The sequence below is a fragment of the Maritimibacter sp. DP1N21-5 genome (assembly GCF_019218295.1).
Classification (GTDB): Bacteria; Pseudomonadota; Alphaproteobacteria; order Rhodobacterales; family Rhodobacteraceae; genus Maritimibacter.
The window spans coordinates 334653-389507 of record NZ_JAHUZF010000003.1; the positions used below are offsets into that span (position 1 = coordinate 334653).

The 54855-nt window shown below is 64.1% G+C and carries 57 protein-coding genes and 1 tRNA gene (2 of these 58 running past the window's edge); 35 read left to right on the plus strand and 23 right to left on the minus strand.

Going from position 1 to position 54855, the window contains the following annotated elements:
* The 5 genes from KJP29_RS03360 to KJP29_RS03380 form a co-directional block, all read left to right on the plus strand.
* Window positions 1–1404 carry the 3' portion of a 1-acyl-sn-glycerol-3-phosphate acyltransferase gene (locus KJP29_RS03360; RefSeq protein WP_218462144.1) on the plus strand. Its footprint begins 21 nt before the window's first position, so the window shows 1404 of its 1425 coding nt (coding positions 22–1425); its start codon lies beyond the left edge, outside the window; the stop codon is at window positions 1402–1404.
* A gap of 117 nt (window positions 1405–1521) precedes the next feature.
* The gene (ccrA, locus tag KJP29_RS03365) at window positions 1522–2802 is read left to right on the plus strand and encodes a crotonyl-CoA carboxylase/reductase (protein ID WP_218462145.1); all 1281 of its coding nucleotides are present in this window, start codon (window positions 1522–1524) and stop codon (window positions 2800–2802) included.
* 253 nt (window positions 2803–3055) lie between these two features.
* Complete coding sequence (locus tag KJP29_RS03370; protein ID WP_218462375.1) at window positions 3056–3280, plus strand: hypothetical protein; 225 nt, start codon at window positions 3056–3058, stop codon at window positions 3278–3280.
* The gene (locus tag KJP29_RS03375; protein ID WP_370630793.1) at window positions 3219–3938 is read left to right on the plus strand and encodes an autoinducer binding domain-containing protein; all 720 of its coding nucleotides are present in this window, start codon (window positions 3219–3221) and stop codon (window positions 3936–3938) included. The genes KJP29_RS03370 and KJP29_RS03375 overlap by 62 nt, the downstream gene beginning before the upstream one ends.
* 36 nt (window positions 3939–3974) lie before the next feature.
* On the plus strand, window positions 3975–4430 hold the full coding sequence (locus KJP29_RS03380; RefSeq protein ID WP_218462364.1) for a low molecular weight protein-tyrosine-phosphatase: 456 nt from the start codon (window positions 3975–3977) through the stop codon (window positions 4428–4430).
* Between the two features lie 4 nt (window positions 4431–4434).
* On the opposite strand, the gene KJP29_RS03385 is transcribed toward KJP29_RS03380, so the two are convergent.
* Together KJP29_RS03385 and KJP29_RS03390 are read right to left on the minus strand one after the other, a co-directional pair.
* Window positions 4435–4761 (minus strand): hypothetical protein, encoded by a 327-nt coding sequence (locus tag KJP29_RS03385; protein ID WP_218462147.1) that lies wholly within the window; start codon window positions 4759–4761, stop codon window positions 4435–4437.
* A 101-nt stretch (window positions 4762–4862) separates the two neighbouring features.
* On the minus strand, window positions 4863–5804 hold the full coding sequence (locus KJP29_RS03390; RefSeq protein WP_218462148.1) for a 1-phosphofructokinase family hexose kinase: 942 nt from the start codon (window positions 5802–5804) through the stop codon (window positions 4863–4865).
* Window positions 5805–5959: 155 nt separating this feature from the next.
* On the opposite strand from KJP29_RS03390, the gene KJP29_RS03395 reads away from it, so the two are divergent.
* Both KJP29_RS03395 and KJP29_RS03400 read left to right on the plus strand, forming a co-directional pair.
* The gene (locus KJP29_RS03395; RefSeq protein WP_218462149.1) at window positions 5960–7189 is read left to right on the plus strand and encodes a glycerophosphodiester phosphodiesterase family protein; all 1230 of its coding nucleotides are present in this window, start codon (window positions 5960–5962) and stop codon (window positions 7187–7189) included.
* A gap of 223 nt (window positions 7190–7412) precedes the next feature.
* Window positions 7413–7988, plus strand: a complete 576-nt coding sequence (locus KJP29_RS03400) for an NADPH-dependent FMN reductase (RefSeq protein WP_218462150.1) — start codon at window positions 7413–7415, stop codon at window positions 7986–7988.
* On the opposite strand, the gene KJP29_RS03405 is transcribed toward KJP29_RS03400, so the two are convergent.
* Window positions 7985–8164: a hypothetical protein gene (locus KJP29_RS03405; RefSeq protein ID WP_218462151.1), complete on the minus strand. Its 180-nt coding sequence runs from the start codon at window positions 8162–8164 to the stop codon at window positions 7985–7987. The genes KJP29_RS03400 and KJP29_RS03405 overlap by 4 nt on opposite strands.
* Window positions 8165–8274: 110 nt before the next feature.
* Here KJP29_RS03405 and lepA point away from each other — a divergent pair, with 110 nt between their 5' ends.
* From lepA to KJP29_RS03460, 11 genes are all read left to right on the plus strand, one after another.
* Window positions 8275–10074, plus strand: a complete 1800-nt coding sequence (gene lepA, locus KJP29_RS03410) for a translation elongation factor 4 (protein WP_218462152.1) — start codon at window positions 8275–8277, stop codon at window positions 10072–10074.
* Window positions 10075–10446: 372 nt separating this feature from the next.
* Complete coding sequence (locus KJP29_RS03415; protein ID WP_218462153.1) at window positions 10447–11301, plus strand: DUF2971 domain-containing protein; 855 nt, start codon at window positions 10447–10449, stop codon at window positions 11299–11301.
* A gap of 84 nt (window positions 11302–11385) precedes the next feature.
* A complete protein-coding gene (locus KJP29_RS03420; RefSeq protein ID WP_218462154.1) occupies window positions 11386–11775 on the plus strand; it encodes a DUF4112 domain-containing protein in 390 nt (129 codons plus the stop codon).
* Window positions 11776–11845: 70 nt separating this feature from the next.
* Window positions 11846–12070: a hypothetical protein gene (locus tag KJP29_RS03425; protein ID WP_218462155.1), complete on the plus strand. Its 225-nt coding sequence runs from the start codon at window positions 11846–11848 to the stop codon at window positions 12068–12070.
* Between the two features lie 106 nt (window positions 12071–12176).
* Entirely contained in the window at window positions 12177–12671 is a 495-nt protein-coding gene (locus KJP29_RS03430; RefSeq protein ID WP_218462156.1) for a cytochrome b, read from the plus strand.
* Window positions 12668–12862, plus strand: coding sequence for a CTP synthetase (locus KJP29_RS03435; RefSeq protein WP_218462157.1), 195 nt, complete (start codon window positions 12668–12670; stop codon window positions 12860–12862). Before KJP29_RS03430 ends, KJP29_RS03435 begins: the two co-directional genes overlap by 4 nt.
* A 72-nt stretch (window positions 12863–12934) precedes the next feature.
* On the plus strand, window positions 12935–13111 hold the full coding sequence (locus KJP29_RS03440) for a CTP synthetase (protein WP_218462158.1): 177 nt from the start codon (window positions 12935–12937) through the stop codon (window positions 13109–13111).
* Between the two features lie 52 nt (window positions 13112–13163).
* Window positions 13164–13240, plus strand: a tRNA-Arg gene (locus KJP29_RS03445).
* A gap of 306 nt (window positions 13241–13546) precedes the next feature.
* Window positions 13547–14194, plus strand: coding sequence for an acyl-homoserine-lactone synthase (locus KJP29_RS03450; protein ID WP_218462159.1), 648 nt, complete (start codon window positions 13547–13549; stop codon window positions 14192–14194).
* A 42-nt stretch (window positions 14195–14236) separates the two neighbouring features.
* Window positions 14237–15769: an ATP-dependent RecD-like DNA helicase gene (locus tag KJP29_RS03455; RefSeq protein WP_218462160.1), complete on the plus strand. Its 1533-nt coding sequence runs from the start codon at window positions 14237–14239 to the stop codon at window positions 15767–15769.
* Window positions 15762–16490: an SDR family oxidoreductase gene (locus tag KJP29_RS03460; RefSeq protein WP_218462161.1), complete on the plus strand. Its 729-nt coding sequence runs from the start codon at window positions 15762–15764 to the stop codon at window positions 16488–16490. Before KJP29_RS03455 ends, KJP29_RS03460 begins: the two co-directional genes overlap by 8 nt.
* Before the next feature lie 187 nt (window positions 16491–16677).
* On the opposite strand, the gene KJP29_RS03465 is transcribed toward KJP29_RS03460, so the two are convergent.
* Entirely contained in the window at window positions 16678–17331 is a 654-nt protein-coding gene (locus KJP29_RS03465) for a peroxiredoxin (RefSeq protein WP_218462162.1), read from the minus strand.
* Window positions 17332–17560: 229 nt separating this feature from the next.
* Between KJP29_RS03465 and KJP29_RS03470 the strand changes: the two genes are divergently transcribed.
* On the plus strand, window positions 17561–19009 hold the full coding sequence (locus KJP29_RS03470; protein ID WP_218462163.1) for an aldehyde dehydrogenase family protein: 1449 nt from the start codon (window positions 17561–17563) through the stop codon (window positions 19007–19009).
* Between the two features lie 48 nt (window positions 19010–19057).
* On the opposite strand, the gene KJP29_RS03475 is transcribed toward KJP29_RS03470, so the two are convergent.
* The gene (locus KJP29_RS03475) at window positions 19058–19315 is read right to left on the minus strand and encodes a DUF167 domain-containing protein (RefSeq protein WP_218462164.1); all 258 of its coding nucleotides are present in this window, start codon (window positions 19313–19315) and stop codon (window positions 19058–19060) included.
* A 113-nt stretch (window positions 19316–19428) separates the two neighbouring features.
* On the opposite strand from KJP29_RS03475, the gene KJP29_RS03480 reads away from it, so the two are divergent.
* Both KJP29_RS03480 and KJP29_RS03485 read left to right on the plus strand, forming a co-directional pair.
* The gene (locus tag KJP29_RS03480) at window positions 19429–20007 is read left to right on the plus strand and encodes a nitroreductase (protein ID WP_218462165.1); all 579 of its coding nucleotides are present in this window, start codon (window positions 19429–19431) and stop codon (window positions 20005–20007) included.
* Entirely contained in the window at window positions 20004–20702 is a 699-nt protein-coding gene (locus KJP29_RS03485; RefSeq protein ID WP_218462166.1) for an EI24 domain-containing protein, read from the plus strand. Before KJP29_RS03480 ends, KJP29_RS03485 begins: the two co-directional genes overlap by 4 nt.
* A gap of 15 nt (window positions 20703–20717) precedes the next feature.
* Here the strand turns inward: KJP29_RS03485 and KJP29_RS03490 are convergent, their stop codons facing one another.
* Together KJP29_RS03490 and mce are read right to left on the minus strand one after the other, a co-directional pair.
* Window positions 20718–20999 (minus strand): DUF1467 family protein, encoded by a 282-nt coding sequence (locus KJP29_RS03490; protein ID WP_218462167.1) that lies wholly within the window; start codon window positions 20997–20999, stop codon window positions 20718–20720.
* On the minus strand, window positions 20999–21403 hold the full coding sequence (mce, locus tag KJP29_RS03495; protein WP_218462168.1) for a methylmalonyl-CoA epimerase: 405 nt from the start codon (window positions 21401–21403) through the stop codon (window positions 20999–21001). The genes KJP29_RS03490 and mce overlap by 1 nt, the downstream gene beginning before the upstream one ends.
* A 159-nt stretch (window positions 21404–21562) precedes the next feature.
* Between mce and KJP29_RS03500 the strand changes: the two genes are divergently transcribed.
* Complete coding sequence (locus KJP29_RS03500; protein WP_218462169.1) at window positions 21563–22258, plus strand: response regulator; 696 nt, start codon at window positions 21563–21565, stop codon at window positions 22256–22258.
* On the opposite strand, the gene KJP29_RS03505 is transcribed toward KJP29_RS03500, so the two are convergent.
* Window positions 22255–22980 (minus strand): GNAT family N-acetyltransferase, encoded by a 726-nt coding sequence (locus KJP29_RS03505; RefSeq protein ID WP_218462170.1) that lies wholly within the window; start codon window positions 22978–22980, stop codon window positions 22255–22257. The two genes, KJP29_RS03500 and KJP29_RS03505, sit on opposite strands and share 4 nt — an antisense overlap.
* A gap of 173 nt (window positions 22981–23153) precedes the next feature.
* Here KJP29_RS03505 and KJP29_RS03510 point away from each other — a divergent pair, with 173 nt between their 5' ends.
* Window positions 23154–23342 carry a Flp family type IVb pilin gene (locus KJP29_RS03510; RefSeq protein WP_218462171.1) on the plus strand — a complete coding sequence of 63 codons (189 nt, stop codon included), beginning with the start codon at window positions 23154–23156 and terminating at the stop codon, window positions 23340–23342.
* Between the two features lie 164 nt (window positions 23343–23506).
* The gene (locus tag KJP29_RS03515; RefSeq protein WP_218462172.1) at window positions 23507–23983 is read left to right on the plus strand and encodes a hemerythrin domain-containing protein; all 477 of its coding nucleotides are present in this window, start codon (window positions 23507–23509) and stop codon (window positions 23981–23983) included.
* Window positions 23984–23986: 3 nt separating this feature from the next.
* On the opposite strand, the gene KJP29_RS03520 is transcribed toward KJP29_RS03515, so the two are convergent.
* Together KJP29_RS03520 and aspS are read right to left on the minus strand one after the other, a co-directional pair.
* Entirely contained in the window at window positions 23987–24493 is a 507-nt protein-coding gene (locus KJP29_RS03520) for a DUF1993 family protein (RefSeq protein WP_218462173.1), read from the minus strand.
* A gap of 4 nt (window positions 24494–24497) precedes the next feature.
* The gene (gene aspS, locus KJP29_RS03525; protein ID WP_218462174.1) at window positions 24498–26276 is read right to left on the minus strand and encodes an aspartate--tRNA ligase; all 1779 of its coding nucleotides are present in this window, start codon (window positions 26274–26276) and stop codon (window positions 24498–24500) included.
* 286 nt (window positions 26277–26562) lie between these two features.
* On the opposite strand from aspS, the gene KJP29_RS03530 reads away from it, so the two are divergent.
* The 6 genes from KJP29_RS03530 to KJP29_RS03555 all read left to right on the plus strand — a co-directional run bounded on the left by KJP29_RS03530 (window position 26563) and on the right by KJP29_RS03555 (window position 35964).
* Window positions 26563–27792 (plus strand): cyclopropane-fatty-acyl-phospholipid synthase family protein, encoded by a 1230-nt coding sequence (locus KJP29_RS03530; protein WP_218462175.1) that lies wholly within the window; start codon window positions 26563–26565, stop codon window positions 27790–27792.
* A gap of 99 nt (window positions 27793–27891) precedes the next feature.
* Window positions 27892–29169 (plus strand): cyclopropane-fatty-acyl-phospholipid synthase family protein, encoded by a 1278-nt coding sequence (locus KJP29_RS03535; protein WP_255553413.1) that lies wholly within the window; start codon window positions 27892–27894, stop codon window positions 29167–29169.
* Window positions 29084–30334: a glycosyltransferase family 87 protein gene (locus tag KJP29_RS03540; RefSeq protein ID WP_218462176.1), complete on the plus strand. Its 1251-nt coding sequence runs from the start codon at window positions 29084–29086 to the stop codon at window positions 30332–30334. The genes KJP29_RS03535 and KJP29_RS03540 overlap by 86 nt, the downstream gene beginning before the upstream one ends.
* A 281-nt stretch (window positions 30335–30615) precedes the next feature.
* The gene (gene carB, locus KJP29_RS03545) at window positions 30616–33885 is read left to right on the plus strand and encodes a carbamoyl-phosphate synthase large subunit (protein WP_218462177.1); all 3270 of its coding nucleotides are present in this window, start codon (window positions 30616–30618) and stop codon (window positions 33883–33885) included.
* Window positions 33886–34182: 297 nt separating this feature from the next.
* Window positions 34183–35580: an L-serine ammonia-lyase gene (locus KJP29_RS03550; RefSeq protein ID WP_218462178.1), complete on the plus strand. Its 1398-nt coding sequence runs from the start codon at window positions 34183–34185 to the stop codon at window positions 35578–35580.
* Window positions 35581–35634: 54 nt separating this feature from the next.
* Complete coding sequence (locus KJP29_RS03555; protein ID WP_218462179.1) at window positions 35635–35964, plus strand: hypothetical protein; 330 nt, start codon at window positions 35635–35637, stop codon at window positions 35962–35964.
* Window positions 35965–35969: 5 nt separating this feature from the next.
* On the opposite strand, the gene rimO is transcribed toward KJP29_RS03555, so the two are convergent.
* The 5 genes from rimO to KJP29_RS03580 all read right to left on the minus strand — a co-directional run bounded on the left by rimO (window position 35970) and on the right by KJP29_RS03580 (window position 39743).
* Window positions 35970–37352, minus strand: a complete 1383-nt coding sequence (gene rimO, locus KJP29_RS03560; protein ID WP_218462180.1) for a 30S ribosomal protein S12 methylthiotransferase RimO — start codon at window positions 37350–37352, stop codon at window positions 35970–35972.
* A gap of 94 nt (window positions 37353–37446) precedes the next feature.
* Window positions 37447–37707 carry a hypothetical protein gene (locus tag KJP29_RS03565; protein WP_218462181.1) on the minus strand — a complete coding sequence of 87 codons (261 nt, stop codon included), beginning with the start codon at window positions 37705–37707 and terminating at the stop codon, window positions 37447–37449.
* An 82-nt stretch (window positions 37708–37789) separates the two neighbouring features.
* A complete protein-coding gene (locus KJP29_RS03570) occupies window positions 37790–38155 on the minus strand; it encodes a glyoxalase superfamily protein (RefSeq protein WP_218462182.1) in 366 nt (121 codons plus the stop codon).
* A complete protein-coding gene (locus KJP29_RS03575; protein ID WP_218462183.1) occupies window positions 38155–38754 on the minus strand; it encodes a GcrA family cell cycle regulator in 600 nt (199 codons plus the stop codon). The genes KJP29_RS03570 and KJP29_RS03575 overlap by 1 nt, the downstream gene beginning before the upstream one ends.
* 89 nt (window positions 38755–38843) lie before the next feature.
* Window positions 38844–39743: a DMT family transporter gene (locus KJP29_RS03580; protein ID WP_370630830.1), complete on the minus strand. Its 900-nt coding sequence runs from the start codon at window positions 39741–39743 to the stop codon at window positions 38844–38846.
* 259 nt (window positions 39744–40002) lie between these two features.
* On the opposite strand from KJP29_RS03580, the gene KJP29_RS03585 reads away from it, so the two are divergent.
* Both KJP29_RS03585 and argF read left to right on the plus strand, forming a co-directional pair.
* The gene (locus KJP29_RS03585) at window positions 40003–41184 is read left to right on the plus strand and encodes an aspartate aminotransferase family protein (protein ID WP_218462185.1); all 1182 of its coding nucleotides are present in this window, start codon (window positions 40003–40005) and stop codon (window positions 41182–41184) included.
* Window positions 41181–42107: an ornithine carbamoyltransferase gene (gene argF, locus KJP29_RS03590; protein WP_218462186.1), complete on the plus strand. Its 927-nt coding sequence runs from the start codon at window positions 41181–41183 to the stop codon at window positions 42105–42107. The genes KJP29_RS03585 and argF overlap by 4 nt, the downstream gene beginning before the upstream one ends.
* Before the next feature lie 3 nt (window positions 42108–42110).
* Here argF and KJP29_RS03595 read toward each other — a convergent pair whose 3' ends face one another.
* Window positions 42111–42974, minus strand: a complete 864-nt coding sequence (locus KJP29_RS03595) for a bifunctional helix-turn-helix domain-containing protein/methylated-DNA--[protein]-cysteine S-methyltransferase (RefSeq protein WP_218462187.1) — start codon at window positions 42972–42974, stop codon at window positions 42111–42113.
* Between the two features lie 158 nt (window positions 42975–43132).
* On the opposite strand from KJP29_RS03595, the gene nth reads away from it, so the two are divergent.
* Window positions 43133–43777: an endonuclease III gene (nth, locus tag KJP29_RS03600; RefSeq protein WP_218462188.1), complete on the plus strand. Its 645-nt coding sequence runs from the start codon at window positions 43133–43135 to the stop codon at window positions 43775–43777.
* Window positions 43774–44763: an adenosine kinase gene (locus KJP29_RS03605; protein ID WP_218462189.1), complete on the plus strand. Its 990-nt coding sequence runs from the start codon at window positions 43774–43776 to the stop codon at window positions 44761–44763. The genes nth and KJP29_RS03605 overlap by 4 nt, the downstream gene beginning before the upstream one ends.
* 290 nt (window positions 44764–45053) lie before the next feature.
* Here KJP29_RS03605 and KJP29_RS03610 read toward each other — a convergent pair whose 3' ends face one another.
* Both KJP29_RS03610 and deoC read right to left on the minus strand, forming a co-directional pair.
* Entirely contained in the window at window positions 45054–47405 is a 2352-nt protein-coding gene (locus KJP29_RS03610; protein ID WP_218462190.1) for an aldehyde dehydrogenase family protein, read from the minus strand.
* Window positions 47406–47415: 10 nt separating this feature from the next.
* Window positions 47416–48420, minus strand: a complete 1005-nt coding sequence (deoC, locus tag KJP29_RS03615) for a deoxyribose-phosphate aldolase (RefSeq protein WP_370630804.1) — start codon at window positions 48418–48420, stop codon at window positions 47416–47418.
* 376 nt (window positions 48421–48796) lie between these two features.
* On the opposite strand from deoC, the gene KJP29_RS03620 reads away from it, so the two are divergent.
* The gene (locus KJP29_RS03620) at window positions 48797–49117 is read left to right on the plus strand and encodes a helix-turn-helix transcriptional regulator (protein WP_218462191.1); all 321 of its coding nucleotides are present in this window, start codon (window positions 48797–48799) and stop codon (window positions 49115–49117) included.
* Here KJP29_RS03620 and polA read toward each other — a convergent pair.
* The 5 genes from polA to KJP29_RS03645 all read right to left on the minus strand — a co-directional run.
* Window positions 49114–51909 carry a DNA polymerase I gene (polA, locus tag KJP29_RS03625; RefSeq protein WP_218462192.1) on the minus strand — a complete coding sequence of 932 codons (2796 nt, stop codon included), beginning with the start codon at window positions 51907–51909 and terminating at the stop codon, window positions 49114–49116. The two genes, KJP29_RS03620 and polA, sit on opposite strands and share 4 nt — an antisense overlap.
* 45 nt (window positions 51910–51954) lie before the next feature.
* Window positions 51955–52623, minus strand: coding sequence for a DUF2459 domain-containing protein (locus tag KJP29_RS03630; RefSeq protein ID WP_218462193.1), 669 nt, complete (start codon window positions 52621–52623; stop codon window positions 51955–51957).
* Between the two features lie 2 nt (window positions 52624–52625).
* Window positions 52626–52817, minus strand: coding sequence for a zinc-finger domain-containing protein (locus KJP29_RS03635; RefSeq protein ID WP_218462194.1), 192 nt, complete (start codon window positions 52815–52817; stop codon window positions 52626–52628).
* Window positions 52818–52892: 75 nt separating this feature from the next.
* Entirely contained in the window at window positions 52893–53270 is a 378-nt protein-coding gene (locus KJP29_RS03640) for an HIT domain-containing protein (protein ID WP_218462195.1), read from the minus strand.
* Between the two features lie 16 nt (window positions 53271–53286).
* Window positions 53287–54855, minus strand: the 3' portion of a protein-coding gene (locus KJP29_RS03645; protein WP_218462196.1) for a DUF5928 domain-containing protein. 9 nt of this gene lie beyond the right edge of the window; only the last 1569 of its 1578 coding nucleotides appear in the window; the start codon falls outside the window, past its right edge; the stop codon is at window positions 53287–53289.

Below are 54855 nucleotides of genomic sequence, written 5' to 3' on the forward strand. Positions count from 1 at the left end.
CCGCTCTGGCTGCTCGTCCTGATCCTTGCCTTCGCCGCCGTGACGCTGGCGTCGCATTTCCTGTTCCCGTCGGTTCGCTGGTTTTTCCGTCGCCGGATGGAACGCGCCGTGGCGCGGTTGAACACGCGCCTAACCCGGCCGATCGAGCCCTTCAAGCTCGCCCACCGGCACGACCTTATCCAGCGGCTTGTTTACGACGGCGAGGTGTCCGAGGCGATCCGGGACCATGCCCGCGAGGAAGGTGTGCCGGAACAAGTCGGCTTCGAACTGGCCCGCCGCTACGCCCGCGAGATCGTGCCGCGGTTTTCGGCCTTCCTTTACTTCAGCTTCGCGCGGCGATTGACGCGGACCATTTCCCGCTGGTTCTACCGGGTGCGGATCGACGAGATCGACGAGCAGGTGATCAAGGATATCGACCCCGATGCCACCGTCGTCTACGTCATGAACCACCGGTCGAACATGGATTACATGCTGGTCACGTGGCTCGCGATGGGGCGGTCGCATCTGTCCTATGCGGTGGGAGAATGGGCGCGGGTCTGGCCCCTGTCGGTGCTGATCCGGGCGATGGGTGCCTATTTCATCCGGCGGAAAAGCCGCAATGCGCTCTATCGCAAGGTGCTCGAACGCTACATTCAGGTCGCCGTGGCCGAGGGCACGACGCAGGGCATTTTTCCTGAGGGCGGGCTGTCGCTGACGGGTGAAGTCGGCGAGCCGAAGCTGGGTCTCATTTCGTATATCGTGGACGGGTTCAAGCCGGGGGTGTCGCGGGACGTGGTCTTCGTGCCGGTGGGGCTCAATTACGACCGGGTGATCGAAGACCGGGTCCTGATCGGGGCTTCGCGAAGCGGTGTGCGGCGGTTCCGGCTGCGGGCCTTCGACCTGTTGCGACACGTCCTGGCGCATCTGTTTCTGAAGATCACGGGCCGGTTCAAACGCTTCGGCTATGCCAGCGTGAGCGTGGGCGAGCCCCTGTCGCTGGCGGCCTTCCTGTCGGAGAACCCGCATCTGAAGTCGCCGACGACCCAGCTCGCGCGGCGCATGATGGCGCGGATCCGGGCCGCGGTTCCAGTCTTGCCGGTGCCGGTCATGGCGGCCGTGCTGTCAGAGGAGACCAGCCTGACGCGCGCCGAGATTTCCGAGCGCTTCAACACGATGGTGCGCGACATGGCGCGGCGGGGCGCGCAGATCCATATGCCGCGTTCGCCCCGGTTCGATCCCGTGGAGCAGGGGCTCGAGCTCCTCCTCGTGCGCCGCGCCATCGAGGAAAAGGATGGGCGCATCATTGTGAACGACAGCGAACGCGAGTTGCTGCACTATTACGCCAGATCCATCGCGCATCTCTGCCCCGGGCTGGCCATACCCGCGCCGGGCGTGCCCACCGCTACGAAATCGAGCGCGACATAAAATTACAAAATGCACCTAAGTAGGGTTGCATAGTTGCGCGGCCATCCGTAATGCTGCACCAGCAGCCGCAATTCTGCGTTGCGGCAACAGATTCGCAGTTGGACCAAGGAGGCCCAGATGTCACTCGATGCACCGGCGATCGCCGCCTACGACGCGCCCGAAAAGGATCTCTACGAGATCGGCGAGATCCCCCCGATGGGTTACGTGCCGAAACAGATGTATGCCTGGGCCATCCGTCGGGACCGTCAGGGCGAACCCAACAAGGCGATGCAGGTCGAGGTGGTCGACGTGCCCCGGATCGACAGCCATGAGGTTCTGGTCCTCGTGATGGCGGCGGGCGTCAACTACAACGGCATCTGGGCCGGTCTCGGCGTCCCGATCAGCATGTTCGACGTCCACAAGCAGGACTACCACATCGCCGGCTCCGACGCGTCGGGTATCGTCTGGGCGGTGGGTGACAAGGTGAAGACCTGGAAAGTGGGCGACGAGGTCGTCATCCACTGCAATCAGGACGACGGCGACGACGAAGAATGCAACGGTGGCGACCCGATGTATTCGCCGAGCCAGCGGATCTGGGGCTACGAGACGCCGGACGGCTCCTTCGCCCAGTTCACCCGCGTGCAGGCGCAGCAGCTTCTGCCGCGTCCCAAGCACCTGACCTGGGAAGAAAGCGCCTGTTACACGCTGACGCTCGCCACCGCCTACCGGATGCTCTTCGGCCACCACCCGCATGAGTTGAAGCCCGGTCAGAACGTACTGGTCTGGGGGGCCTCGGGCGGTCTCGGTTCCTATGCGATCCAGCTCATCAACGCCGCGGGCGGCAACGCGATCGGCGTGATCTCGGGCGAGGACAAGCGCGACTTCGTCATGCAGCTGGGCGCCAAGGGCGTCATCAACCGCAAGGACTTCAACTGTTGGGGCCAGCTTCCCACGGTGAACACCGACGAATACAAGGAGTGGTTCAAGGAAGCCCGTCGCTTCGGCGCGGCGATCTGGGAGTTCACCGGCAAGGGCAACAACGTCGACATCGTCTTCGAGCACCCGGGCGAAGCGACGTTCCCTGTCTCCTCCTTCGTCTGCAAGAAGGGCGGCATGGTCGTGATCTGCGCCGGGACCTCCGGTTTCAACTGCACCTTCGACGTGCGCTACATCTGGATGCACCAAAAGCGCTTGCAAGGGTCGCACTTCGCCCACCTGAAGCAGGCGGCGGCGGCGAACAAGCTGATGATCGAACGGCGCATCGACCCCTTCATGTCGGAGGTGTTCCCCTGGGACGAAATCCCCGCGGCGCATATGATGATGTACAAGAACGAGCATAAGCCCGGGAACATGTCGGTTCTCGTTCAGGCGCCCAGAACGGGTCTCAGGACGCTGGAAGACGTGATCGACGCGCGCTGATCCGGGCGGAAACATGATTAGGGGCCTCGCAGGTAACTGCGGGGCCCTTTGCTATGAGCACCTGCCGGCAATTCTGCGTAATGATCCGCGAATCACTCTCGTCCAATTGTCGTCGATCCGTGAACAATCGCAGTCCGAACAGGGCCTTGGCCGCGCTGACCTCACCAGAAAAGGGGAGGGCAAAGCAGCGAATTGTCCTGCAATTTCCGGGAGATGAAAATTAACGAACCACAACCTTAAGGTGATCCTTTACATGAAACACGTTTGGCTGATTGATGTCATGGCCGACCTCCGGGCCTTTGCGGACGCAAAAGGGCTTCGGGCCAGCGCCGCCGCGCTCGACGATGCGATCCTGGTGGCGACGGCCGAACTCGCCGCGCGCGGAGGCCTCGGTATGAGGTCCGACGAACGTGGGGATGACCATGAAGGCCAGAGTTCAAACGTTGCTTTCCTCTTTGGCGAGCGCCGACACGCTTGAGCGACTGCAAGCCGTGACCGAAGCGGTCCGGGACCACTACGGCGTTACGCATACGGTCTATCACTGGGTGAACTCGGACGGAGAACGCTTTGGGGCGGGGACCTATCCCTCGTCCTGGGTGGATCGCTATCTCGAGATGGACTACCTCCGGATGGACCCGGTGATCTTCGGCTGTTTCCAAAGGTTCACTCCGGCCAATTGGAAGCAGTTCGACTGGTCTGCCAAACCGGCGCGGGCGATGTATCTGGATGCGCTGGATCACGGGCTGGGCAATCAGGGCTATTCCGTCCCGCTCCACGGCCCGCAGGGGCAATTCGCGCTCTTCACCCTGAACCACACTTGCGAAGACGATGTATGGGAGGCTTTCATCGAGGCCAACGACCATGACCTCATCGTTCTGGCGCATGAGTTCAACAAGCGCGCGCTTCAGTTCGAGCAGGGCTCCGACCCGCTCGCCGCGCCGCAACTGTCTCCTCGCGAGCTCGCCTCGATCCGATGTCTGGCGCGGGGGCTGTCGCGGCAACAGGCGGCGACGGAGCTCGGCATCTCGGAACATACGATACGTGTCTATATCGAAAGCGCGCGCCACAAGCTGGGCGCGATCAATACGACCCATGCGGTGGCGCGCGCGCTCTCGACGGGGTTGATCATCGTTTGACTTGAGGCAAGGCACAGGGGGCCTATGCTCGCGACCATGAGCCAGTCCATCCTCTTCGTCTGTCTTGGAAACATCTGCCGGTCGCCGGCAGCCGAGGCCGTGACGCGGGCCTTTGCCCAGGGGCGCGGCGTGAGGGTCGACAGTGCGGGCACCTCGGGCTGGCATATTGGCGAGCCGCCCTATGGCGCGATGCAGGCGGCGGCGCGGGCGCGGGGCTACGACATGTCCACCCTGCGCGCGCGCCAGTTTTCCACCCGGGATTTCGGCCGCTTCGACATGATCGTGGTGATGGACGACGAGAACCGCGCGGAGGTGGAGGCGCTTCGCCCGGCAGGCGACGGAACGACGGTCGTGCTGTTCACCAACTTTGCGGATGTTGCGGGGCCGTTCGCCGGAGCGGACCACGTGCCCGATCCTTACTACACGCGCGACTTCGACGGGACGCTCGACCTGATCGAAGACTGCGCGCGGGGTCTGATCGCCCGGCTCTAGTGTTCTAGCTGCAATACCTCTCGGCGGCGGCCCCGTATTCCTTCCACTTCAACCAGAAGCTCTCGTCGTTCTCATCCGGGCTTTGACGCAGTTCCTGGCTCTTGTGCGGGTCGTCGAACAGCGCCGCGCCCTTGTGCTGGTCGGAGGGGGCGAGAACCTGATCCGCGACCTGCTGAATGCAGGTGCACAGGACGGCGGCGGCGCTGCCGCGTTCGGAGCCCACACAGGCCTTCTCGATGATCCCCATGGCCGCTGCCGGCCCCGGCGCGCCGACGACGCAGCCAAACGTGACGGTGCCTGCCAGCACCGCACCCTTCAGTATCCCTTGCATCGGTTGCTCCCGATTTCGTTGCCATGGCGCAGAATACCGCCACGGGCGCGGTCTATAGCACGACTTCGGGCTTTGGGGAATCACCTGCGTTCGGACGGCGGTCAAAGCCGCGTCAGTGTGGCAGCGGCGGCGAGGCGGTCGACATCGGCGGGCCGGCACAGTTCGGTTCCATCGGTCATGACGGCGGCGGAAGCCGCGGCGCAGCCCCTTACCAGCGCGGCCTCGGGCAGGGCGCCTTGGGACAGGGCGAGGGCGAAGCCGCCCACGAAGCTGTCACCCGCTCCGATCTTGGAGCGCACCGGCACATCGGGCGTCGTGGCATGAAAGAGCCCCGCGCGGCTTGCCAGCACCGAGCCCTGCGCCCCCATCGCCAGGACCACGATCTCGGCCAGCCCCTTGGCCACCAGCGTCTGGGCAAAACCGGCGACGGCGGCACGGTCGGGCAGGGGATGCCCGGCAAGATCGGCGCTTTCGGCTCCGTCGAGGCGCAGCACATAGGGGGCAGAGGCGGAGGCAAGCGTGCGAAGCGGCGGGCCGGAGGTGTCGAGGATGACCCGCGCACCCTTTTGCGCTGTCGCCGCGACGAGCGCCCCCGGGAATGCGGCAGGCAGGCCGGGAGGCTGGCTTCCCGAGAGGACGACGAGCGCGTCCTCGTGCGCGGCTTCGGCGATGGCGGCGCAGGCCCTGTCACCCAGTGCCTCGGTCCAGACCGGTCCCGGCATGACGAAGCGGTATTGAGCGCCGCTTTCGCGGTCGGTGACGGCGAGGGACTGGCGGGTCTCGCCGGGCATGTCGAACCAGACCGGATCGAGCGGCTCTGTCGCGAGGAGGTCGGCGAATTGGTCGCCCACGTGACCTGCGCGCGCGACGAAGGCCTGCGCCCGCCCGCCCAGAATGCCGACGGCCCGTGCCACATTCACCCCGCCGCCACCGGGTTCCGCCCTCAGAGCATCGCAGCGCAGCTTGTCACCGGGGCGCACCACGGGGGCCGAAGTCGACAGGTCAAGCGCTGGGTTCAGGGTCACGGTGAGGATCGCGGTCATGGCCCGACGCTAGTCCTCCCGCGTGGGCGCGTCACCCGCTTTCCGTGTAACAGCCGTCACGCAAGTTTTGCTGGGTCGTCGCAGGACCGTCACGCCGCTGTTTCCCAATTCCGCACTCTGTTCGGATCAAGCGAAACCAACAGTCGGAGGACGACATGATCCCGAAACGCAGCTTTTTCACGGCGCTTGCCGCCAGCCCCGTCATTCTGGGCGCACTGATGGCAGGCACCGCCATGGCGAATACCGTGGAACTGGGACCGCGGCCCTTTTATCTCATCGACCGGATGGAGGCGGGTCCACTCAAGGACAAGCTCGCCTCCTGCACGGGGATGGAGATGCAGTCGTCGCCCTTTTCCATCGCGCACCGGGGCGCACCGCTCATGTTTCCGGAGCACACGGTGGAGAGCAATCGCGCCGCCGCACGGATGGGCGCAGGCGTGATGGAATGTGACGTGGCCTTCACGGCGGACAAGGAACTCGTCTGCCGCCATGCGCAGAACGACCTGCATACGACCACGAATATCCTGGCCACGGACCTCGCCGCCAAATGCACTGTCCCCTTCACGGGGGCGACCGGCACCGAAGAGGCTCAGGTGGAATGTCGGACTTCGGACATCACGCTGGCCGAGTTCAAAGGGCTCATCGGCAAGATGGACGCGGGCAATCCGGAGGCGACCACGGTCGAGGACTACATGAACGCGACCGCGCCCTGGCGCACCGATCTTTATTCGGCGATGGGCGGCACGCTCATGACGCATGCGGACTCGATCGCGCTCTTCGACGAAATGGACGCACAATTCACCCCCGAGTTGAAGGACCCGGCGGTCGACATGCCCTTCGACGGCTACACGATGGACGACTATGCCCATCAGATGATCGAGGAATACCGCGTCGCCGGGATCGACCCCGCCCGCGTCTGGCCGCAGAGTTTCAACGAAGACGTGGTGAAATACTGGATCGAGAACGAGGGGGAGTTCGGGGCACAGGCCGTGTTCCTCGTGGAATGGACCGATGGCTTCGACGAGCAGGACGAAACTACCTGGCTGCAGGATTTCGCGGCGTTGAAGGCGGACGGCGTCAATTACCTCGCCCCCTCGATCAACATGCTTGTCACGCTGGAAGAGGGCGAGATCGTTGCGTCCGCCTATGCGAAGGCCGCGAAGGCGGCCGGGCTGAACCTCATTGCCTGGACCCTGGAACGCTCGGGTCCGCTGATGAACGGGGGCGGCTGGTATTATGAGAGCGTGAACGAGGTGATCGACAACGACGCCGATTATTTCGAAGTGCTCGACGCGCTGGCGCAGGATGTGGGCGTGCAGGGCGTGTTTTCCGACTGGCCCGCGACGGTCACCTATTATGCCAATTGCATGGGCATCGGCTCCTGATGGTTTCGTCGCAGACTTCGCCTGCGACGACCGTCTGGGGGAGGCTTTGCCTCCCCCTTCGCCATTGTCGCTCGGTCCAATGGCACAACAATGTTGACCCCTCCAAGGTATTTGGGAAGCAGCGAAGGAAATTCAGTCTGCACTGATGCACAGAGGGGTGGGTTGCAGACCGCACTTTTGCCACGCAAGTTTTCAGGAGCCGCATTTCAGAAAAGAGGTTCCCATGTCGCAGGACGCGCCGCTCAAGATCAAGATCATCACCGCCTCGACCCGGCCCGGTCGCATCGGTCCCGTCGTGACCGACTGGATCGCCGGTGTCGCGCGCGAAAGGGCGGCTTTCGACATCGACGTCGTGGATCTGGCCGAGCTTGACCTGCCGCTGATGAACGAGCCGAAACATCCCTCGATGCAGGACTATCAGCACGAACATACCAAACGCTGGGCGGCGATCGCGGATGAGGCGGACGGGTTCATATTCGTCACGCCGGAATACGATTTCTTCCCCCCCGCGAGCGTGGTGAACGCGCTGCAGTATCTGCTTCTCGAATGGTCGAAGAAGCCGGCCGCGGTGGTAAGCTACGGCGGGGTGTCGGGCGGGCTCCGGTCGATGCAGGTCTTGCGCGGGCTGATGGGCAACCTCAACATGGTGGCCTTGTCGAAGTCGATCCCCGTGCCCTTCGTCCACCGCATGGTGAAAGACGGCGTGCTGGAACCCAACGAGGCAATGATCGACGGGGCGAAGCTCATGCTCGACGAGTTGGAAAGCTGGGGGCGCGGTCTGCGCGAGATGCGCGGTTAGGGGCCCTCGGGCGGATCGCCGGGGTCATCCTTCTTGTTCTTGGTGTCGCCCAGTGCGGCACCGAAGGCCGCGCCAATGCCGGCACCGAAGGCAATGCCCACGCCAATATTGTCCATCGCGACACCGAACCCGGTTCCAATTCCGATGCCGATCGCGATCCAGACGCCCATAGTCATGATATTTCTCCTCTCGGATACGACATGGGGGTGCTTGGACGCGCAGACAAACGCCGCGGCATGATTTTGCCCACTTCCACGGGTGCCGGAAGCCTGATATCTCGCGCGCCATGACTGACCTCGCTCACATCCGCAACTTTTCCATCGTCGCCCATATCGACCACGGGAAATCCACCCTTGCCGACCGCCTGATCCAGGAGACGAAGACCGTCGCCGACCGGGACATGAAGGCGCAGATGCTCGATTCCATGGACATCGAACGGGAGCGGGGCATCACGATCAAGGCCCAGACGGTGCGGATCGAGTATGAGGCCGATAACGGCGAGCACTATGTGCTCAACCTCATCGACACGCCCGGTCACGTCGACTTCGCCTATGAGGTGAGCCGGTCCATGCGCGCCGTCGAGGGGTCGCTGCTGGTCGTCGATTCCACTCAAGGGGTCGAGGCGCAGACGCTGGCCAACGTCTATCAGGCCATCGACGCCGACCACGAAATCGTGCCAATCCTGAACAAGATCGACTTGCCCGCGACCGACTGCGACCGGGTGGCCGAGCAGATCGAGGATGTGATTGGGATCGACGCCTCAGGTGCCATCCGCGTGTCGGCGAAGACCGGCGTCGGCATCCATGAGACGCTGGAGGCCATCGTGCACAAGCTGCCCGCCCCCACCGGGGACGCGGGCGCGCCGCTCAAGGCGATGCTGGTCGACAGCTGGTATGACCCCTACCTGGGCGTCGTCGTGCTAGTCCGTATCATGGACGGGGTCCTGAAGAAGGGCGACCGTATCCGCATGATGCAGACGGGCGCCGTCTATCCGGTGGAGCGCATCGGCGTGTTCCGCCCGGGCATGATCCCCTGCGACCAGCTTGGGCCGGGCGAAATCGGCTTCATCACCGCCTCGATCAAACAGGTGCGCGACACCAAGGTGGGCGACACCATCACGACCGAGAAGAAGGGGGCGGACAAGCCCCTTCCCGGCTTCAAACCGTCGATTCCGGTGGTGTTCTGCGGCCTGTTCCCCGTGGATTCCGCCGAGTTCGAGGACCTGCGCGACGCCATCGAGAAACTGGCGCTCAACGACGCCTCCTTCAGCTACGAGATGGAGACCTCGGCCGCGCTGGGCTTTGGCTTCCGCTGCGGCTTCCTTGGTCTACTGCACCTCGAGGTCATCCGCGACCGGCTCGAGCGCGAGTATGACATCGAGCTGATCACCACCGCGCCCTCGGTGGTCTATCACCTCTACATGAAGGACGGCACGATGCGGGAGTTGCACAACCCCGCCGACATGCCCGACCTGACCTATGTCGACCACGTCGAAGAGCCGCGCATCAAGGCGACGATCCTCGTGCCGGACGACTACCTTGGCGACGTGCTGAAGCTCTGCCAGGACCGTCGCGGCATCCAGCTCGACCTGACCTATGCCGGGTCGCGGGCGATGGTTGTCTATGACCTGCCGCTCAATGAGGTGGTCTTCGACTTCTACGACCGGCTGAAATCGGTGACCAAGGGCTATGCGAGCTTCGACTACCAGCTCATGGGCTACCGCGAGGACAACCTCGTGAAGATGCAGATCCTCGTGAACGACGAGCCGGTGGATGCGCTGTCCATGATGGTCCATCGCGACCGCGCCGAGGCGCGCGGCCGGGCGATGTGCGAAAAGCTCAAGGACCTGATCCCGCGCCATATGTTCAAGATCCCGATCCAGGCGGCGATTGGTGGGAAAGTGATTGCGCGGGAGACCTTGTCTGCTTTGCGGAAAGACGTGACGGCCAAGTGCTACGGCGGCGACGCCACCCGGAAGAAGAAGCTTCTGGAAAAGCAGAAGGCCGGCAAGAAGAAGATGCGCCAGTTCGGGAAGGTAGAGATCCCGCAGGAAGCGTTTATCTCGGCGTTGAAGATGGATGAGTAGGGTGCGTCTTATGACCTTGCCCCAGGGTTTAGTTCGAGTCCTCGCCTCAAACGCTGAACGTCTGGTTCAAAAGATGTTCCTGACAACTGCAAGGAGCGGGTGACTAGCCCGCGACGCGCCCCACCCGCCCCCGGGTGCGGGTGCATTGGCGATGTCTCGCGGTTTCAATCCGAGTTCGGGCTTTTGAGGTAAACCGCAGGCCGCAAGCGGATCAAAGTTCCCACCGACGGGACTGGCGCGTCTAATTATCTACCCAGCAATACCAAAAATCTTCTAAGGGAACCTAGAAAAGTTTATAGTTATTGCAGACTGTGTCCCCTTTGAGTGCAAAATTCACTCTTCGAAGTTTGGGTTAGTTTCCAAGGCGGAATTATGAACTTAATTGATAATAATGGTCTCATTCCAAGCACTTTGTGCCGTTACCGGCCTGGCGACACGGAATATGCACTTCATGAAATTGAAGAAGCGCTTTCAAGAAAGCAGCACTGGTTTTCTTCTGTGGCCAATGCCAATGATCCATTTGACTGCAATCCGGCGTTTACGAAATCATCAAACAAAGACGTTTTCCAAACCTACAGACAGCTACGTCGACGGTATCTTGTCGACCAACACTCTGAGCACTTTTTCGGGTTAGGCAGGTCCCATCGCAAGCGAGAGCTTCGGAAGAAGTTCGAAGTTAACTTGCCCAATGTGATGAAACATAGACATAAGCTCGACAGCATGGCCGATCGCGTAAGAAGTCAGTCGAAGATAATATGTCTATGCGAGGCTTGGGATCATCCTCTAATGTGGTCTCATTACGCGTCTGGACATACTGGATTGGTACTTGTATTCGCCTACCGCCCAGAATTTGTGGAGCTTACAGGTGAGGATGCGCCGCTTCCGATCTGTTACTCCGACGAAAGATCGCACATCACCACCGTTGATATTCTTGCGTGGTTATATGCGTCTGAGAGCAATGGCGCATTGATTGACCGCTCGGAGCATGCTTTCAATGCCATGATATTGGGTAAGGCGGCAGACTGGGAATACGAACGCGAGTGGCGTATTCACAAGCGTTCGGACAAAGATGGGTACAAGCCCGTGCATTGTCTAGAATTGAAAGAGGTCCTCGTCGGGATGCGGGCATCCCGAAGCCGAGAGGCTGAAGTTCGTGAAGTATGCAGTGGTAGAGTGCCTGTTGTGAGACTTCGGTTGGACAACAAGGAGTATAAACTGAGCCGTTGAACTCTTCCCTCGTAATCGCTTCGCCTCTGCTCCGGAACCTCCCCCCACCTCCCAACGTTCTCCCTCCAAAGGAGACCGCAGCCCATGCCCGCCGACCGGACGCTCCCCCGTGCCACGCCGCTCAACCACACCAACGCCGCCGCCGACCTCGCCCGGGTGCAGCGGATCGCGCGCCTGTTCGACACGCGCTATGGCATCCCGGGCACGCGCCTTCGCTTCGGGCTCGACAGTATCATCGGGCTGATCCCCGGCATCGGCGATATCGCGATGCTCGCGCCCTCGGTCTATATCCTCGCCGTGGCCATGCGCCACAACGTGCCGAAGGCCACGCTCGCCCGGATGGTGGGCAACGCGGCCATCGACGCGGGGGTCGGCTCGATCCCGATCCTGGGCGATATCTTCGACCTCTTCTTCAAGTCGCACCGCCGCAATGCGGACCTTCTGGCCGAGGCGCTGGGAGGCCCGCGCACATAGGGCCGTCGGAACCCGGTGGCGAGCCGGGGCGTTCGGTTTGCATCCATGTCGACAGGACAGGAGGTTCGCCATGAAATATGGTTGGAGACTGGTGTTGATCCCGCTCTGGGCGTCTTGTGTCGCCGGGGCGGTCGTTATCGCCGCGCTCGCGGTGGGCCTGGTGAGCTGGATCGCCTTCGCGGTGGCAGGTGTGATAGGGCTGATCGTCGGGGTTCCGGCGGGGATCTGGAACGCGAAATACATGCGCCGCGAAGACCCGCACTGGCGCAATGGACGCCCCGTCGGCACGCATTGACCGGCTGCGGCGCATTGGACGATGGACAGAGACGGTCCTCGGGACCACTCTGCGACGGAATCCCGGGTGATCCACGTATCACTCGCGTGTCCAAACGGAGGTTCCCATGTCGTCCAAACCCGCAGGTTATTCCCGGCTCCAGATCGCGCTGCACTGGGTCATCTTTCTTCTCATCGCTGTCCAGTTCCTGTTCCACGACGGGATGGAGGAGGCTTGGGAGGCCGTCACGCGCGGCACCTATGCTGGCCCGAGTGCCGGGGCGATGCTGCATGTGGTCGTCGGGCTGAGCGTGCTGGTGCTGGTCGTGCTGCGGCTCGGCGTGAAGCTCAAGCGCGGCTCGCCCGCGCTGCCCGAAGAGGAACCCGCCGTTCTTCGCGCCGTGGCTCATGGAACGCATTGGGCGCTCTATGCGCTCATGATCCTCGTTCCGCTGTCGGGGGCGGTCGCCTGGTTCACGGTGAACGAAAACGCGGGCGACGGGCATGAGGTGATGAAGTCGGTGCTCTTCATCCTCGTGGCGCTCCATTTCGCGGGTGCCCTGTTCCAGCGCTTCGTTCTGAAATCCGACGTGATGACGCGGATGGTGCGGCCCGGCGCGTGAGCGCGCCCCTGATGCGGCTCGTCCTGATCCTTCACTCGATGATCGGCACCACGCTCGCTGGCGTCGCCGTCGTGGTGGCGCTGGTCTCCGGCGTGACGGGCCTCTGGCCGCTCGTGGGGGCGGCCGCAGCGGGCTGGCTGATCGGTTGGCCCGTCGCGTTCGTGGTGGCGCACCGGATGCATGGTGACTGACGCAGATCAATGTCCCCGGATTTTCCCTGGCGCAGGATCGGAGCGGGATACGACAGTCATAAGGAGGGGACCATGTTCCTCATCATCGCGCTTTATGCCATGGGCGGCACCACGCTGGCCGGCGTTTTCATGGTGGCGGCGTTGACCGCAGGCTACACCACGCAGGAACCCATCATCTGGTCCGCCCTGGCGGGCTTTATCGTCGCGCTGCCTCTGGTGTGGCTGGTCAACCGACGGCTGCGCGGCTGATCCCCGGTTTTGAGTTGAAGCGCGCTCCGGTGCTGGCTAATCAGGGCGGAGCGGTCCCTTAGCTCAACTGGATAGAGCAGCTGACTTCTAATCAGCAGGTTTGGGGTTCGAGTCCTCAAGGGATCGCCAGCCATTCTTTGTTCGTCAGCGGCAGAACCCGTGTCCGATGAGGTCGCGGGTCGATTGATTTCGGATCAGCCTCAATATTCAGCCTGGGAAAGGTCAGAGTAAGCGCCTGTCACCGATCGGAATTCTTTGCTTTGAAGATTCCCGAATCCCGGAATCCTGGATTTCTGGACTCCCAGAGTCGTCAAGTCCCGACTTGCGGCCGCGTCCTCGCGCCACCTGATGACCCCACCGAACGCCCCGTTAGCCTTTGCGCCCTGCACGCGGGCCATCCTGTTCCGGCAGCACCGCAACCGGACAGGAGGCCCCATGCTCCGTTATCTGTACGCGAAGGATCTGGTCCGTTTCCCGGATCTGGCGCGAAGCATGTTCACCGACAGGGCCGAGCAATTCGCACGCCGTCTCGGATGGCCTGTAGAGATGAATACGGCGGGCGAGGAGCGGGATGAATACGATGCGCTCAATCCGCTCTATGTCATCTGGGAGCGGCCCGACGGGCGTCACGGCGGGTCGATGCGGTTTCTGCCGACCACGGGGCGGACCATGGTGAACGACCACTTCGCCCATATCAATAACGGTCATCGGATCGAAAGTCCTTTCATCTGGGAGTGTACACGGTTCTGCCTGTCGCCACAGGCCGACCGTCGCGCTTCGGTCGCTTTGGCGCTGGGCGCGGGCGAGGTGATGGCGGCGATGAAGCTTCAGCATTTCGTCGGGGTCTTCGACGCGCGGATGGAGCGGATCTACCGGCTCATGGGGCTGGAACCCGACGTGCTGGGGCGTGTGGGCGAGGGGCGCGACCGGATCGGTGTCGGTCTGTGGTCGATGGAGGAGGCGGCCTTCGCCCCGACGCTGGCCAAAGTGGGCGTCGATCGGGCGACGAGCCGGGCGTGGCTGCGGTATTCCTTGGCGCTTCAGGCCTCAAGCTCGACCGGCGCGCTCGTCCAGAGCGCCTGATCGCGTCTGGTGCCCGCGCGGCCCGCGGGATAGGGTCGCGCCATGACCCTTCCCGCGCTTCAGCTTTCCGACGATCAGGCCGACGCCCATGACCGTGTCGCCGAGGTTCTGCGCTCGACCGGCGTGGACATCGACGAGGGTCACCTGACCCCGATGTCCGAGGGCAAGACCCGTGTGATGGCGGTGATCGGCAAGGCGGGGTCAGGCAAGACGCTGCTCCTCGCGCAGCTTTATGAGGCACTCGAAGAGGCCGGCGTCGAGGTCGTCAGTGGCGACTGGGAAGGCAAGCGTCGCAAGGACCGGCGCACGCTGGCGATCCTCGCGCCCACGAACAAGGCGGCCTCGGTGCTTCGTAACCGGGGCGTGCCGGCGACGACGATCCACCGGATCCTCTATACCCCGGTCTATCATCCGGAATACGAGAAGATCGCCGAATGGCTCGCGGGGAACGGGCCGCGCCCCGAGATCGAGGAACTGACCGACGCGGCGCTCGACCGGGCCTGGGCCTTCTACCAGAACCAGAAGTCAATCCCCGGCGCGCTCGCCGCCGCCGGGCTGCGTGGCTCGGATTTCATCACCGGCTGGAAGCGGCGCGACGACCCGCTCGACATCGGCTTCATCGACGAAAGCTCGATGCTTGATGAGAAGCAGTTCGAGGACCTGCGCGAGATCTTTCCGACGCTCATTCTCTTCGGCGATCCGGCACAGCTCGCGCCCGTCGGGCAATCGGGCCAGATGGTGTTCGAGCGGCTGGCGAAACCGCAGGTCTGCACCTTGTCCCGTATCCACCGCCAAGATGACGACAACCCGATCCTCGACCTTGCCCATGCGCTCGCTGACGAGGGGCTGACCTTCGACCGCTTCGAGCGGATGGTCGAGGATGCCGCGCGCCGCGACCCCCGGGTCGTGATCGCGCCGCGCGTCGACGCCGACCTCATGGCGCGCTCGCCCGTCCTCGTCTGGCGCAACAAGACGCGAATCCGGCTGATCCACGCCTTTCGCGCGGCACAGGGCGCGCCGGGGGATCGGCTTATTCCGGGCGAGCCGCTGATTTGCGACGGGATCGAACTGCCGTTGAAGCACCGAAAGAAGCGGATCGACCTCGAGGCGCGGGGCCTGATCAAGGGTGCGCAGGTGGTGTTTCGGGGCGAGGGCAAACGCGCCGGGTTTTCACGGGTTCATGTCGTGGGTGCCGAGGATCCGGACATCTCGGTCGCAAGCATCATCAAGATCGAGATGCCGGACGAGGAAGAACCCTTCATTCCCTTCGCCGCCAATATGGGCGCTGCATTCCTGCACGGCGCGGCGGTGACGATCCACAAGGCGCAGGGCAGCCAGTGGAAAGACGTGCAGGTCTTTGCCCCTGATCTTTACGCTGCGGCCCAGATGGGACGCAGCGAGGCGGGGATTCCGCTCTGGAAGCGTCTGGCCTATGTGGCGATCACGCGGGCGGAGGAGCGGCTTCTATGGTGCACGCGCTATGCGCTGGCGCGACCGCAGGTGGTGCTGGGGGTCGAGGACCTGCCCAAGCCCGTGGCGCGGCTGACGCTCGAAGGGGAGGAAAGCGATGCCTAGCATTCTGGTGACAGGCGCATCCGGCGGGATCGGCCGAGCGGTGGCAGAGAAGTTCCTGTCGGAGGGCTGGACCGTGGGCCTCATGGCCCGGCGCGAGTCGCTCTTGCGCGAGGTTGCGGACGGGCGGACGAACGCGGTCGTCCTGCCGGGCGACGTGAGCGACGCGGCGAGCGTGGAGGGGGTCTTCGCGGACTTCCTCGGCCGCGCGGGTCGAGTCGACGTGCTCTTCAACAACGCCGGCATCTTCACACCGGCCGCCCCGATCGACGAGATTCCGGTCTCCGACTGGAAACGCGCGCTCGACGTGAACCTGACCGGGATGTTCCTATGTGCCCGGGCGGCCTTTGGCGCGATGCGCAGGCAGGATCCCATGGGCGGGCGGATCATCAACAACGGCTCGATTTCCGCCCATGTGCCCCGCGAGGGATCGGTGACCTACACGGCGACGAAACACGCGGTGACAGGGCTGACGAAGACGCTGTCGCTCGACGGACGGCCCTTTGACATCGCCTGTGGCCAGATCGACATCGGAAACGCGCGCACCGAGCTGCTGGAGGGGATCGTTCAGAAGGCGCGCGACGCGGGCGAGGCGCCGCCGCCCTCGATGGACGTGACCCATGTGGCGGAGGCGGTCTGGAACATGGCCGCCCTGCCGCTCGAGGCCAATGTGCAGTTCATGACGATCATGGCGACGAAGATGCCCTATATCGGGCGAGGCTAACGCGCGGCGACGACAGCGCGGGGGATGCCCCCCCGCGACCCCCAGAGCCGCGTGTCACGGGCCTGCCGGGCGTGGTGCGGTTTCTTGGGCCTGCGAAGCATGAGTATTTGGAGAAAGATGAAAGGGCCGTGCGCCGAATCAAAAAGCCCCGGTGCAATCACCGGGGCTTTTCGTGGATCATGGCGATTTACGCCGGGTCTTTGATCGTGCGCAGGTAGGGCAGCTTCATGTCCACCTCGCCGAATTTCGCCTTGGCGTCGTCGTTGGACACGGACAGCGCGACGATCACGTCCTCGCCCGGGGTCCAGTTGGCCGGGGTTGCGAGCGGGGCGCCGTCGGTCTTCATGACGGCATCCACGGCACGCAGCACCTCGGCGAAGTTGCGGCCCACCGACATCGGATAGGTCATGGTCAGGCGCAATTTCTTGTCTGGCCCGACGATGAAGACGGCGCGCACGGTCGCGCTGTCGGCAGGGGTGCGACCATCGGGGAGATAGGCATCAGCGGGCAGCATGTCGAAGGCCTTGGCCATTTCGAGACCCTCGTCCGCCACGATCGGGAAGCCAGCCTTGGCGCCGGCGTAGGACTCGATGTCACCTTTCCACTTCTTGTGTTCCTCGACGCCGTCGATGGAAATTCCCAGGACCTTGACGCCGCGCTTGTCCCATTCGTCGGCAAGCTGTGCCACCGCGCCGAACTCGGTGGTGCAGACCGGCGTGAAGTCCTTGGGATGGGAGAAGAAAATCGCGTAGCTGTCGCCGACGAAGTCATGGAGGTTGATCGGCCCCATGTCGGTTTCCACGGTCATGTTCGGGATGGTGTCGTTGATACGCAGGCCCATGTCGGACTCCTCTCTGTTTCAATTCTTCGCGATACAGGTAAACCGATCCCGTTCCACGTCCAGAGGGTTGTGACAGAATGTCGTTCTGAATTCACGCCGCAACCGGAACGCACGGGGGTCTTCGGGCGCGTCGTGACGCGGCGACAAAGCGGAACCGACCGTGCGGTCGCTTGTGGACTCGCGGCAGGAGTGACAGGATGCCGCAAACTCGACACTTCGGGAGGCATTCATGCTCGAGAAACGCGACTTCTACATCAACGGCGAATGGGTTTCGCCCACGACCCCCCACGATCACGAGGTCATCGACCCCTCGACCGAAGAACCCTGCGCGGTCATTTCGCTGGCCTCCGAGGCGGATGTGGACAAGGCGGTCGCGGCGGCCAGGGCGGCCTTTCCGGACTGGATGATGACCCCGGTCGAAGAGCGCATCGCGCTCGTCGAGAAGTTCCTCGCGATCTACAAGGAACGCTCCGAGGACATCGCCCAAGCCGTCACGATGGAAATGGGCGCGCCCATTGACCTCGCCCGGTCGTCGCAGTGGGGCGCGGGATATGCGCATACCAAGGCCTTCCTTGCGGCCGCGAAGAATTTCGAGTGGATCAAGCCTCTGGGCGAGCATGCCCCGGACACGATGATCGTGCATGAGGCGGTGGGCGTCTGTGCGCTGATCACCCCGTGGAACTGGCCGCTCAACCAGATCAGCCTCAAAGTCATCGCCGCCGCCATCGCGGGCTGCACCATGGTGCTCAAGCCCTCGGAAGAAAGCCCGCTCGACGCGATGATCTTTGCCGAATGCATGGACGCCGCCGGGTTCCCGAAGGGTGTATTCAACCTCGTCAACGGTGACGGCGCGACGGCCGGATCGCGGCTCACGAGCCACCCGGACGTGGATATGGTGAGCTTCACGGGGTCGACTCGCGCGGGGATCGCGATCTCCAAATCCGCGGCCGAAACACTCAAGAAGGTGCATCTCGAACTGGGAGGCAAGGGCGCCAACATCGTCTTTGCCGATGCGGACGAGAAAGCGGTGAAGCGCGGCGTGATGTCGATGATGAACAATTCCGGTCAGTCCTGTAACGCGCCCTCGCGGATGCTCGTCCAGCGCGACATCTATCCGCAGGCCGTCGAAGCCGCGAAGGCCGCCGCCGAGCAGGTGCAGGTGGGCAACGCGCATGACGAAGGCCGCCATATCGGCCCGGTCGTGAATGCGGCACAGTGGGAGAAGATCCAGGGCCTGATCCAGAAGGGCATCGACGAAGGCGCGACCCTTGTCGCCGGTGGTCTGGGCCGTCCCGAGCACCTGAACCGGGGGTTCTTCGTCAAGCCGACCGTTTTCGCGGATGCCAACAACCAGATGACCATCGCGCGTGAGGAAATCTTTGGCCCGGTCCTGACCATGATCCCCTTCGACACCGAAGAGGAAGCCATCCAGATCGCGAACGACACGGTCTATGGCCTGACGAACTATGTCCAGACGCAGGACGGGGCGCGGGCCAATCGGCTGGCGCTCAAGCTCAGGTCTGGAATGGTCGAGATGAACGGCAAGTCGCGCGGGGCCGGGGCCCCCTTTGGCGGGATGAAGCAGTCGGGCAACGGGCGCGAAGCCGGCGTCTGGGGGCTCGAGGACTTCCTCGAGGTCAAGGCTGTCGGTGGCTGGGCGCTCGACGCCGCCGAGTGACCCTACGGCATGAAAGTCAGAACGCCGCTCCCTCCGGAGCGGCGTTTTTCATGGGTCGATGCGGAAAAGCTTGTCGCGCGACGTGGTGCCACGCACCAGCACCAGCCGCGACTTCGCGACGCCAAGGGCGTTGGCGAGCAGCTTGACCACGGCCTTGGTTGCCTTGCCATCTTCGGGAACGACCGTGACCGAGACGCGGATGACCCCGTCCTCCACCGTCACCGCGTTTCGGGCGGCGTTCGGCATCACACGCACGGCGATGTCGGCACCGGGGGTTGCGAGGTGGGCAATTTCGCCTTTCTTCATGCGACGCTCTTCGCACCCCGGCACGACCCGTTCAAGGCCAAGCTATTTCCCGCCAAGCGGTTGACGCGGCGCGCAGAAGTGCCGACATCTCCCCGGACGGACAGGAGACCCACATGCCCGAAAGAAACCAGGCCGCGCTCGATTTTCTGCTGACGCGGCGATCGCGGCCCGCGAAAACGCTGACCGGCCCCGTGCCGACGCGCAACGAACTCACCGAAATCCTCACCGCTGCGGCCCGCACGCCGGATCATGGCAAGCTCGAGCCCTGGCGGTTCATCGTCCTTGGTGCGTCGGCGCTCGTGCGTTTGGCCGAGGCGGTGCCGGTGCACGGTGCCGCGTTGGGAATCGAGCCGGAGAAGATCGAGAAATCGACCCGCCAGTTCGCGGATGCCGATCTCGCCGTCGCGGTCGTGTTCTCGCCCGTCGAGAGCCCCAAGGTGCCCCATGTGGAGCAGCTACTGTCGGCCGGTGCCGTGTGCCTGTCGATGCTGAATGCGGCCCTTGCCGCCGGCTGGGGGGCGAACTGGCTTTCGGGTTGGCCGAGCCACGACCCGGAGTTCGTGCATGCCACGCTCGGGCTCGCCAGTCACGAAAGCATCGCGGGCTTCATCCATATCGGGACCGAAACCTCGGCCCCGCCGGACCGGCCCCGACCCGACATCGACCTTATCACAGCGTGGATGACCGAATGATCTTCTCCGACTTCTCCAAGGCGCTGGGCCAACTGGGCGACGCGCGTTTCCGCAAGGTGCTCCTGCTCGGCCTCGCCCTGACCATCGGGCTTCTCGTCGGGCTGACGGTGCTTCTGGTGTTCCTCCTCGGACTCGTCCTGCCCGAGACGGTGAGCCTGCCGTGGATCGGCGACATCGCCTGGCTCGACTCGCTGGCGAGCTGGGCCCTTGTGGGCGTCATGCTTGTGCTCTCGCCCTTCCTCATGGTGCCGGTGTCCGTCACCTTCATGGGCATCTTCCTCGATCAGGTGGCCGAGGCGGTGGAAGAGCGACACTATCCCCAGCTTCCGCCCGCCCAGAACGTGACCGTGATGGACGGGCTCAGGGATTCGCTCGGACTGATCCTTGCGACGGTTCTGGTCAACATCCTCGCTCTGGGGATGAGCTTCTTTATCGGGCCGCTCGCGCCGATCCTGTTCTGGATCGTGAACGGATACCTGATCGGGCGGGAATTCTTCCAACTGGCCGCGATGCGGCGGGAAGGGCGCGTGCGCGCGAACCAGCTACGCCGTAAGCACAATGGACAGATCTGGCTCGCTGGCACACTTATGGCGATCCCGCTGACCATCCCGCTCGTGGGTCTGGTCATCCCGATCCTAGGCGCGGCGACCTTCACGCATCTTTACCACCGGGTGACGGGGACGGTCGCGCGCTGATCAAACGTGTCCCGATCAGTTCGGGACGCGTTCGCCCAGGTAGTTGTTCCAGTCGAGCATGTCGATGGTGATCACACCCGACAGGATGATCGCTGCCACTACGCCCCAGATCGGCAGCGCCACCAGCGTCGTGATGATCATGGTGCGCCCGAGCCGGAAGTCGGAGGGTGCCCCCTTGTGGGTGCCGGGAATGACGTCGCCGTCCTCCTGCTGCGTGCGGAGCGTGATCGGCAGGACGATGAACATCGTCATGAACCAGATCACGGTGAAGAGGACGAGCGCACCGGTGACGGACATCAGACCTGCTCCAGTTCCACGAGGCAGCCGTTGAAATCCTTCGGGTGCAGGAACAGAACCGGCTTGCCATGTGCGCCGATCTTGGGTTCGCCGGTGCCCAGCACACGGGCGCCGTCCGACTTGAGCTTGTCACGGGCGGCGAGGATGTCGTCGACCTCGTAACAGATATGATGGATGCCCCCGGCCGGGTGCTTGTCGAGGAAGCCCTTGATCGGGCTGTCGTCGCCCAGAGGATAGAGCAGTTCGATCTTGGTGTTGGGCAGTTCGATGAAAACCACGGTGACGCCGTGGTCGGGCTCGTCCTGCGGATCACGGACGGTCGCGCCAAGCGTGTTGCGATACTGCGCGGCGGCGGCTTCGAGGTCGGGCACCGCGATGGCCACGTGGTTCAGTCGTCCGATCATGTCTCACTCCCGCGTCGTTCGCTTTCGATACTCGCCCGCTTATGCCCGCGAGGTCGTTTTTTCGCAAGGTGGCGAAGAAAATGTCGCAGGCGCGCGCCTCGTTAACCAAGTGGCAAGGCAAGCCGTGATCCGGTCGGGTCAGAGGACTGGAGACCCGGGATGACTGATGAACTGGATGCCCTGCCGCCATTTCGCCCGACCGCGCAAAAGCCGCTCGCCGGGTTGACGGTGCTCGTCGTCGATGACAGCCGCGTTGCCTCGGAAGCGATAAGGCTCATCTGTCTGCGCTCCGGGGCGCGGGTCAGGCGGGCGGACAGCCTCGCCTCTGCGCACCGGCACCTCGGGGTCTATCGCCCGGCCGTGGTGATCGTGGACATGGGTCTTCCCGATGGCTCGGGGGGCGACTTGATCCGCGCCCTCGATCAGGCGACGCCGCGTGTGCCGGCCTTGATCGGCATGTCAGGATCCCTCACGGCCGAGGCGCAAGCGCGTGCGGCGGGTTCGGATGGCTTCCTCGCGAAGCCCGTGGAGAGCGTCGAAGTCTTTCAGCAAGTCCTCCTTGCCGCCCTGCCATCCGCCTTGCGGCCATCCGGACTGCGCCTTGTCCAGACCGATGCGGTGCAGCCCGATCCCGTGGCGCTTGCCGAAGACCTTCTCAACGCCTCGGACCTTTTGAAAGACGCGCGGATAAGCGGCGCCTTCGGGTATCCGCTGCATTTCCTGCGCGGCGTTGCGCAGAGCGCACATGACCGGGAACTGGAGACGGCCGTCTCCGGCCTCGACGGCGCTCCTCCACCCGCCGCATTGGCACGCATCGAGCGGCTTTTATCGCACCGGCTGGGTGCCACGGGCTAGGACGCCGGGACCAGTTCCGGATCGCTCGCGACACGCACCAATGCGGTAAGGTCGCCCAGACGTTCCCGCTGTTGGCCCTCGGCGTCGAAATTCTGCGGCGACAGCCAGACCCGGAACGCTTCTTTCAAGGCAAGCCAGTCGCTGTCGATCACGGCGAACCATGCGGTGTCCCGGTTGCGCCCCTTGACTACCTGCGCCTGTCGGAAAACGCCTTCGTAGGAGAACCCCAGCCGTTGCGCCGCCCGCCGTGACGGCATGTTGAGCGCGTTGCATTTCCATTCGTAGCGCCGGTAACCGGCCTCGAAGGCCCATTGCATCAAGAGGACCTGAACCTCGGTGGCCGCGCGGGTGCGTTGCAGGGCGGGGGAATAGGCGATGAAGCCCACCTCGATCGACCCCGCCTCGGGCGCGATGCGCAGGAGCGAACAGAAGCCCTCCCAGCGATCCGTTTCGAGATTGCGGATCGCGAAGAAACTCGGGTCGTTGCCGGTAACGGCCTCGGCCATCCAGCGATGGAAACCGGCGGCGGAGGGGAAGGGACCTACAGGCATGTAATCCCAGACCGCATCGGCCCCGGCGAAGACATCGAACAGCGCGGCGGCATGACGCTCGGCCGACAGCGGTTCGAGCGCTGCGAAACGGCCCGAAAGCGAAAGCCCGTCGGGCCGGGGCGGCGGGGTCCAGTCGGGCACAGGGCGCCCAAGGCGCGCGTCGTCGGTCATCGGGTTCTCCTGACGGTTTCGCCAAGGCCTAGGGCCGCCCGAAGTCCAAGTAAATCCCTCAATCGGACAAGGCCGAGGCCAACTTCGGCCCCAATCGAGCAGCAAGATCCACGTCGAGGGCAGCAGTTTGTGGCCCGGTTTCGGGAGAACCCGGGTCAACGAGGAGTTTTGAAATGCAAAGAATTTTCGACCGCTTCGTGAGCGACGAAGAAGGCAACGCGGTGATCGACTGGTTCGTTCTGTTGGCAGGGATGGTGCTTCTTGCGCTGTCCGTGGTGCTGACGGTGACCGGCAATATCGAACATATCACCGAGGACACAATGGAAAACGTGAAGAGCATGGAACAGCATCTTCCGTCCTGACAAGGGGCCTCCTGACGACGGATGAACGGCGCCTCTGGCATGGGGCGCCGTTTTGCTTTTCATGTCGCCGGTCAGCGGCCAGAGGTTTCGGAACCCGTCCCATCGGCGCGGCGTTTCGTGACCAACCACAGCCACATCTGCCCGCACCGGGAAAGGACCAAGCCATGCCATCCATCTATGACGCCATCATGCAGGATCACGAAAAGCACCGCGATCTGCTCGACCGGATCGCCAATACCGAGGGGGCGAGCGACGCACGCAAGTCCGCGTGGAAAGAGTTCTACTACGAGATCAAGAGCCACTCCGCGGCAGAGGAAGAAGAGTTTTACGCGACGCTCATGAAAGAGACCTGGGGCCAGGATGCCGCGCGCCACTCGGTCGCCGAACATCATGAGATGGACGAGATCCTCGAGGAACTGGACGAGATGGACATGTCATCGCCGGGCTGGCTCACCCGGTTCAAGACGCTCAAGCACGACTACGAGCATCACATGGAAGAGGAAGAGAACGAAGTCTTCGAGCGTGCGAAGAAGGTCGTCGGCGAAGAAGACAACGACGCCTTCGGCGCGCGGTTCCTCAAGCGCAAGAAGAAGGAATGGGGGCTGGTCGAGGAGAAGGCCAAGGACCAGCTCGAAGACTGAGCTCTAGAAACGGAAGCCGGGCGGGTAGTCGTGCAGACCGTCGAAGTCGGACTTGCCGATGTCGATCCCGCCCGCCCGCAGCACCGCGAAGCCCATCGACAGGTGGAACATGAAATTCGGGAGCGCGAAGAAGCGCAGGTAATCCCCGGCAGCCTGGTCGAGGTCCGCGAAACCGGCAAGATGCCGGACCCGCTGCTCCTCGGCCCTGTCGAAAGCGCCGGGGTCGAGCGTGACGAGGCGCTCGTGGGCAAAGTCGATCCGCGCGAGGATACCATCCCGGTCCATCGCGGCCGACGGGAACTCCGGAATGGACATGCCGATCAGGGGATAGGTGCCCCGCAGGGCGAAACCGGCGGCCGAGGCGAATTGCTGCGCGCCCGAAAACATGTCGGGCGCGAGTTTCTGTCCCAGAACGTCTTCCTTCCCCTTCGTCTTGGCGACGATCCCCCGGGCCCGTTCGAGGTAGTGGAGAAAGACGGGCACCGAGGCGATATAGAGGGGCGCGGCCAAGTGCCTAGCCCCTGGCCTGTTCGATCACGCGCAGGGACAATTCGCGCAGCTGCTCGTTCGTGGGCTCCGACGGGGCACCCATCATGAGGTCTTCTGCGCGCTGGTTCATCGGGAACATCATGACTTCGCGGATGTTCGCCTCGTCCGCCAGAAGCATCACGATCCGGTCGATTCCGGCCGCGCAACCGCCGTGGGGCGGGGCGCCATACTGGAAGGCCGTGGCGAGACCGCCGAAGCGTTTCTCGACCTCTTCCTGACCGTAACCCGCCTTCTCGAACACGCGGAACATGACCTCGCGCTTGTGATTGCGGATCGCGCCGGAGATGAGCTCGTAGCCATTGCAGGCAAGGTCATACTGGTAGCCGAGCACGGCGAGCGGATCGCCGTCGAGATCGCCCAGGTTCTGGGGCATCGAGAAGGGGTTGTGCGAGAAGTCGATGTCGCCCGTCTCCTCGTCCTTCTCGTACATCGGGAAGTCCACGATCCAGGCAAAGGCGAAACGGTCGGTGTCGGTCAGCCCAAGCTCGTCGCCGATGACGGTGCGGGCGCGCCCTGCCACCTTTTCAAAGGCTTCCGGCTTGCCGCCAAGGAAGAAGGCCGCGTCACCTACGCCGAGCCCAAGCTGCTCGCGGATCGCTTCGGTCCGCTCGGGGCCGATATTCTTCGCCAGCGGGCCAGCGGCTTCCATGCCATCTTCGCCGTCACGCCAGAAGATATAGCCCATCCCCGGCAGGCCCTCTTTCTGGGCGAAGCTGTTCATCCGGTCGCAGAACTTGCGTGAGCCGCCCGTGGGGGCGGGAATGGCGCGGATTTCGGTGCCTTCCTGCTCCAGCAGCTTCGCGAAGATCGCGAAACCGGAGCCCGCGAAATGTTCGGACACGACCTGCATCTTGATCGGGTTGCGCAGGTCCGGCTTGTCGGTGCCATACCACAGCGCCGAGTCGGCATAGGAAATCTGTTCCCACTCGGTATCGACCTTCCGGCCACCGCCGAATTCCTCGAAGATGCCCTGAATGACCGGCTGCACCGTATCGAAGATGTCCTGCTGTTCGACGAAGCTCATCTCGATGTCGAGCTGGTAGAAATCCGTCGGCGAGCGGTCTGCGCGCGGGTCTTCGTCGCGGAAACAGGGCGCGATCTGGAAATACTTGTCGAAGCCCGACACCATGATGAGCTGCTTGAAGAGTTGCGGCGCCTGCGGCAGCGCATAGAATTTGCCGGGGTGCAGCCGCGAGGGCACGAGGAAGTCGCGCGCGCCCTCGGGGGAGGATGCCGTGATGATCGGCGTCTGATATTCGCGGAAGCCCTTGTCCCACATGCGCCGGCGCATCGAGGCGACGACGTCGGAGCGCAGCGTGATATTCTTCTGCATCTCTTCCCGGCGCAGGTCGAGGTAGCGGTAGCGAAGCCGCGTTTCCTCGGGATATTCCTGATCGCCGAAGACCATGAGCGGCAGTTCCTGCGCCGCGCCGAGCACTTCCATATCCTGAATGAAGACCTCGATCTCGCCCGTCGGGAGCTTGGAATTGACGAGGCTTTCGTCACGGGCCAGCACCTTGCCGTCGATCCGGATGCAGTATTCAGAGCGGACCTTTTCCACCTCCTTGAACACCGGGCTGTCAGGGTCGGCCAGCACCTGCGTCACGCCGTAATGGTCGCGCAGGTCGATGAACAGGATGCCGCCGTGGTCGCGCACCCGGTGCACCCAACCGGCCAGACGGACAGTGTCGCCGACGTTGGATTTGTTCAGATCGGCGCAAGTGTGGCTGCGGTAGGCGTGCATGGTGCTCCCTTTCAGGCGCTGTTATTCGACCGCGCCGATTCACATGTCTGTGGCCGTGAAGTCAAGGAAAAGTCGGGGCAGGGGAGCGTCCCGCGCAGATATTGCACAGAAAAACGGGAACATTGTGCGTATGTTATCCTTTACAGATCGTGAAGCTGTGACAAACTCTCCGTACTAACAACGCTTTGAGCGAAAACCGAGGCAGGAGCGGATCGCGGGATCCGCCGACATGCAGGAAGAAGCTGACCGAGAAGCGCCGGGGTGGCGCGCAACTTGGAGCTTCGACATGTGGACTGCATTGCTGGATCAGATGCTGACGCGGTACTTCCGCGATGGCACGATCGTCATCACGATGCCGGACGGGAGCGTCCGGCGCTATGGATCGGGCACGCCTGAGGCCCGTATCACAATCAGGGACGAGGACGTCATCAGGCGCATCGTGGCCAATCCTGAGATGGGCGTTGGCGAGAGCTATATGGACGGCACGCTGGAGATCGAGGATCTGCGCGCGTTTTTCGCCGTGGCGCTGCCTGCGGTGCAACGGGTCGACTATCCCTGGTTCGAACGGCCCGTGCGCTGGGCCAAACAGGCGACCCGCCTTCTGCGCCAAATGAACGGATTGGGGCGCTCGCGGCATAATGTGGCGCATCACTACGACCTGTCGGGCGAGCTTTACGACCTCTTCCTCGACGCCGACCGGCAATATTCCTGCGCCTATTTCGCCCGGCCCGACATGACGCTGGATGAAGCGCAGGCGGCCAAGAAACACCATATCGCGCACAAGCTCTGCCTTGAGCCGGGGATGCGCGTGCTCGATATCGGTTGCGGCTGGGGCGGCATGGCACTGACGCTGGCGCGGGATTACGGCGCGCACGTGGTGGGGGTCACACTGTCGAAGGAGCAGCACGCGGTCGCGGTGCAGCGCGCCGCCGAGGCCGGTCTGTCGGACCGGATCGACATCCGGCTTCAGGATTACCGTCATGTCAGCGAACGCTTCGACCGGATCGTGAGCGTCGGCATGTTCGAACATGTGGGCGTGCCGCAATACGACACCTACTTCGGCAAGGTGGACGAACTTCTGTCGCGCGATGGTCTGGCGCTCATTCACACCATTGGCCATGTGGGGCCACCCAACTACGCCGACCCCTGGATGGAGAAATACATCTTCCCGGGAGGTTACGCGCCCGCCCTGTCCGAGATTCAGGCAGCTGTCGACAAGCGTTACCTCGTCACGCAGGACATCGAGGTCTTGCGCACTCATTACGCCAAGACGCTTGGCCATTGGCACGACCGCTTCATGGCGCGGGTAAACGAGGCGCGGGCGCTTTATGACGAACGCTTCGTGCGGATGTGGCGCTATTACCTCCTGAGCATGGAAGCGGCGTTCACCTGCGGCTCGCTTCTCGTCTATCAGCTGCAACTCGGCCACAGGTTCGTGGCGGCGCCGATCACTCGGGATTACCTTTATCCTCACCAGGACGCGGATCATCAAAGGTATCGCTCGGCAGCGGAGTAAGGGAAATCCTCTTGGGACCCGACCCGGTCTTCACCCTAGGCCCGCTCCCGTCTAAGGTGAGTGGCATTGGTTTGATTCAATTCGGTCTACGGGGCGGGGATGCTGCAGAAACTCTTGGCGCGGATGATCGCGCGCGTGGTGCGGGACGGTGATCTTCGCATCACCTGGCCCGATGGCCGGACGCAACGTTTCGGCGACGGAGCGGGCACGCCGCAACACCTCACCATGACCGACCCCGGCCTGATCCGTCGGCTGTTTCGTAATCCGGAACTGGCTCTGGGTGAGGGTTACATGGAGGGCGGGCTGTCCATCGCGGGCGACGATGTGACCGGGTTCCTGACCCTTGTCGCGCGCAATGCCCGCGCCTATGGGGGCGGGCGGTTCTCGGCCGCCGCTGCGGCGGCGCGCACCGGGCTTCGGCGGATCGCGCAACACAACCCGATGGCCACCGCCCGGCGCAACGTCGAGGTGCATTACGACCTGCCGACGGCGCTCTATGACCTCTTTCTCGACCGGAACCTGCAATATACCTGTGGCTATTTCGCGGACCCCGATTGGGACATCGAGGCGGCCCAGATCGCCAAGATGGACCACATCGGCAGGAAGCTCCTGATCCGGCCGGAGATGCGGGTGCTCGACATCGGGTCGGGATGGGGCGGCCTGTCCATTCATCTGGCGAAGCGCTTCGGGGCGCAGGTGACCGGGGTGACCCTGTCGCGCGAACAACTGGCCGAAGCAGAGCGGCGCGCGCGGGAGGCGGGCGTCGCGGACCGGGTGACGTTTCGACTGATGGACTACCGGGACCTGACGGAGACCTTCGACCGCATCGTCGTGGTCGGCATGATGGAGCATGTCGGAGCACCGCAATACCCGGTGTTCTGGGGCCAGATCGACCGCTGCCTCGCCCCGGACGGCGTCGCGCTCGTCCATACCATCGGGCGCACCACGCCACCCGGACAGACGAGCCCCTTCATCCACAAGTATATCTTCCCCGGCGGCTACGTCCCGGCCCTGTCCGAAGTGACCGGCGTCGTCGAGCAGACCGGCCTGGTCCCCACGGACATCGAAGTCTGGCGCGGGCATTACGCGCGCACGGTGCAGGCATGGCGCGCGGCCTTCGAGGCCAATCTCGGCCCGATCCGCGACCTCATGGACGAGCGCTTCACCCGGATGTGGCGCTACTACCTCGCCGCCAGCGAAGTGAGCTTTACCGAACTTGGCCTTGTTGTATACCAAGTCCAACTGGCCCATCGTTCGTCTGACGTGCCGTTTACAAGAGGTTATTTGCAGCGTGACGAGATTTCTGCCGGCAGTCGCCGTCGCCCTTCTGTGGAGCATCACGACGGTCTTGTGGAACTGGGACGGTTGGAAAATTGACCTCTCCGCGATCTATTACGCGGCCAAGAGCTACGGGGCAGGGCACCTCGACCTGATCTATGACGCCACGGAGCGCGTGGTCTACAATACCCCGCCGCAGCTCTGGGCCGACTGGGCCGCTGCGGACGGTTGGGATGTGAAGGAAATCGTGTTCACGCCCTATCTCTACCCCCCGCTCTGGGCAGCATTGCTCGCGCCGGTTGCGGGTCGAATGGATGTAGAGACATTCTACAACGTCGGGCTTGTCGCGAATGTGGCCGCGTCCGTCTGGATGGTCTGGCTGGGCTGGCAACTGGTGCAACCTCGGCGGGTCATACCGCTCGTCTGGGCGGTGCTCGGGTTCGGTCTGCTGCTCATCACGGTCGTGGGTTACATGATCTACTGGCTCGGACAGCCACAGGTCATCGTCTCCGCGCTGATGCTTGGCTCCGCAGTGGCCCTGTCCCGGGGGCGCGAGGTGAATGCCGGTCTGCTGCTGGGGCTCGCCACGGCGCTGAAACTGTCGCCGCTGCTGCTGGCGGTCCTGTTCGTGATGGAGAAACGCTGGAAGGCGCTCGCCGTCTTTGCGGCGAGCGGGTTTGTGTTTGGCGTGGTTTCTCTCAGCGTTGTGGGGTGGCCCCTTCATGCCGAACTGCTGCAAAAACTTCAGCTCGTCGAAGAGCGTGTGCTGATCAGCCGTATCATCGTCTCGCTCGAGACGGTTCTCTTCCAGTTGCAGGAAGTCGTTCGGGGCACCGCGGACTGGACCATCGCCGAGCCGCGACAAGCGATGGAGCCCGGCTGGATCGCATGGGTCGTGCGTGCGACCATGCTCGGGCTTATGGGCCTGACGTATTGGGTCACCCGTGACCGTCCGGCCCGGACGAGGATCTGGATGCGCTTCTATCTTCTGGTGCTGGTGACGCTCATCACCAACCCGCTGGGGTGGATCCACTACATGGTGCTCCCCTTCGCCCTGCTTCCGGCGTTTTACGAACTCTACGACAAGGTCCGAACGACGGCGATCGTGCTGGCCATCGGCCTTCTTTACTCGATGCCGATCTTCATCGAGGCGGTCTTGTTCGATTACACGGGCTTCATGCAGATCGGCGTGTGGATCAGTGGCTGTCTGGTCATGATCGGAATGCTCGTCTTCGCAAGACCCGTGGAGCAGGCGGCAGAGTAACGGGCCACACTTCGCCTCTGGCACGAGCGCTGGTTCGCGGCATTTTTTTCGTGCCCTGGCCCCCGTGCTTTCGAACCGAGCCTGTACCGGATTTGTGCAGATGGGCCTTGGCGTTGCTGCCGTGACCGTCGTCTTTGTCCGCCTCGCGCGGTGGGCAAACCGACATCCGGCCCCCTGATTTACGCCACGGCCCCTTGCAGGCCCCGGCACCATGTCTATAACGCACGACAATTTGCACCGGGGCGAGAATCCCGGTGCCTCATGCTGCCCGAGGTGACGCCATGCCGAAAAGAACCGATATCAAATCGATCATGATCATCGGAGCGGGGCCCATCGTGATCGGACAGGCCTGCGAATTCGACTACTCGGGGGCCCAGGCATGCAAGGCGCTGCGCGAAGAAGGCTACCGCGTCATCCTCGTGAACTCGAACCCCGCGACGATCATGACCGACCCGGACATGGCCGACGCCACCTATATCGAGCCGATCACGCCCGAGATGGTCGCCAAGATCATCGCCAAGGAAAAGCCCGACGCGCTGCTGCCCACGATGGGCGGGCAAACGGGCCTTAACACCGCGCTGGCGCTCGCGGACATGGGCGTGCTGGAAGAGCACGGTGTTGAACTCATCGGTGCGAAACGCGAAGCCATCGAAATGGCCGAGGACCGGAAGCTGTTCCGCGAGGCGATGGACCGGCTGGGCATCGAGAACCCCAAGGCCACAATCGTCACCGCGCCGAAAAAGGCCGACGGCAAAGCCGACCTCGAGAAGGGCGTCCAGATTGCGCTCGAAACCCTCGACGAAATCGGTCTCCCGGCGATCATCCGCCCGGCCTTCACGCTTGGCGGCACTGGCGGTGGCGTCGCCTACAACCGCGAGGAATACATCTACTATTGCCGCTCGGGCATGGATGCCTCGCCGGTGAACCAGATCCTCGTCGATGAAAGCCTTCTGGGCTGGAAGGAATACGAGATGGAGGTCGTCCGCGACAAGGCGGACAATGCGATCATCGTCTGTTCCATCGAGAACGTGGACCCGATGGGCGTGCACACGGGCGACTCGATTACCGTGGCCCCGGCGCTCACGCTGACCGACAAGGAATACCAGATCATGCGCACGCACTCGATCAACGTGCTGCGCGAGATCGGGGTGGAAACCGGTGGCTCAAACGTCCAGTGGGCGGTGAACCCGGTCGACGGCCGCATGGTCGTGATCGAGATGAACCCACGCGTGTCTCGGTCGTCCGCGCTCGCGTCGAAAGCCACTGGTTTCCCCATCGCCAAGATCGCCGCGAAGCTCGCCGTGGGCTACACGCTCGACGAATTGGACAACGACATCACCAAGGTGACGCCGGCCTCCTTCGAGCCGACCATCGACTATGTCGTGACGAAAATCCCGCGCTTCGCGTTCGAGAAATTCCCGGGCTCGAAGCCCGAACTGACCACGGCGATGAAATCGGTGGGCGAGGTCATGTCCATTGGCCGCACCATCCATGAGTCGATGCAGAAGGCACTGGCCAGCATGGAAACCGGCTTGACCGGCTTTGACGAGGTGACGATCGACGGCGCGCCGGACAAGGCCGCCGTGATCCGTGCCCTCAGCCTCAAGACCCCCGACCGGCTGCGCACCGTGGCGCAGGCCATGCGCGAGGGTTTGTCGGACGCCGAGATTTTCGACGCGACCGCCTTTGATCCCTGGTTTCTGTCGCGCATCCGCGAAATCGTGGAGGCCGAGGCCGAGGTGAAGAAGAACGGACTTCCCGTCACCGAGGATGGTCTGCGCCGGCTCAAGATGATGGGCTTCTCCGATGCCCGCCTCGCCAAGCTCACCGGGCGGGATGAAGCCAACGTGCGCCGCGCCCGACTAAACCTTGGCGTGACCGCGGTGTTCAAGCGCATCGACACCTGCGCCGCCGAATTCGAGGCCCAGACGCCCTATATGTATTCCACCTACGAAGAGCCGATGATGGGCGAGGTGGAATGCGAAGCGCGGCCTTCGGACCGCAAGAAGGTCGTCATTCTCGGCGGTGGTCCGAACCGGATCGGACAGGGGATCGAGTTCGACTATTGCTGCTGCCACGCCTGTTTCTCGCTGACCGAGGCGGGCTACGAGACGATCATGGTCAACTGCAACCCCGAGACGGTCTCGACCGACTACGACACCTCGGATCGCCTCTACTTCGAACCGCTGACCTTCGAGCACGTCATGGAAATCCTGCGCGTGGAACAGTCGAGGGGCACGCTCCACGGCGTCATCGTGCAGTTCGGCGGCCAGACGCCGCTGAAACTCGCCAACGACCTGGAAGAGGCAGGGATTCCGATCCTCGGCACCACGCCCGACGCCATCGACCTCGCCGAGGACCGCGAGCGGTTTCAGGACCTTGTGAACCGCCTGAACCTCAAGCAGCCCAACAACGGGATCGCCCATTCGGATGCCGAGGCGCTGGAAATCGCGGAAGGAATCGGCTTCCCGCTCGTCATTCGCCCCTCCTATGTTCTGGGCGGCCGCGCGATGGAAATCGTGCGCGATATGGATGGCCTGAAGCGTTACATTCGCGACGCCGTGGTCGTGTCGGGCGACAGCCCCGTTCTGCTCGACAGCTACCTCTCCGGGGCGACCGAAGTCGACGTGGACGCGCTCTGCGACGGCGAAGAAGTCCATGTCGCGGGCATCATGGAGCACATCGAAGAGGCCGGCGTCCACTCGGGCGACAGTGCCTGTTCGCTGCCGCCCTATTCGCTATCCGCCGCGATCATCGAGGAACTCAAACGCCAGTCCGTCGCGCTCGCGCTGGAGCTTGGCGTCGTCGGCCTCATGAACGTGCAATTCGCGGTCAAGGGCGACGACATCTACCTCATCGAAGTGAACCCCCGCGCCTCGCGCACCGTGCCCTTCGTGGCCAAGGCCGTGGGCTCGCCCATCGCCTCCATCGCCGCGCAGGTCATGGCCGGGGCGAAACTCTCCGACTTCACGCTGGTCGACCCGCTGATCGACCGCTTCGCCGTGAAAGAGGCGGTTCTGCCCTTCGCCCGGTTCCCGGGTGTCGATACGCTTCTCGGACCGGAAATGCGCTCGACCGGCGAAGTCATGGGGTCCGACGCGTCCTTCGCGCGGGCGTTCCTCAAGGCCCAGCTTGGCGCCGGGACGATCCTGCCGACCGAAGGCACGGTGTTCTTCTCGATCAAGGACGACGACAAGACGGCGGACATGGTCGAGACCGCGCAGATGCTGCGGGACCTGGGCTTTTCCATCATGGCGACCTCCGGCACCGCGAAGTTCCTGTCGGAAAACGGCGTGGAGAGCGAAGTCGTGCGCAAGGCCTATGAAGGCGGGCGCACCATCGTGGACGTGCTAAAGGACGGGCTCATCCATCTGGTGATGAACACCACGGAAGGCGCGCAAGCGGTCGAGGACAGCCGGTCCCTTCGCAACGTCGCCCTGATGGACAAGATCCCCTATTTCACCACGGCGGCGGCCGCCCATGCGGCAGCGCTTGCGATGACCGCCCGCAACGAGGGCGAACTCGAGGTGCGGTCGCTTCAGGAGGCGTGACGACTAAGAGACTGGCGATGACAAAGGGCAGAGCGCGGCCGAGGTCGGGCGCTCTGACTCTTGTGGTCGCCACTTTCTCGCCACTCCGGACGACATCAATCGTCGTGCTGACGTCACCATAACGCCCGGCCGGTCGGGCGGCCCGGCGCTGCTCGGGCCGGTAGAGCGGCTATTTCGGGCGGGGCCAAGGTTCAATCCTTCGCACCATGTCGCCTCCCCCGGCATTCATGTCGCCTTCGCGCTGTCCCCACGCGCCATACCGACTACCCTGACCTCACGCGCAACAGGGTCCCTCACATGTTCATTTCCGTATTCGACATCTTCAAACGCGGCGTCGGTCCATCCTCTTCGCACACCATGGGGCCGATGGTGGCCGCTCTGCGGTTCATCGAAGCGCTGCGCACCGAGGAACGCATCCCCGGCGCGGGTGAACTTGCCTCGCTCAATGTGACGCTGCACGGCTCGCTCGCCTGGACCGGCAAGGGGCACGCGACGGACCGGGCAACCGTGCTTGGTCTTCTGGGCCAGACCCCGCAGGGCCTCGACCCGGATTCTGTCGACACGCTCGTCGCGAACCTGGGCAAGACCAGGCGCCTCACACCCGAGGGCCTGCACCCGATCGCCTTCGACCCGGCCAGCGACGTGATCTTCGACTTCGGAAAGCCGCTGCCACTTCATGCCAACGCGATGACCTTCCGCGCCTTTGACGCTTCAGGAAACCCCTATCTCACGGAGACCTATTACTCCGTCGGCGGCGGCTTCGTGCAGACCGAGCGTGAGATGACCCAGCCGCACCACAGCCTCGCCGAGGAAAAACGCGCGATGGGCTATCCCTATGCCTTCGGCACGGCGGCGGAAATGCTCGCCATGGGCAAGCGGACCGGTCTGACCATCGCGCAGATGAAGCGCGCGAACGAACTCGCGGCGGGGCACGACGACCTCGACGAAGGGCTTGACGGGCTGGAAGAGGCGATGATGTCCTGTATCGACCGGGGCTTTGCGCAGGAGGGGATCCTGCCCGGTGGGCTCAACGTCAGACGGCGGGCCAAGAAGCTCCACGACGAACTGATCGCCACGCGTTACTCGAACCGGAACGCGCCCCATGTGGTGAACGACTGGATCAGCGCTTATGCCATGTCGGTGAACGAGGAAAACGCCGCCGGGGGCCGGGTTGTCACCGCGCCCACCAACGGCGCGGCGGGCACGGTGCCGGCGGTGCTGCGCTATCTCCTCGACCATTTCCCGGAAACCACGCGCGAGCAGCGGCGCGACTTCCTTTTGACGGCGGCGGCAGTCGGCGGGTTGATCAAGGCCAATGCCTCGATCTCCGGCGCCGAGGTCGGCTGTCAGGGCGAAGTCGGATCGGCCAGCGCCATGGCGGCGGCGGGGCTTTGTGCAGCGCTCGGCGGCACCAATGAGCAGATCGAGAACGCGGCGGAAATCGCGCTCGAGCACCACCTCGGCATGACCTGCGATCCGGCCAAAGGGCTGGTGCAGGTCCCCTGTATCGAACGGAACGCCATGGGGGCGATCAAAGCGGTCTCGGCCGCCTCGCTCGCGCTCCGGTCGGACGGCGAGCACATCATGCCGCTGGACAACTGCATCCGCGTGATGCTCCAGACCGGTCAGGATATGGATGCGCGCTACAAGGAAACCTCGCAGGCAGGGATCGCGGTCAATCTTCCCGAATGCTGAGGGCGCTGCTAGGGTCGTCCTATTGATCGCGATTTTGCCAGCCGGAGTTTTCCCATGACCCGTTTCCTCACGACCCTTGTCGTCTTCGCCTGTCTTGCCGGTCCCGGCCTTGCCGATGTCACCGGCGACTACACCGCAAAAGGGCGCAATGCCGACGGGTCGGTTTATTCCGGGACGGCGCGGCTGACAGAGACGGACGGGATGGTCACGGTGAACTGGACCGTGGGCACGTCGTCCTACTCCGGGACGGGCCCGATCAACGGCGACGTGGTGACCATCGACTGGGGCGCGGCATCGCCCGTGGTCTATGTGGTCATGCCGGACGGCGAGCTACATGGTACCTGGGCCGATGGCGCGGCGCTGGAGAAGTTGACGCCAAGGTAGGACGTTCAGGACGAAACGGTCCGACCCCAGAGGTCGTATTCGCTGGCCTCGTCCACCTCCACCGTGACCATGTCGCCGGGCGCGAGGTTCTCGAACCCTTTGTCGATGAAGAGGTTCCCGTCGATCTCGGGCGCATCGGCCATCGTGCGGCAGGTGGCGGCCTCTTCGTCGATCTCGTCCACGATGACCTGCATCGTCCGGCCTACCTTGGCGGCGAGCTTGGCCTCGGATATGGCCTGCGCCTTTTCCATGAACCGGTGCCAACGCTCGTCCTTGACCTCGTCGGGGACGTGGTCGGGCAGCGCATTGGAGCGCGCCCCGGCCACGTTTTCGTAGCGGAAACACCCGACCCGATCCAATTGCGCCTCGTCAAGCCAGTCAAGCAGAACCTGGAACTCCTCCTCCGTCTCGCCGGGATAGCCCACGATGAAGGTGGAGCGCAGTGTGATGTCCGGGCAGACCGAACGCCAGGCGGCGATCTCGTCCAGCGTTCTGGCCGCCGCGGCGGGCCGCGCCATCCGGCGCAGCACGCGGGGATCGGCGTGCTGGAAGGGAATGTCGAGATAGGGCAACACCAGCCCCTCGGCCATCAGCGGGATCAGCTCGCGCACATGGGGGTAGGGGTAGACGTAATGAAGCCGCACCCAGGCGCCGAGCGAGCCAAGATCGCGGGCGAGGTCGGTGATATGCGCCCGGTGTCCGCGTTCCTCGGCATAGCGCAGGTCGAGCCCGTAAGCGCTGGTGTCCTGCGAGATGACGAGCAGTTCCTTGACGCCCGCCTCGACCAGTTTCTCGGCCTCGCGCACGATCGCATGGGCCGGGCGCGATTGCAGTTTGCCGCGCATGTCCGGGATGATGCAGAACTTGCAGGCGTGATTGCAGCCCTCGGAAATCTTCAGATAGCTGTAGTGCCGCGGGGTGAGGCTCACGCCACGCGCGGGCAGAAGGTCGACAAAGGGATCGGGGTCAGGCGGCACCGCCCTGTGCACGGCATCGAGCACCTGCTCGTACTGGTGCGGCCCGGTGACGGCGAGCACGGAGGGGTGCGCGCCGGTGATGAACTCCGGCTCCGCGCCAAGACAGCCGGTCACGATCACGCGTCCGTTCTCACTGAGCGCCTCGCCGATAGCGTCGAGGCTCTCGGCCTTGGCGCTGTCCAGAAACCCGCAGGTGTTCACGATCACTGCATCCGCGCCCGAATAGTCCGGCGAAATGGCATAACCTTCGGCGCGCAGCCGCGTGAGGATCCGCTCGCTGTCCACCAGAGCCTTCGGGCAGCCAAGGCTGACCATGCCGATTTTCGGCTGTCCGGGACGTGCATCTTCGCGGACCACGGCACGTGCGAGGTCGGGGCGAAGATCGGGCGGGTTGATCGAGTTTTGCGACATGTGCGCCCTATACGCGCCTTTGGGCCACCGGGAAAGGGGCCTCACCCGGCACGAAACAGGGCCGTGACGCTTAGGCAGTCCGTTGCCGGTCGCCTCAGGTCTTCGGACCCTTCAGCGCCTTGATCGCGGCGTCGCAGCTCGGTTCGCACCAGATATAGCGGCTCTCGACCCAGATCATTCGGCGGGCGTAGTGGTAATCCCCATGGAACACATGCTCCTTGGTGTGGATCTGTTCGACGTAGACGTCATAGGACTTGCCCGCGTAGACGACGGTTTCGCCGGTCTGGTGGACGGTTGACGAGGTATCGCAAGCGGCAAGAAACACAAGCGGCAGAACGAAAAGGAACGCTTTCATCGGGTATCTCCCTGACATGTGTTCAGGTTAACCGCTGAACGCCCGAAAACAAGGGGTCGTCCGGCTTTGGCCCCTCCGGCCCTCAGGTTTCGTCGACCGATTGCCAGAAGATGAGCCGGTTGCCGAAGGGGTCGGTCACCTGCACTTCGCGCGCCCAGGGCATCGAGGTGATGCCGGGACGCAACCGGGGATGGCCGCGCTCGGTGATCTCGGCATGGAAGGCCTCGATATCGGGCACTTCGATGCGCACCGAAGACCCGGGCGAGGCGTCGCCGTGGTGCTCGGAAATATGGAGCAGGCAGTCGCCCCGCTTCAGCCCCATGTAGAGCGGCAGGTCAGCCTCGAACCGGTGTTCGAAAGAGACCTCGAAGCCCAGGTAACGGATGTAGAAATCCCGTGCCTGATCCTCGTCAAAAGACCGCAGGATCGGGCAGGCGGGACCGGTCATCAGCGTTTGCGGTCGCGGCGGGAGGACATGGGCTGGAACGCGACGCCGACATGGGCTTCGCAATAGGGTTTGCCCTGTTGCGCGGGCAGGCCACAGAACCAGAAGTCTTCGGTCGCAGGGTCGCCCACCGGCCATTTGCAGGTGCGTTCGGTCAGTTCCAGAAGGCTGATCCGCTTGGCGGTCTGTTCGACCTTGCGCACGGTTTCAAGGGCTTCGGGGCTGATCTCGTTCGCGCTCGGCTGCGGCGGGAGCGGTTGGCCGGCGGGTATGATCGCCTTGCGCATCGGCGCCACGGGTTTCGGCGCGGGCGCGGCTGCGGCGGGTTCGTTCGCCTCGGGCTCTGCCGGCTTGGCCGGAGCCGGGCGTTTCGCGGGCGCCGCCTTGGGCGCCTCGGCCGCCGGCTTTTCCTTGGCGGCGGGCTTCGCGGCCGGGGTGGTGGCGGGAGCGCCACCAGCACGGTTGGACAGACCCAGACGGTGCACCTTGCCGATCACCGCATTGCGGGTGACACCGCCAAGCTCCTTGGCGATCTGGCTGGCGGATTGACCCTCCGACCACATCTTCTTCAGTGTTTCGACACGTTCGTCGGTCCAGGACATATCTTTACCTCGCGGGGCTTCGGCCCCTTCTTTAGCGCAAGCGTCTATTCTAGTCACCCCGGCGCTGGATACAAGGTCACGAAGGTCCGTCAGCCGGGGATCCGCCGGGCAGGCCGCCCCCTGCGGCCTTCACGCCACGCCAGCAATCCGCCCCCGGCTAGGATCACGGCGGCGCCGACGGCGCTGTTCATGTCGGGCCAGACGCCGAAGAAAACCCCGTCGTAGAGCGCGGCGAAGACCAGCGTGGCATAGAAGAAGGGCGAAGCGAAGCTCGCGTCGGCGCGGCGCATCGACTGGATGAAACAGGCCTGCGCCAGGGCCATCAGAGTGCCGATCCCGGCGAGAACGGCCCATTGTGTGGGCGTGGGCCATTGCCAGACACCGAAGGCAAGCACCGCGAGCGTCGCGAAAATCAGGCCGAAGCCGTTGTTGATGAGGAGGATCTGCAAGGGGCCTTCGCGTCCGGTCAGAAGCTTGATGATGGTGATCTCGATCCCCATCGAAATGGCCGCCGCCAGCGCGATGAGGGCGCCCGTCTCGACGACGCCGGACCCGGGACGCAAGAGGATCGCCCCGCCGACGACGGCAATCACCACGGCGAGCCAGCGCCACGGGCCGACCTTTTCGCCCAGAAGCGGGATGGCCAGGAGCATCGCCACCACTGGGTTGAGAAAGGAGATCGCCGTGGCATCGGCCAGCGGGATGAACTGGATCGCGGCGAAGGTCAGGCTGATCCCGCCCCAGCCGAAAAAGCTCCGCGCCGCGTGCAGACCCCATGCCGGGCGCGAATACCTTGGCCGGAGCAGGAGGTTCGCGGCCGCGATGCCCAGAAAGGCGAAGAGAAAGCGGCCATGGCTGATCTGGAGCGCATGCAGGCCATTGGGCCCGCTGCCGGCCACCTTGGCCAGGAGTGTGCAGCCCGCGATGAGCGCCGCGGCGGTCAGCATGAAAGCTGCGGAAGCGAGGGGGTTGTGAGCGGGGGGCACGATTGTCTCCGTTCTGAAGGGCGAGAGGCGCATGCCTCGGAGTGGAAATCAATAGACAGGGCGATCCTTTCGCTGTATCCGCCGCGTCATGAGCAAGATGAACGCCTTCCCCAAGCCCCGACGCCGCGCCTTCCGCGCGTAACGTCCGCTTGCGGGCGCCGCATCCCGTCGCCCGGCTTTCGTTCCCCCTCAAATCCCCTTACATCGTTGACACCGGCCTGCCCACGCGGCACCAAAAGGCTCTTTTCGCAAGGATAACGCCATGATCACGTCCGTTCTCCCCACCTATGCACGCGCGCCCCTGTCCTTCGTGCGCGGCGAGGGTTCCTGGCTCTTCGAGGCGAACGGCGGGCGATACCTCGACCTTGGCGCGGGCATCGCGGTCAATGCGCTGGGCCATGCGAACCCGGACCTGATCGGGGCGCTGACGGCGCAAGCGCACAAGGTCTGGCATGTCTCGAACCTCTACCAGATCCCCGAGCAACAGGCGCTTGCCGACAAGCTTGTCGACAACTCCTTCGCCGACACCGTGTTCTTCACCAACTCGGGGACCGAGGCCGCCGAACTCGCGATCAAGATGGCGCGCAAGTATCACTACGATCGCGGCGACACCGACCGGATCGAGATCATCACCTTCTCGGGCTGCTTCCATGGCCGTTCGACCGGTGCCATCGCGGCGTCCGGGTCAGAGAAAATGGTCAAGGGCTTCGGCCCGCTCATGCCCGGTTTCGTGCATCTCGACTTTGGCGACCACGACGCGCTGAAGGCCGCTGTGGGTCCGAAGACCGCCGCCATCCTGATCGAGCCGGTGCAAGGCGAGGGCGGCATCCGCCCCGTGCCCGACCAATGCCTCAAGGGGCTTCGCGACATGTGCGACGAGGCCGGCGTGCTTCTGATCTTCGACGAGGTGCAATGTGGCATGGGCCGGACCGGCAAGCTCTTCGCCCATGAATGGGCGGGCGTCACTCCGGACATCCTGATGAGCGCCAAGGGCATCGGCGGGGGCTTCCCGCTCGGGGCGGTTCTTGCGACCGAAGCGGCCGCCTCCGGCATGACGCTCGGCACCCATGGCTCCACCTATGGCGGCAACCCGCTCGCCTGCGCCGTGGGCTGCAAGGTGATGGACGTCATCGCCAACGACGCCTTCCTGTCCGAGGTGAACCGCAAGGGCGGGCTCTTCCGGCAGAAGCTCGAAGGCCTCGTGGCGAGCCATCCCGACATCTTCGACAGCGTGCGCGGCGAGGGGCTGATGCTCGGCCTAAAGTGCAAGGTCGCGCCCGGCGACCTGGTGGCCGCGGGCTATGAGGCCGGCGTGATCACGGTGCCGGCGGCCGACAACGTCGTGCGCCTTCTTCCGCCGCTCAGCATTTCCGATGACGATATCGACGAGGGCATCGCCCGTCTCGACGCCGCCGCGAAGGCTCTGGAAGGACAGACGACATGAGACATTTCCTCGACATCAACGCGACCGAGGTCGACGATCTCAAGGGCATGATCGCCCAAGCACGGGCGATGAAGGATGCCCGGGGCGGACGTCCCAAGGGCACGGAGGACGACGACCTGCCCTTGAAGGGCCGGATGGTCGCGCTGATCTTCGAAAAGCCCTCCACCCGGACGCGCGTGAGCTTTGACATGGGCGTGCGCCAGATGGGCGGCGAGACGATGCTGCTCACCGGGCAGGAAATGCAGCTGGGTCACGGCGAGTCGATCGCCGACACCGCGCGCGTGCTGTCTCGTTATGTCGACATGATCATGATCCGGACCTTCGAGGAATCCGCGCTGCACGAACTGGCCGAATACGCGAGCGTGCCGGTGATCAACGGCCTGACCAACCGCACCCACCCCTGCCAGATCATGGCCGACGTGATGACCTTCGAGGAACACCGCGGCCCAATCACCGGCAAGAAGGTGGTCTGGACCGGCGACGGCAACAACGTGTGCGCGAGCTTCATCCATGCCGCCGGGCAATTCGGCTTCGACCTGACCTATACCGGGCCGGAACGGCTCGACCCCGATCCGGAGTTCGTCGCCGAGGCTCGCGCCAAGGGCTCTGACATCGTGATCGAGCGCGACCCGATGAAAGCCGTGGAAGGCGCCGATCTAGTGGTGGCCGACACCTGGGTGTCGATGCACGACGCGCCCTCGACCCGCGAGCGGCGGCACAACCTCCTGCGTCCCTACCAGGTGAACGACCACCTCATGGCCGGGGCGAACAAGGATGCGCTTTTCATGCATTGCCTGCCCGCCCATCGTGGCGAGGAAGTCACCGACAACGTGATGGACGGCCCGCAATCGGTGATCTTCGACGAGGCCGAGAACCGGCTTCACGCCCAGAAGGCGATCATGCGCTGGTGTCTCGGGGTCTAGCTCCTAGACGGCCTCGTCCCGCGCGGATTCCCAGGCGAGGAGGGCGCGCTTCACCGGCAGACCCCAGTGATAGCCGCCCAGTCCGCCCGACCGTCTCAGCGCCCGGTGACAGGGAATGATCCAGCTCACCGGGTTGCGGCCCACGGCGGTCCCCACGGCGCGCACCGCGCGGGGCGAGCCGATCGCGTGGGCGATTTCCGAATAGGTGGTGACATGACCCGAGGGGATGCTGATCAGCGCCTCCCAGACCTTGATCTGAAAGGGCGCGCCGATCATGTGGAGCCGCGCCGATCCCGACTGGTCGAAGGCGGCGTGCACCTCCTCGCGCAGCGCCATCGGGTCTTCCACGAAGCGCGCCCTGGGCCAACGCGCCAGCATGTCCGCCATCGCCGCCTCGGCCCCCGTCTCTGCCGCAAAGGCGAGACCACAGATGCCGCGATCCGTCGCCATCACCAGCGCGGCCTCGAACGGGCTGTCGAACCAGCCCCAGCGCACCGTCAGCCCCTCGCCACCGCGGGCATATTCACCGGGCGACATCGCCTCCCACGTCAGGAAGAGGTCATGAAGCCGCCCCGTGCCCGAAAGCCCGAGCGAATGGGCGGTCTCGAGCGTCGTGAACTTTTCCCTGAGCAGCGTCTTCGCGTGATCGAGCGTCAGGTATTGCTGGTAGCGCTTCGGACTGACGCCCGCCCATTTCGAGAACAGGCGCTGGAAATGCGCGGGGCTCAGGTTCACTTCGGCAGCGAGCGCGTCGAGCGATAGGGGCGCCCCCTCGGCGGCGTCGATCGCCTCGATCGCACGACGGATGATCTGGTAGTGATAGGCACCTTCGCCAGCGGTCGGTCTTTGCGGGTCCATCAGGGTCATCGGCTCGCTCCTTCTGCCCAGAGATTACGGCGACCGGCCCCGCCGGGCGACCCGATTCCTGCGCAATGCCGTCGCCCTGCACAGGCGCAATGTCGGCATGGCCGTGACCCGGGTCGTTCAACCTTGCACCCTGTCCCGAAACCCCGCATGAACAGCCCATGCAACGCCAGATGGACTATATGACGATCCGTGAGGTCTTCCGCCGCTTCCACGAAGCCGAGGCGGAACCGAAGGGCGAACTCGAACACGTCAACGCCTACACGCTCGTCGTCGCCGTCGCGCTTTCGGCGCAAGCCACGGACGCCGGCGTGAACAAGGCGACGCGGGAGCTCTTCAAGATCGCCGACACGCCGGAAAAGATGCTCGCGCTGGGCGAAGAGGGGCTGACCGAGCACATCAAGACCATCGGGCTTTTCCGGCAGAAGGCCAAGAACGTCATCAAGTTGAGCCAGATCCTCGTCGACCACTACGGCGGCGAGGTGCCCAATTCCCGCGCTGCCCTCACATCGCTGCCCGGTGTCGGGCGCAAGACGGCGAATGTGGTGCTCAACATGTGGTGGCACTACCCGGCTCAGGCGGTGGACACCCATATCTTCCGCGTCGGAAACCGCACCGGCATCGCGCCCGGCAAGGACGTCGTGGCCGTGGAACGCGCGATCGAGGACAATGTCCCCGCCGACTACCAGCTTCACGCCCATCACTGGCTCATCCTGCATGGCCGCTACATCTGCGTCGCCCGTAAACCCAAATGCGGCGCCTGCATCATCCGTGACCTCTGTCCCTACGAGGAGAAGACCCTTTGACCAAACGCTTTCAGGTTGTCGGCATCGGCAACGCCATCGTTGACGTGATCACGCAGGCCGACGACAGCTTTCTCGACCTCATGGGGATCGAGAAGGGCATCATGCAGCTGGTCGAGAAGGACCGGGGCGAGTTGCTCTACGGCGCGATGGAGAACCGGGTGCAGGCGCCGGGCGGCTCCGTCGCCAACACGATGGCGGGCCTTGGCGCGCTGGGGCTCTCCACCGGCTTCATCGGTCGCGTCCGGGACGACGCGCTGGGCCGGTTCTATGCCAAGGAGATGGTCGACGATGGCACCGTCTTCGTGAACGCGCCGGTGAAGGAGGGCGACCTGCCGACCTCCCGCTCGATGATTTTCGTCTCGCCCGATGGTGAGCGTTCGATGAACACCTATCTCGGTATTTCTTCCGAGATCAGCTCGGATGACGTGCACGAGGAAACCGCCCGTGACACCGAGGTCATGTTCCTCGAGGGCTACCTCTACGACAAGGACAAGGGCAAGGCCGCCTTCGACCGCGCCGCCCAGATCACCCACGGGGCCGGGGGCAAGGTGGGCCTGTCGCTCTCCGACCCCTTCTGCGTCGAGAGGCATCGCGACAGCTTCCGGCGCTTCGTGCGCGACATGGACTTCGTGATCGGCAACGAACACGAATGGGAAAGCCTCTACCAGACCGACCTGTCATCCGCCTTGGAACGGGCCGCCGCGGAATGCGGTCTCGCCGTCTGCACCCGCTCGGGCTCGGACACCGTGCTCATCCGGGGCGACGAGGAGGCCGTGGTCCCGGTCAACCGGCTCATGCCCGTGGACACCACCGGCGCAGGCGACCAGTTCGCGGCGGGGTTCCTCTACGGCTATGCCACGGGGCGCGACCTTGAGACCTGCGGCCGCATGGGCAATGTCGCGGCAGGCGAGGTCATCGGCCACATCGGCCCGCGCCCGGAAGCCGACATGAAGGCGCTCTTTCGCCAGAACGGCATCGCGCTCTGACCAAGGTGGGGGTGGGCACGGCCTGCGATCTTCACTGCTTCATAAATACCTTCGGGGGAAGAGCGGCTTTGCAAAGCAAAGACGCTCTCGGGGGCAGACAGCCCCCGTCCCACAGCGCAACAAGCATCACCAATCCTGATCTTGCGTCACGGTGCTACGGGCGGCGCCGAGCGAAGCGAGGCCCCGCGCGACGGGGCGAAGCCCCGGCGCAATACTTAAGGCAGGTGACGGGGCGAAGCCCCGGCGCAAGACTTGCAACGGATGACGGGGCGAAGCCCCGGCGCAAATCCCTATTCCCCGTAAGGAACCCAGACGGTCTTCACCTCGGTCGCCTGCGCAAGGAACTCCCTCCCCGCGCCGTCGGTGCCCATCCAGTCGCGGGTCAAGCCATGGTTGACCCAGGTCCGCTTGAGGTTCCCGGCACTCTCCGCCTCGATCAGCGCCGAGATATCTGCGCCCGAAGCCGACCAGACCGCATCGACCCCCAGATGCCCGGCCAAGGTCGGTGCAAGCTCCGCGTGAGAGCCCGTCAGGATATTCACCACACCTCCCGGCAGATCCGAGGTATCGAGCACCTGGTAGAAATCCGTCGCCGTCAGCGGATAGGGCTCCGACGCCACCAGCACCACCCGGTTGCCCATCGCAATCGCCGGGGCCATGAGCGACACGAGACCGAGGAGGGGCAACTCGTCCGGACAGAAGGCCCCGATCACGCCCACGGGCTCGTTCATGGCGAGCGCCACGCCGCGCATCGGCACGGGTTTGGCCGCCCCGTCGAACTTGTCGCACCAGGCGGCATAGGTGAAAATCCGCTCGATCGAGGCGTCGACCTCTTTCGCCCCGGTTCTGCCACCCGTGAGCCCGTCGATCCGCGCGGCGAACTCCCCCGCCCGGGCGGAGAGGTTCTCACCGATGTAGTAAAGGACCTGCGCCCTCAGATGCGCGGTAGCCTTGGACCAACCGGAGGCGCCCGTCGCCGCTTCCACGGCATTGCGCACATCTTTCCGGTTCGCCTTGCCCGCATGGCCCAGAAGCGTGCCGGATTTCGACCAGACCGGCTCCGAATAGCCGCCATCGGGCCGCGCCTGCTTGCCGCCGATGTAGAGTTTCGCGGTCCGGTCCAGCGCATCGACCCTGACGCCCTTCGGGGCGGGGACCTTCGCCACGGGTTTCAGAGCCGTCATCTTCGTCTTGGGCTTGGTGTAGGCCAGAAGCCCCTCCCAGCCGCCCTCCCGCCCGAAGCCGCTCTCGCGCACCCCGCCGAATCCCGCCGCGGCGTCGAACATATTGGTGCCGTTGACCCAGACCACGCCCGCGACCAGCTTGGGTGCGACGTCGAGCGCAAGGTTCACGTTCTCGGTCCAGAGCGTCGCGGCAAGCCCGTAGCGCGTGTTGTTCGCGATCTCGACGGCCTCTCCCGGCGTGCGGAAGGTCGTGGCGACCAGAACGGGTCCGAAGATCTCCTCCTGCATGAGCCGCGCGGCCGGTGACATGCCGGTGATGAGCGTCGGCGGATACCAGCTTCCCACGGCGGGCAGGTCACAGACGGGCTGATAGACATTGCCTTCGTGGCCGCCCTCCCGGACCATGTCCGTGACCGTTTGCAACTGCACCGGATCGACCAGCGCGCCGACGTCCACACTCTTGTCCATTGGGTCGCCGACGACGAGCTTGTCCATCCGGGCCTTCAGCTTGGCATAGAAGCGCGTGGCGACGGGTTCATGGACCAGTAGCCGCGATCCTGCGCAGCAGACTTGCCCTTGGTTGAACCAGATCGCGTCCACCAGCCCCTCGACCGCCGAGTCGAGGTCGGCGTCGTCGAAGACGATGTAGGGCGACTTGCCGCCCAGCTCGAGCGTGAGCGACTTGCCGGACCCGGCGGTGGCCTTGCGGATGATGCGGCCCACGTCGGTCGAGCCGGTGAAGGCGATCTTGTCGATGCCCTCATGCGCCGTGATCGCCGCCCCCGTGCGCCCGTCACCGGTGACAATGTTAACCACACCGGCAGGAACGCCGGCCTCTTCGCAGATTTCGGCGAAGAGAAGCGCCGTGAGCGAAGTATATTCGGCGGGTTTCAGGACCACCGTATTGCCCATCGCGATGGCCGGGGCGATTTTCCAGGCGAGCATGAGGAGCGGGAAGTTCCATGGGATGATCTGACCCGCGACGCCCAGCGGCTCGCGGTCTGCCATCTCGGTGTCGGAGAGCTGCGCCATCCCGGCATGATAGTAGAAATGCCGCGCGACCAGAGGGATGTCGGCGTCGCGGCTTTCGCGGATCGGCTTGCCGTTGTCGAGCGTTTCCAGCACGGCGAAGAGCCGAGCGTGTTTCTGGACGAGTCGCGCCAACGCGTAGAGCACCCTGGCCCTCTGGTGTCCCGAGGTCCTGGCCCAGGGTCCCTGCGCCTTGCGCGCGGCCCTCACGGCGGCGTCCACGTCGGCCTCGGTCGCCTGCGTGATCTGCGCGAGGTCCTCGCCTGTCGCCGGATTGCGGCTGGCGAAGGTCTCCCCCGGCTTCGTCCACGCCCCGCCGATGAAAAGACCGAAGGCGCGGTCGTGGGCGTCGAGCCAGGCCATCGCCTCGCCCGCGCTTTCGGGCGCATGTCCGTAGTCCATCGTCTCGAAGATTTCCTTGATGGTCATATCGGTCCCCTCAGGACATTGCGTGGCGGTAGCCCGCCGAGTAGTGGCCGGTCACATGGTGTTCGAGCTGCCGTTCGATGTCGCCCAGAAGCGACGAGGCGCCGAAGCGGAAGAGGTGATTGTCGAGCCAGTCGTCGCCCAGTTCCTCTTTCACCAACGCGAGATAGGTGAGCGCGTCCTTCGCCTTGGAAATCCCGCCCGCCGGTTTGTAGCCGACCTTGATGCCGGTGCGGTCATGATACTCCCGGATCGCCCGCATCATGACGAGGCTCACGGGGAGCGTCGCGTTGACGCTTTCCTTGCCGGTCGACGTCTTGATGAAATCCGCCCCCGCCATCATGCAGACGAGGCTCGCCCGCGCGACGTTGCGCAGCGTGCCAAGCTCGCCCGTCGCGAGGATCGCTTTCACATGGGCGTCGCCGCAGGCTTCGCGGAAGGTCTTCATCTCGTCGTAGAGCGCCTGCCAGTCGCCCGTGAGGACATGGCGGCGCGAGATCACAATGTCGATCTCCCGGGCGCCGGCCCGGACGCTTTCGCCGATCTCGGCCACCCGGAGGTGGAAAGGCGACAGCCCCGCGGGGAAGCCGGTGGAGACGGCGGCGACGGGGATACTGGTTCCTTCAAGGTAGCGCACCGCCGCCCCGACCATGTCGTGATAGACGCAGACCGCGCCCGTCGTGATCCCTTGCATACCCAGCGCGGCGAGCAGATCCGCGCGCACCGGATGGGCCGCCTTGGCGCAGAGCCTGCGCACACGCTCCTCGGTGTCGTCGCCGGCGAGGGTGGTCAGGTCGATCATGGTGATCGCCTTCAGAAGCCAGGCGGCCTGATGATCCTTCTTGACCGACCTGCGCGCGGCGATGGTCCCCGCCCGCCGCTCGATGGCCGAGGTGTTGGCCTGCGCGGCCCTCACCCAGTCCATGTCGAGCGCCATGCCGGGATTGCGCGGTTCGACCACGTCAGGAAGCTGCGCAGAGCCGGTCTGCACGGGGGCTTTGTGTTTTTCGTGTTGCACGGGTTTCTCCGGGATCCTTGCGGGAAAGGTCGCACGGAGGGGTGGATTCTGCAATATTTTCCGTTTGGTCAAATTTTTACGTGCGGTCGGTGGGGCAATGGCTGCGGCGAGTTGCTTTCGAGGCCCGTTCGGGGATCCGGAGGGTGCTTGGGGTGCGACGGTGGGTAAGCTTCGACCAAGAGCATGCGTTGTTAGTGTGGGAAGGATTCCGGGATTCTAGAATTCTGGAATCTTAGAATCCCGGAGCCATTAGAGGACTGCTGCGAAAGGAAAAATTCTTGCGCCGTCAAGGAAGGCGTTAACTGCCGGGTAATTGCGCGTCCTTACCCTGATCTTGACGAAGGCTCCACCAACCCGACACGACGTAAGGCATCCCATGACTATTGACGAACGCATTGCCATGAATTTCCGCGCCCTGGCGCATCCTCGCCGCGCGGCGATCTTTCGCCTGCTGACCGAGGATCCCGAGGTCGGCGCGACCTACCGCTCGCTGCAGATGGCATCCGGTCTCTGCGATGCCTCGCTCATTCACCACCTGCGGGATATGGAGCGCTGTGGGCTTATCCGGCGCCACCGCCGCGGCGCGGAGGTCGCCTATCGACTCGAAAGCGCGACCTTTTGCCGGACCGTCGCGCTGGCCCATTCCATGGCGACCGATGCGCGGCTCAGCCTGGCGAATGGTCCTCGCGCGGCCTAGTGCGCCTCGGCCCAGTTCGATCCGCGACCGGCGTCCACCACCAGCGGCACGCTCAGTTTCACTGCCGGGTCCGCCGCGCCCTCCATCACGTCACGGATCACCGGGATCGCCGCCTCTGCCGCCTCCGCCTCGACCTCGAAGATCAACTCGTCGTGGACCTGTAGCAGCATCTTCACGGGAAGCCCCGAAATCGCCGCCGGCATCCGGATCATCGCGCGCCGGATGATGTCCGCCGCCGTCCCCTGGATCGGCGCGTTGATCGCGGCCCGTTTCGCAAAACCCGCATGGGGCCCGCGCGCGTTGATCTCGGGCGTGTGGATCTTGCGACCGAAAAGCGTCGCGACATGGCCGTGCTCCTTGGCGAACGCCACGGTGTCGTCCATGTATTCCTTGATCCCCGGATACTTCTCGAAATACCGGTCGATGAAGCCCTGCGCATCTCCGCGCGGAATGCGCAGGTTGCGGGCCAGCCCGAAGCCCGAGATCCCGTAGATCACACCGAAGTTGATCGCCTTGGCCTGCCGCCGCACCTCGGGCGTCATCTGGTCGAGCGGCACGTCGAACATCTCCGACGCGGTCGCGGCGTGGATGTCCTCGCCGTCACGGAAGGCCTGCTTCATGCTCTCGATCCCGGCCACATGCGCCAATATCCGCAATTCGATCTGGGAATAGTCGAGCGACAGCAGAACCTTGCCCTCGGGCGCGACAAAGGCTTCGCGGATGCGACGGCCTTCCTCGGTGCGCACGGGAATGTTCTGAAGGTTGGGGTCGGTCGAGGCGAGCCGCCCCGTCGCCGCCCCGGTCTGAAGATAGCTCGTATGAACCCGCCCCGTCTCGGGGTTGATATGGGTCTGGAGCGCATCGGTGTAGGTCGACTTCAGCTTCGACAGCTGCCGCCAGTCGAGCACCCGGCCGGGCAATTCGTGCTCCGTCGCGAGGTCCTCGAGCACATCCGCCCCCGTGGCATAGGCCCCGGTTTTGCCCTTCTTGCCGCCGGGGAGTTCCATCCGGTCGAAGAGGATCTCGCCGAGTTGCTTGGGAGAACCCACGTTGAACGGCCCGCCCGCAAGTTCGTGGATCTCGGCCTCCAGCCCCGCCATCTTCTGGGCAAAGGCATTGGACATGCGCGACAGGGTCTCGCGGTCGACCTGCACGCCGTGCATTTCCATCTGCTTGAGCACTGGCACGAGCGGGCGTTCCAGCGTCTCGTAGACCGTCGTCACCCGTTCCTGATGGAGCCGCGGTTTGAGCACCTGCCAAAGGCGCAGCGTCACATCCGCATCCTCGGCGGCATAGCGCACCGCGTCCTCGATCTTGACCCGGTCGAAGGTGATCGCGTTCTTCCCGGTGCCGAGGAGCGTCTTGATCGAGATCGGCGCGTGGCCCAAATAGCGCTCGGACAGCTCGTCCATGCCGTGGTTGTGGAGGCCCGAGAACATCGCGTAGGACATGAGCATCGTGTCGTCCACGGGCGCGACCGTCACCCGGTAGCGTTCGAAGATCTTCACGTCGTATTTCGCGTTCTGGAAGACCTTGAGGACTTCGGGGGCTTCCAGCACTGCCCTCAAGGCGGAGAGCACGTCCTCTAGGGGCAGTTGTCCTTCCGCCAGCTTGTCCGAGCCGAAAAGGTCCGCCGCCGCACCTTCCTTGTGGCCCACGGGGATATAGCAGGCGACGCCCGGCGCCGTAGAGAGGGAAATGCCCACCAGATCGGCCTGCATTTCGTCGAGCGAGGTGGTTTCGGTATCGACGGCGACGAAGCCCTGATCGCGGATCGTGGCGATCCAGCGGTGCAGGGCGTCCATGTCGCGGACCCATTCATAGGCCTCCACGTCCATGGCCGGCATCTCGGGCGCGGTCACGTCCTCGGCCACGAGCGCGACCGCCTCGATCACCGGGTTTTCGACCCCGAGCTTTTCGGCGATCCGCTTGGTGAGCGTGCGGAACTCCATCTTGGCCAGAAACGCCATGAGCACATCAGGCTCCGGATCGCGGACCTCCAGATCGTCCAATGTGAAATCAAGCGGCGTCTCGCAGTCCAAAGCGACCAGCTTTTTCGACAGCTCGATCTGCGCGCGTTTCTCGATCAGGGTCTCGCGCCGTTTCGGCTGCTTTATCTCTCCTGCCCGGTCTAGCAGCTCCTCGAGCGACCCGAATTCGTTGATCAAGAGCGCCGCCGTCTTGATCCCTATCCCCGGCGCGCCGGGGACGTTGTCCACGCTGTCCCCGGCGAGCGCCTGCACGTCGACGACACGTTCCGGGCCCACGCCGAATTTCTCGATCACGCCATCGCGGTCGATGCGCTTGTTCTTCATCGGGTCGAGCATTTCGACGCCGTCACCCACCAGCTGCATCAGGTCCTTGTCCGACGACAAGATCGTGACCCGCCCGCCGGCGTCGCGGGCCTGACAGGCGAGGGTCGCGATGATGTCGTCGGCTTCCCAGCCTTCGATCTCCTTGCAGGCGATGTTGAAAGCGATGGTCGCCTCGCGCGTCAGGGGGATCTGCGGACGCAGGTCCTCGGGCATTTCGTCCCGGTTGGCCTTGTAGAGGTCATACATGTCGTTACGGAAGGTGTGCGAGCCCTTGTCGAAGACGACCGCCACATGGGTGGGGGCATCGGGCCCGGCGTTGTCTTCCACATAGCGCTGGATCATGTTGCAAAACCCGCTCACCGCCCCGATAGGCAGCCCGTCCGATTTCCGTGTGAGCGGCGGCAACGCGTGGTAGGCGCGGAAGATATAGGCCGATCCGTCGATCAGGTGCAGGTGACAGCCCTTGCCGAATGCCATTGTGATCTCCCTCGCTCGCGTCGCGTCAGGGGTCTTTGTCGCAAATCAGCCCGGGGCCTGCCAGAGCGAATACGACAGGCGGATCGACCAAGGCAGCGGCGTCCAGACTCCCATCCGGATCCCTGCCATGCGCAGCTTGCGGGAAATCCAGGTATTGCAGGTGCGGAACAGGTGAAACCGATCGACCGCCTGATAGAAGGCGTCGGTCTCGCTCAGGCCCGCAGTCGGCACCGGGATGGGCGCGTCGGGGCGCAGGAGATCGGCCCTAATGGCGGCGATCAGCGCTTCGAACTGGCCCTCGCTCATGGTGAGGGAGCGGGTCTCGAAGCTGTCCGGCAATGGTCCCCAGGCGTCGAAGCGCAGGACCGACGCATCTCCCAGAGCGCCCTTCACGGTCGCGCGCAGCGACACGTCGCCGTAGTCGCCGGTTACAGTGTAGAAATCCCGCGCCCCCCATCCGACGAGGAGCCAGGTGGCCGCCGGATGATCGAGCGGCACGCCGTCTTCGGTCACGAAGCCGAAGGCGGTCCGGGTCGTGTCGTTCAGCGGAAGGAGGAAATCATAGTGGATCGGGCTGCGGACCAAGCGGATCTCGACCGATCCGGTCCCGTCCACCTGCACCACGCGCCCCGGTGTGACGGCGAGCACCGTCGCAAGAAACGCATAGAGCGCGAAGAGCCCCGGCAGCACCCAGAGGGCCCGGAGCCAGCGCATCGTCACGCCTTGCCCGGTTGCTCCCCGGCGAAGTCCTTGTGGACGTAGCGCGCGTCGCAATAGCCACACTCGACGAAACCCGTGTCCTCGGGAATGGTCAGCCAGACTCGCGGATGGCCGGTGGCCGGACCGCCGCCGTCACAGGCGACCTTCTTCGTGTCCACAACCTTGGTTTCGGGAACTTGCGTCGTCATGAGCGGCCTCGTCTGGTTTTGTTCCCCGATAGCACCGGGGGCCTTTCGGGATCAAGCGGGTCGGACCCGCGCGTATCAGTCCCGGAGCATCCGGCCGAGAACCCGGCCTGACAGGATATGGGTATGCAGATGCGGCACTTCCTGAATGCCGGCTTCGCCGGCGTTCACGATCAGCCGATACCCCTCACGGTCGTCGCCCGGCGCCAGATCGAACTGGTTTACGACCGCTTGAATGGTGCGCGTGTAGTCGACGATCTCGGCTTCGCTCGCCTCGGCGGCGAAATGGTCCCAGGTCTGGTAGGGGCCCTTGGGGATCACGAGGACATGCACGGGGGCCTGCGGGGCGATGTCCTCGAAGGCGAGCGTGTGCTCGGTCTCGATCACCGTCTTGTTCGGAATCTCGCCGCGCAAGATCTTCGCGAAGATGTTCTGGGTGTCGTATTGATAGGCCATGTTCTCTTTCCCGGGTTCAGTCGCCGAAGAAGTCCTTGGTCCCGGCAATTTCTAGCGCCCTTTCTTCCGGGATCGACAGGAACTTGGCAAGGGCTTCGGCATTTTCCTCGACGCTCGCGTTTTCGCGCATGATGTACATCTCGTCGAAGCTCGCGTCCCGGATGCGGTCGCTTTCGTAGTAGAAATCCTGACGGATCGTCGGGATCAGTCGGTCGATGGCTTCCTGCGGCGTGCGCTCGCCGGCAAGCCCCACGCGCATCGCATGGCCGAGGATCCAGTCGTCGGTGAACTCGGTCTCGATCTCGAGAAGCCGGGTCTTGGAGCGGTCGGCGTGGAAGTCTTTCATCAGTTCGAGCGCCGCAGGATCGAGCCCGATCGCCAGACGGTCGGTCTGATAATAGTCGAAGAGCATCCGCATGAGCGCGCGTCGGTGACGCGTGCGCTTCTCGAGGCTCGCCTGAATGCCGCCAAGGTCGGGCAGGGGCGTTCCCTCTTCGTCGAAGAGATAGTCGATGGCGGGAATGTTCGTCGTCTCGCGCAGACGCTGAAGCAGCCGCTTGCCGATATGCCATTTCTTGGAAACGACGATGAGCAACTCGCGGTCGCGCCCCAGCGTCGTCTCGCTTTCCCAGAAGCGTTCGCCGAAGCGTTGTCCGATCCGGCCCCGCCCGGTGAGAAAGGCGAAAAGACTACGGCCTTCGTTCGAGATTTTGAAATCGACCCCATCCGCCGCATAGAGCGCCCCGAGCCGTCGTTTCAGTTCATGGGCGTCCGGGCTGATCTTGCGCGCGAAGATGTAGTCCTGTGACAGAAGCAGATCGTAGTGGTCGTTGTAGAAGGTCACCGGCATGCCGTAGTCGGTGAACATGAGGAAGGTGAGCGTGCGCGTCACGATCTGGTCTGCGGGCACGAGGTGGCGCACGAGGGTCTGGAAAAAGGTCTCGTCCGGGATCCAGGTCGTCGAGAAAAACCGCATCACGTCCCGGCGCCGTTTCGTGAAGTCGAGGATCCACTCGATCGTGCGCCGACGCAGGCACCACCACTGGCTCCCGATCTGCACCTGAATGTCCTTGGGCACATCGCGTTTCAGCCCCAACACCTGCTGCGCCCGCATCGAGGCATAGAACCGGCGCTTCTGGGTGCGTTCGTTGAACCAGTGGCGGTAGACCAGGCGTTCTTCCTTGATCCCGGTCTTGATCCAGTCGCTGTCGAAAAAGTCGAAGCTCTCGATATAGTCGACATCGTCTGTGTCGAGAAAATCATGCGCATATTCGGCCGACTTGATCGCCATGCAATCGCCCGAGACCATGTAGAAATGCGTCGCGCGGGGAAACGCTTCCACCGCAGCCTCGACCGCGTGGAGCGTGCCCGCGACAAGCGACCATTCCCCCCAGCCGCATTTCTCCCGGGTGCTGGCGAAGGTGACGCTCGGATTGTCGGCCAGCGCGGCCCGGATCATGTCGTAATCGGACCGCGCCGAGCGTGCATCGAAGTGGATCGAGATGTAGTCCCCCGCCGCGGTCAGGCGCGTCGCCTGATCTATGATGGCTTTCGGGTCCTTGTGGCACAGGAGAATGAAGGCGAT

What these genes read in the sequence shown, in the direction of transcription:
- KJP29_RS03415 (WP_218462153.1), top strand. Translation starts at nt 10,447, where the DNA reads ATGAACTTAATTGATAATAATGGTCTCATTCCAAGCACTTTGTGCCGT.
- KJP29_RS03480 (WP_218462165.1), top strand. Translation starts at nt 19,429, where the DNA reads ATGCCCGAAAGAAACCAGGCCGCGCTCGATTTTCTGCTGACGCGGCGA.
- KJP29_RS03400 (WP_218462150.1), top strand. Translation starts at nt 7,413, where the DNA reads ATGTCGCAGGACGCGCCGCTCAAGATCAAGATCATCACCGCCTCGACC.
- polA (WP_218462192.1), bottom strand. Translation starts at nt 51,909, where the DNA reads ATGGCATTCGGCAAGGGCTGTCACCTGCACCTGATCGACGGATCGGCC.
- KJP29_RS03620 (WP_218462191.1), top strand. Translation starts at nt 48,797, where the DNA reads ATGACTATTGACGAACGCATTGCCATGAATTTCCGCGCCCTGGCGCAT.
- KJP29_RS03630 (WP_218462193.1), bottom strand. Translation starts at nt 52,623, where the DNA reads ATGCGCTGGCTCCGGGCCCTCTGGGTGCTGCCGGGGCTCTTCGCGCTC.
- KJP29_RS03570 (WP_218462182.1), bottom strand. Translation starts at nt 38,155, where the DNA reads ATGACCGGTCCCGCCTGCCCGATCCTGCGGTCTTTTGACGAGGATCAG.
- argF (WP_218462186.1), top strand. Translation starts at nt 41,181, where the DNA reads ATGAGACATTTCCTCGACATCAACGCGACCGAGGTCGACGATCTCAAG.
- KJP29_RS03575 (WP_218462183.1), bottom strand. Translation starts at nt 38,754, where the DNA reads ATGTCCTGGACCGACGAACGTGTCGAAACACTGAAGAAGATGTGGTCG.
- carB (WP_218462177.1), top strand. Translation starts at nt 30,616, where the DNA reads ATGCCGAAAAGAACCGATATCAAATCGATCATGATCATCGGAGCGGGG.
- KJP29_RS03385 (WP_218462147.1), bottom strand. Translation starts at nt 4,761, where the DNA reads ATGCAAGGGATACTGAAGGGTGCGGTGCTGGCAGGCACCGTCACGTTT.
- KJP29_RS03425 (WP_218462155.1), top strand. Translation starts at nt 11,846, where the DNA reads ATGAAATATGGTTGGAGACTGGTGTTGATCCCGCTCTGGGCGTCTTGT.
- KJP29_RS03585 (WP_218462185.1), top strand. Translation starts at nt 40,003, where the DNA reads ATGATCACGTCCGTTCTCCCCACCTATGCACGCGCGCCCCTGTCCTTC.
- KJP29_RS03550 (WP_218462178.1), top strand. Translation starts at nt 34,183, where the DNA reads ATGTTCATTTCCGTATTCGACATCTTCAAACGCGGCGTCGGTCCATCC.
- KJP29_RS03430 (WP_218462156.1), top strand. Translation starts at nt 12,177, where the DNA reads ATGTCGTCCAAACCCGCAGGTTATTCCCGGCTCCAGATCGCGCTGCAC.
- KJP29_RS03555 (WP_218462179.1), top strand. Translation starts at nt 35,635, where the DNA reads ATGACCCGTTTCCTCACGACCCTTGTCGTCTTCGCCTGTCTTGCCGGT.
- mce (WP_218462168.1), bottom strand. Translation starts at nt 21,403, where the DNA reads ATGATCGGACGACTGAACCACGTGGCCATCGCGGTGCCCGACCTCGAA.
- KJP29_RS03610 (WP_218462190.1), bottom strand. Translation starts at nt 47,405, where the DNA reads ATGACCATCAAGGAAATCTTCGAGACGATGGACTACGGACATGCGCCC.
- KJP29_RS03455 (WP_218462160.1), top strand. Translation starts at nt 14,237, where the DNA reads ATGACCCTTCCCGCGCTTCAGCTTTCCGACGATCAGGCCGACGCCCAT.
- ccrA (WP_218462145.1), top strand. Translation starts at nt 1,522, where the DNA reads ATGTCACTCGATGCACCGGCGATCGCCGCCTACGACGCGCCCGAAAAG.
- KJP29_RS03380 (WP_218462364.1), top strand. Translation starts at nt 3,975, where the DNA reads ATGAGCCAGTCCATCCTCTTCGTCTGTCTTGGAAACATCTGCCGGTCG.
- KJP29_RS03640 (WP_218462195.1), bottom strand. Translation starts at nt 53,270, where the DNA reads ATGGCCTATCAATACGACACCCAGAACATCTTCGCGAAGATCTTGCGC.
- KJP29_RS03500 (WP_218462169.1), top strand. Translation starts at nt 21,563, where the DNA reads ATGACTGATGAACTGGATGCCCTGCCGCCATTTCGCCCGACCGCGCAA.
- KJP29_RS03635 (WP_218462194.1), bottom strand. Translation starts at nt 52,817, where the DNA reads ATGACGACGCAAGTTCCCGAAACCAAGGTTGTGGACACGAAGAAGGTC.
- KJP29_RS03470 (WP_218462163.1), top strand. Translation starts at nt 17,561, where the DNA reads ATGCTCGAGAAACGCGACTTCTACATCAACGGCGAATGGGTTTCGCCC.
- KJP29_RS03490 (WP_218462167.1), bottom strand. Translation starts at nt 20,999, where the DNA reads ATGTCCGTCACCGGTGCGCTCGTCCTCTTCACCGTGATCTGGTTCATG.
- KJP29_RS03390 (WP_218462148.1), bottom strand. Translation starts at nt 5,804, where the DNA reads ATGACCGCGATCCTCACCGTGACCCTGAACCCAGCGCTTGACCTGTCG.
- KJP29_RS03460 (WP_218462161.1), top strand. Translation starts at nt 15,762, where the DNA reads ATGCCTAGCATTCTGGTGACAGGCGCATCCGGCGGGATCGGCCGAGCG.
- KJP29_RS03595 (WP_218462187.1), bottom strand. Translation starts at nt 42,974, where the DNA reads ATGACCCTGATGGACCCGCAAAGACCGACCGCTGGCGAAGGTGCCTAT.
- KJP29_RS03375 (WP_370630793.1), top strand. Translation starts at nt 3,219, where the DNA reads ATGACCATGAAGGCCAGAGTTCAAACGTTGCTTTCCTCTTTGGCGAGC.
- KJP29_RS03465 (WP_218462162.1), bottom strand. Translation starts at nt 17,331, where the DNA reads ATGGGCCTGCGTATCAACGACACCATCCCGAACATGACCGTGGAAACC.
- KJP29_RS03565 (WP_218462181.1), bottom strand. Translation starts at nt 37,707, where the DNA reads ATGAAAGCGTTCCTTTTCGTTCTGCCGCTTGTGTTTCTTGCCGCTTGC.
- KJP29_RS03510 (WP_218462171.1), top strand. Translation starts at nt 23,154, where the DNA reads ATGCAAAGAATTTTCGACCGCTTCGTGAGCGACGAAGAAGGCAACGCG.
- KJP29_RS03440 (WP_218462158.1), top strand. Translation starts at nt 12,935, where the DNA reads ATGTTCCTCATCATCGCGCTTTATGCCATGGGCGGCACCACGCTGGCC.
- lepA (WP_218462152.1), top strand. Translation starts at nt 8,275, where the DNA reads ATGACTGACCTCGCTCACATCCGCAACTTTTCCATCGTCGCCCATATC.
- KJP29_RS03395 (WP_218462149.1), top strand. Translation starts at nt 5,960, where the DNA reads ATGATCCCGAAACGCAGCTTTTTCACGGCGCTTGCCGCCAGCCCCGTC.
- KJP29_RS03535 (WP_255553413.1), top strand. Translation starts at nt 27,892, where the DNA reads ATGCTGCAGAAACTCTTGGCGCGGATGATCGCGCGCGTGGTGCGGGAC.
- KJP29_RS03485 (WP_218462166.1), top strand. Translation starts at nt 20,004, where the DNA reads ATGATCTTCTCCGACTTCTCCAAGGCGCTGGGCCAACTGGGCGACGCG.
- nth (WP_218462188.1), top strand. Translation starts at nt 43,133, where the DNA reads ATGCAACGCCAGATGGACTATATGACGATCCGTGAGGTCTTCCGCCGC.
- KJP29_RS03475 (WP_218462164.1), bottom strand. Translation starts at nt 19,315, where the DNA reads ATGAAGAAAGGCGAAATTGCCCACCTCGCAACCCCCGGTGCCGACATC.
- KJP29_RS03505 (WP_218462170.1), bottom strand. Translation starts at nt 22,980, where the DNA reads ATGACCGACGACGCGCGCCTTGGGCGCCCTGTGCCCGACTGGACCCCG.
- KJP29_RS03370 (WP_218462375.1), top strand. Translation starts at nt 3,056, where the DNA reads ATGAAACACGTTTGGCTGATTGATGTCATGGCCGACCTCCGGGCCTTT.
- KJP29_RS03450 (WP_218462159.1), top strand. Translation starts at nt 13,547, where the DNA reads ATGCTCCGTTATCTGTACGCGAAGGATCTGGTCCGTTTCCCGGATCTG.
- KJP29_RS03405 (WP_218462151.1), bottom strand. Translation starts at nt 8,164, where the DNA reads ATGACTATGGGCGTCTGGATCGCGATCGGCATCGGAATTGGAACCGGG.
- KJP29_RS03420 (WP_218462154.1), top strand. Translation starts at nt 11,386, where the DNA reads ATGCCCGCCGACCGGACGCTCCCCCGTGCCACGCCGCTCAACCACACC.
- aspS (WP_218462174.1), bottom strand. Translation starts at nt 26,276, where the DNA reads ATGCACGCCTACCGCAGCCACACTTGCGCCGATCTGAACAAATCCAAC.
- rimO (WP_218462180.1), bottom strand. Translation starts at nt 37,352, where the DNA reads ATGTCGCAAAACTCGATCAACCCGCCCGATCTTCGCCCCGACCTCGCA.
- KJP29_RS03515 (WP_218462172.1), top strand. Translation starts at nt 23,507, where the DNA reads ATGCCATCCATCTATGACGCCATCATGCAGGATCACGAAAAGCACCGC.
- KJP29_RS03530 (WP_218462175.1), top strand. Translation starts at nt 26,563, where the DNA reads ATGTGGACTGCATTGCTGGATCAGATGCTGACGCGGTACTTCCGCGAT.